Origin of the sequence: Streptomyces sp. BK340 (assembly GCF_007827595.1) — a bacterium.
In the GTDB taxonomy this organism is placed as follows: Bacteria; Actinomycetota; Actinomycetes; order Streptomycetales; family Streptomycetaceae; genus Streptomyces.
Map to the genome: position 1 here is coordinate 217,715 of NZ_VISR01000011.1, position 45,314 is coordinate 263,028.

Annotated in this window: 44 protein-coding genes, 1 tRNA gene and 2 pseudogenes (1 of these 47 cut by a window edge); 23 read left to right on the forward strand and 24 right to left on the reverse strand. The window is 68.8% G+C overall.

Annotation, left to right across the window (positions count from 1 at the left end):
* The 4 genes from FB157_RS21245 to FB157_RS48570 all read right to left on the reverse strand — a co-directional run.
* On the reverse strand, positions 1 to 417 hold the 5' portion of the coding sequence (locus FB157_RS21245) for a DUF4259 domain-containing protein (protein WP_145881995.1). It extends 276 nt beyond the left edge of the window; 417 of the gene's 693 nt are visible here — the first part of the coding sequence; it begins with the start codon at positions 415 to 417; its stop codon lies beyond the left edge, outside the window.
* A 577-nt stretch (positions 418 to 994) separates the two neighbouring features.
* Positions 995 to 1,705: an HNH endonuclease family protein gene (locus FB157_RS21255; RefSeq protein WP_261386405.1), complete on the reverse strand. Its 711-nt coding sequence runs from the start codon at positions 1,703 to 1,705 to the stop codon at positions 995 to 997.
* A gap of 158 nt (positions 1,706 to 1,863) precedes the next feature.
* On the reverse strand, positions 1,864 to 2,022 hold the full coding sequence (locus FB157_RS47400; RefSeq protein ID WP_186581618.1) for a hypothetical protein: 159 nt from the start codon (positions 2,020 to 2,022) through the stop codon (positions 1,864 to 1,866).
* A 514-nt stretch (positions 2,023 to 2,536) separates the two neighbouring features.
* A complete protein-coding gene (locus FB157_RS48570) occupies positions 2,537 to 2,701 on the reverse strand; it encodes a hypothetical protein (protein WP_315903827.1) in 165 nt (54 codons plus the stop codon).
* 113 nt (positions 2,702 to 2,814) lie between these two features.
* On the opposite strand from FB157_RS48570, the gene FB157_RS21265 reads away from it, so the two are divergent.
* The 11 genes from FB157_RS21265 (at position 2,815) to FB157_RS21320 (ending at position 11,085) form a co-directional block, all read left to right on the forward strand.
* Positions 2,815 to 3,093, forward strand: coding sequence for a hypothetical protein (locus FB157_RS21265; RefSeq protein WP_186581619.1), 279 nt, complete (start codon positions 2,815 to 2,817; stop codon positions 3,091 to 3,093).
* Between the two features lie 186 nt (positions 3,094 to 3,279).
* Positions 3,280 to 3,804, forward strand: a complete 525-nt coding sequence (locus FB157_RS21270; RefSeq protein WP_145881999.1) for a hypothetical protein — start codon at positions 3,280 to 3,282, stop codon at positions 3,802 to 3,804.
* Between the two features lie 154 nt (positions 3,805 to 3,958).
* On the forward strand, positions 3,959 to 4,297 hold the full coding sequence (locus FB157_RS21275) for a hypothetical protein (RefSeq protein ID WP_145882002.1): 339 nt from the start codon (positions 3,959 to 3,961) through the stop codon (positions 4,295 to 4,297).
* Positions 4,287 to 4,766: an RNA polymerase sigma factor gene (locus FB157_RS21280; protein WP_145882004.1), complete on the forward strand. Its 480-nt coding sequence runs from the start codon at positions 4,287 to 4,289 to the stop codon at positions 4,764 to 4,766. The genes FB157_RS21275 and FB157_RS21280 overlap by 11 nt, the downstream gene beginning before the upstream one ends.
* A complete protein-coding gene (locus tag FB157_RS21285) occupies positions 4,763 to 5,272 on the forward strand; it encodes a hypothetical protein (protein WP_145882006.1) in 510 nt (169 codons plus the stop codon). The genes FB157_RS21280 and FB157_RS21285 overlap by 4 nt, the downstream gene beginning before the upstream one ends.
* A complete protein-coding gene (locus tag FB157_RS21290) occupies positions 5,269 to 5,787 on the forward strand; it encodes a hypothetical protein (protein WP_145882009.1) in 519 nt (172 codons plus the stop codon). The genes FB157_RS21285 and FB157_RS21290 overlap by 4 nt, the downstream gene beginning before the upstream one ends.
* A 15-nt stretch (positions 5,788 to 5,802) precedes the next feature.
* Positions 5,803 to 7,011 (forward strand): peptide ligase PGM1-related protein, encoded by a 1,209-nt coding sequence (locus FB157_RS48575; RefSeq protein WP_261386417.1) that lies wholly within the window; start codon positions 5,803 to 5,805, stop codon positions 7,009 to 7,011.
* A 17-nt stretch (positions 7,012 to 7,028) separates the two neighbouring features.
* Positions 7,029 to 8,003 (forward strand): aspartyl/asparaginyl beta-hydroxylase domain-containing protein, encoded by a 975-nt coding sequence (locus FB157_RS21305; protein WP_145882015.1) that lies wholly within the window; start codon positions 7,029 to 7,031, stop codon positions 8,001 to 8,003.
* A gap of 18 nt (positions 8,004 to 8,021) precedes the next feature.
* Positions 8,022 to 9,161: a glycine amidinotransferase gene (locus FB157_RS21310; RefSeq protein ID WP_145882017.1), complete on the forward strand. Its 1,140-nt coding sequence runs from the start codon at positions 8,022 to 8,024 to the stop codon at positions 9,159 to 9,161.
* 2 nt (positions 9,162 to 9,163) lie between these two features.
* A complete protein-coding gene (locus FB157_RS21315; protein ID WP_261386418.1) occupies positions 9,164 to 10,399 on the forward strand; it encodes an ATP-grasp domain-containing protein in 1,236 nt (411 codons plus the stop codon).
* Positions 10,396 to 11,085 (forward strand): class I SAM-dependent methyltransferase, encoded by a 690-nt coding sequence (locus FB157_RS21320; protein WP_145882020.1) that lies wholly within the window; start codon positions 10,396 to 10,398, stop codon positions 11,083 to 11,085. Before FB157_RS21315 ends, FB157_RS21320 begins: the two co-directional genes overlap by 4 nt.
* Before the next feature lie 144 nt (positions 11,086 to 11,229).
* On the opposite strand, the gene FB157_RS21325 is transcribed toward FB157_RS21320, so the two are convergent.
* The 3 genes from FB157_RS21325 to FB157_RS21335 are packed head-to-tail and all read right to left on the reverse strand — an operon-like array spanning position 11,230 to position 12,855.
* Positions 11,230 to 11,565 (reverse strand): hypothetical protein, encoded by a 336-nt coding sequence (locus FB157_RS21325; protein WP_145882022.1) that lies wholly within the window; start codon positions 11,563 to 11,565, stop codon positions 11,230 to 11,232.
* Between the two features lie 18 nt (positions 11,566 to 11,583).
* Entirely contained in the window at positions 11,584 to 12,570 is a 987-nt protein-coding gene (locus FB157_RS21330) for a phosphotransferase family protein (RefSeq protein ID WP_145882024.1), read from the reverse strand.
* Positions 12,571 to 12,606: 36 nt separating this feature from the next.
* Positions 12,607 to 12,855 (reverse strand): hypothetical protein, encoded by a 249-nt coding sequence (locus tag FB157_RS21335; protein WP_261386406.1) that lies wholly within the window; start codon positions 12,853 to 12,855, stop codon positions 12,607 to 12,609.
* 283 nt (positions 12,856 to 13,138) lie between these two features.
* On the opposite strand from FB157_RS21335, the gene lexA reads away from it, so the two are divergent.
* Positions 13,139 to 13,810 (forward strand): transcriptional repressor LexA, encoded by a 672-nt coding sequence (gene lexA, locus FB157_RS21340; protein ID WP_145882028.1) that lies wholly within the window; start codon positions 13,139 to 13,141, stop codon positions 13,808 to 13,810.
* Between the two features lie 58 nt (positions 13,811 to 13,868).
* A tRNA-Trp gene (locus tag FB157_RS21345) sits at positions 13,869 to 13,941 on the forward strand.
* A 167-nt stretch (positions 13,942 to 14,108) separates the two neighbouring features.
* Here the strand turns inward: FB157_RS21345 and FB157_RS21350 are convergent.
* Complete coding sequence (locus FB157_RS21350; RefSeq protein ID WP_261386407.1) at positions 14,109 to 14,357, reverse strand: DUF6207 family protein; 249 nt, start codon at positions 14,355 to 14,357, stop codon at positions 14,109 to 14,111.
* Between the two features lie 98 nt (positions 14,358 to 14,455).
* On the opposite strand from FB157_RS21350, the gene FB157_RS21355 reads away from it, so the two are divergent.
* The gene (locus tag FB157_RS21355) at positions 14,456 to 14,815 is read left to right on the forward strand and encodes a hypothetical protein (RefSeq protein WP_145882032.1); all 360 of its coding nucleotides are present in this window, start codon (positions 14,456 to 14,458) and stop codon (positions 14,813 to 14,815) included.
* Between the two features lie 63 nt (positions 14,816 to 14,878).
* Here FB157_RS21355 and FB157_RS21360 read toward each other — a convergent pair whose 3' ends face one another.
* From FB157_RS21360 to FB157_RS21385, 6 genes are all read right to left on the reverse strand, one after another.
* Positions 14,879 to 16,240, reverse strand: a complete 1,362-nt coding sequence (locus tag FB157_RS21360) for a hypothetical protein (RefSeq protein ID WP_145882034.1) — start codon at positions 16,238 to 16,240, stop codon at positions 14,879 to 14,881.
* 71 nt (positions 16,241 to 16,311) lie between these two features.
* Positions 16,312 to 17,550, reverse strand: coding sequence for an IS256 family transposase (locus FB157_RS21365; protein WP_145882036.1), 1,239 nt, complete (start codon positions 17,548 to 17,550; stop codon positions 16,312 to 16,314).
* A 96-nt stretch (positions 17,551 to 17,646) separates the two neighbouring features.
* Positions 17,647 to 18,147 (reverse strand): DNA polymerase thumb domain-containing protein, encoded by a 501-nt coding sequence (locus tag FB157_RS21370; RefSeq protein ID WP_261386408.1) that lies wholly within the window; start codon positions 18,145 to 18,147, stop codon positions 17,647 to 17,649.
* Between the two features lie 176 nt (positions 18,148 to 18,323).
* Entirely contained in the window at positions 18,324 to 18,863 is a 540-nt protein-coding gene (locus tag FB157_RS21375; protein WP_145882040.1) for a SigE family RNA polymerase sigma factor, read from the reverse strand.
* Positions 18,864 to 19,071: 208 nt separating this feature from the next.
* Positions 19,072 to 19,650, reverse strand: coding sequence for an RICIN domain-containing protein (locus tag FB157_RS21380; protein ID WP_145882042.1), 579 nt, complete (start codon positions 19,648 to 19,650; stop codon positions 19,072 to 19,074).
* 274 nt (positions 19,651 to 19,924) lie between these two features.
* Positions 19,925 to 20,392 carry a DUF2690 domain-containing protein gene (locus FB157_RS21385; RefSeq protein WP_186581620.1) on the reverse strand — a complete coding sequence of 156 codons (468 nt, stop codon included), beginning with the start codon at positions 20,390 to 20,392 and terminating at the stop codon, positions 19,925 to 19,927.
* Positions 20,393 to 20,677: 285 nt separating this feature from the next.
* Between FB157_RS21385 and FB157_RS21390 the strand changes: the two genes are divergently transcribed.
* The gene (locus FB157_RS21390) at positions 20,678 to 24,352 is read left to right on the forward strand and encodes a helix-turn-helix domain-containing protein (RefSeq protein WP_145882046.1); all 3,675 of its coding nucleotides are present in this window, start codon (positions 20,678 to 20,680) and stop codon (positions 24,350 to 24,352) included.
* Positions 24,353 to 24,461: 109 nt separating this feature from the next.
* Here the strand turns inward: FB157_RS21390 and FB157_RS21395 are convergent, their stop codons facing one another.
* The 5 genes from FB157_RS21395 to FB157_RS21415 form a co-directional block, all read right to left on the reverse strand.
* Positions 24,462 to 24,989 carry a DUF6262 family protein gene (locus FB157_RS21395; RefSeq protein ID WP_261386410.1) on the reverse strand — a complete coding sequence of 176 codons (528 nt, stop codon included), beginning with the start codon at positions 24,987 to 24,989 and terminating at the stop codon, positions 24,462 to 24,464.
* The gene (locus tag FB157_RS47965; protein ID WP_222440952.1) at positions 24,970 to 27,393 is read right to left on the reverse strand and encodes a site-specific integrase; all 2,424 of its coding nucleotides are present in this window, start codon (positions 27,391 to 27,393) and stop codon (positions 24,970 to 24,972) included. Before FB157_RS47965 ends, FB157_RS21395 begins: the two co-directional genes overlap by 20 nt.
* Positions 27,394 to 27,449: 56 nt before the next feature.
* Complete coding sequence (locus tag FB157_RS21405) at positions 27,450 to 28,559, reverse strand: tyrosine-type recombinase/integrase (protein WP_261386411.1); 1,110 nt, start codon at positions 28,557 to 28,559, stop codon at positions 27,450 to 27,452.
* Positions 28,560 to 28,671: 112 nt separating this feature from the next.
* A complete protein-coding gene (locus tag FB157_RS21410; protein WP_145882051.1) occupies positions 28,672 to 28,914 on the reverse strand; it encodes a hypothetical protein in 243 nt (80 codons plus the stop codon).
* Entirely contained in the window at positions 28,911 to 32,363 is a 3,453-nt protein-coding gene (locus FB157_RS21415; RefSeq protein ID WP_145882053.1) for a DNA polymerase III subunit alpha, read from the reverse strand. Before FB157_RS21415 ends, FB157_RS21410 begins: the two co-directional genes overlap by 4 nt.
* A 268-nt stretch (positions 32,364 to 32,631) precedes the next feature.
* Between FB157_RS21415 and FB157_RS21420 the strand changes: the two genes are divergently transcribed.
* The 5 genes and pseudogenes from FB157_RS21420 to FB157_RS21435 all read left to right on the forward strand — a co-directional run bounded on the left by FB157_RS21420 (position 32,632) and on the right by FB157_RS21435 (position 36,771).
* A complete protein-coding gene (locus FB157_RS21420; RefSeq protein ID WP_145882055.1) occupies positions 32,632 to 33,312 on the forward strand; it encodes an SMI1/KNR4 family protein in 681 nt (226 codons plus the stop codon).
* Between the two features lie 156 nt (positions 33,313 to 33,468).
* Complete coding sequence (locus FB157_RS47410) at positions 33,469 to 33,606, forward strand: hypothetical protein (protein WP_186581621.1); 138 nt, start codon at positions 33,469 to 33,471, stop codon at positions 33,604 to 33,606.
* A pseudogene (locus FB157_RS21425) lies at positions 33,561 to 34,528 on the forward strand (hypothetical protein). The gene FB157_RS47410 and the pseudogene FB157_RS21425 overlap by 46 nt, the downstream one beginning before the upstream one ends.
* Positions 34,529 to 34,698: 170 nt before the next feature.
* Complete coding sequence (locus tag FB157_RS21430) at positions 34,699 to 35,781, forward strand: Ku protein (RefSeq protein WP_145882057.1); 1,083 nt, start codon at positions 34,699 to 34,701, stop codon at positions 35,779 to 35,781.
* A 21-nt stretch (positions 35,782 to 35,802) separates the two neighbouring features.
* Positions 35,803 to 36,771 (forward strand): ATP-dependent DNA ligase, encoded by a 969-nt coding sequence (locus tag FB157_RS21435; RefSeq protein ID WP_145882059.1) that lies wholly within the window; start codon positions 35,803 to 35,805, stop codon positions 36,769 to 36,771.
* Positions 36,772 to 37,070: 299 nt separating this feature from the next.
* Here FB157_RS21435 and FB157_RS21440 read toward each other — a convergent pair whose 3' ends face one another.
* On the reverse strand, positions 37,071 to 38,408 hold the full coding sequence (locus tag FB157_RS21440; RefSeq protein ID WP_261386412.1) for a hypothetical protein: 1,338 nt from the start codon (positions 38,406 to 38,408) through the stop codon (positions 37,071 to 37,073).
* A 339-nt stretch (positions 38,409 to 38,747) separates the two neighbouring features.
* Between FB157_RS21440 and FB157_RS21445 the strand changes: the two genes are divergently transcribed.
* From FB157_RS21445 to FB157_RS21455, 3 genes are all read left to right on the forward strand, one after another.
* Positions 38,748 to 39,029, forward strand: coding sequence for a hypothetical protein (locus tag FB157_RS21445; RefSeq protein WP_145882063.1), 282 nt, complete (start codon positions 38,748 to 38,750; stop codon positions 39,027 to 39,029).
* A gap of 339 nt (positions 39,030 to 39,368) precedes the next feature.
* Positions 39,369 to 40,193, forward strand: a complete 825-nt coding sequence (locus FB157_RS21450) for a hypothetical protein (protein WP_145882065.1) — start codon at positions 39,369 to 39,371, stop codon at positions 40,191 to 40,193.
* Between the two features lie 43 nt (positions 40,194 to 40,236).
* Entirely contained in the window at positions 40,237 to 40,734 is a 498-nt protein-coding gene (locus tag FB157_RS21455) for a DUF6420 family protein (RefSeq protein WP_145882067.1), read from the forward strand.
* A 67-nt stretch (positions 40,735 to 40,801) separates the two neighbouring features.
* On the opposite strand, the gene FB157_RS21460 is transcribed toward FB157_RS21455, so the two are convergent.
* The 4 genes and pseudogenes from FB157_RS21460 to FB157_RS21475 all read right to left on the reverse strand — a co-directional run bounded on the left by FB157_RS21460 (position 40,802) and on the right by FB157_RS21475 (position 45,108).
* The gene (locus FB157_RS21460; protein ID WP_145882069.1) at positions 40,802 to 42,004 is read right to left on the reverse strand and encodes an IS110 family transposase; all 1,203 of its coding nucleotides are present in this window, start codon (positions 42,002 to 42,004) and stop codon (positions 40,802 to 40,804) included.
* An 802-nt stretch (positions 42,005 to 42,806) separates the two neighbouring features.
* Complete coding sequence (locus FB157_RS21465) at positions 42,807 to 43,817, reverse strand: transposase (RefSeq protein WP_315903828.1); 1,011 nt, start codon at positions 43,815 to 43,817, stop codon at positions 42,807 to 42,809.
* 44 nt (positions 43,818 to 43,861) lie between these two features.
* Positions 43,862 to 44,032 (reverse strand): annotated as a pseudogene (locus FB157_RS21470) (IS701 family transposase); the annotation flags it as partial.
* 143 nt (positions 44,033 to 44,175) lie between these two features.
* Positions 44,176 to 45,108 (reverse strand): aminoglycoside phosphotransferase family protein, encoded by a 933-nt coding sequence (locus FB157_RS21475; RefSeq protein WP_145882071.1) that lies wholly within the window; start codon positions 45,106 to 45,108, stop codon positions 44,176 to 44,178.
* Positions 45,109 to 45,314: the final 206 nt, after the last annotated feature.

Here is a 45,314-nt window from a genome sequence, read left to right on the forward strand (position 1 = left end):
GACGCGTTCTCCCGAGTCGGTGACTCGCTTGAATGCCCACTCCAGCACGTCGATGACCTGCTGGTGGGGGAGTCCCTCAAGTTCATCGACGAAGTCTGCGGCGAGGTCGCTGTCGAACGGGCCGGTTCCCCACGTTCCCGTGCATGGCTCCTGATACGGCTGTCTCGGACGAAGGCATGGTTCCAGGAGCCACTGACATCGGTCACGGGGCGAGGAGGCCCCGCTTGCGGAGCAGTGTGAAGACGGCGTGACCGAACATCTGGCGCTTGAGCATCTTGATCTCCTGTTGACGTGTCCTCGACGACGCCGGAGTTCCAGGGCAGGGGCAGGCCGGCGATGACGGCGTCGCGGTCTCGGTCGATGCCGGCTGCGAGAGTGTGGAGGCTGGGGAGGTCCTGGCGGACGGCGTCGAGCCACTGCGGGAGTCGTTCCCCCTGCCGCTCGGTGAGCATCTGGGCGAAGGATCGGACGTGACCGGTCAGGGCATCGAGTTCAGGGCAGTTGGCCAGGACGGTCTTGAGCCGGAGCTGTTCGATCTCGGTCAGCGTCTCGGGTCGGCTGAGGATCCATCTCGTCACCACGCAGAGCGGCCTTCCGGTGCGCTGCCGAGCCTTCGGGGGCACGTCATCCGCAGGACGGAGTCACACAGAACACGGGCCAGCACGGTGCGTTCACGGCCGAGGTGGGGAGCTGGCGTTGTCGTGGCGGGCGTCGTGACCGTCGGATGCCGGGTAGCCGCCAGCGAGCGCGATGCGGAGTCGGCGCGTGAAGCTGCCTTGGTCGGCCGAGGGGGGGGAGGGCCCGGCCAGGGCCTGGGCGAGGCGACCGAGGACGGTGTCGGCGTGCAGCACGCGGTCTCATGGTGATCGTGGCTGTAACGGTTCGGCAGCGCAGCGGGGAGCGGGACTGCCTGCGGGGTGCGACGAGGGTGTGGGATTGTGGTGCATGGCCGGGTCCTTCGCTTTCCCCCGTGGTGAAGGGCCCGGCCTCTCGTTCAGTGGGCGAGGGTGACGGTGATGGGCTGGTCGGGGCAGCGGGCGAGGCCTTCGGCGAGGGCGGTCTGCTCACCCGGGTCGATGGTGAGCTGGTAGCGGGTTTTGTCAGCGACCCAGTTGGTGAGGTACGTGCACCTGTAGCCGGCGTACGGGGGCAGCCAGGTGGAGGGGTCCTGGTCGGCCTTGGAGCGGTTGGAGGCGGCGGAAACCGCGATCAGGGCGCGCTCGTCGTCGAGGTCGTTGGCGTAGAGCTCGCGTTGCTTCGCCGTCCAGGCGGAGGCGCCGGAGTCCCAGGCTTCGGCGAGCGGCACCAAGTGGTCGACGTCGAGCTTGCGGGCGTTGTCGAAGTACTGGTCGTCGTACGGGCTGTACCAGGAGCCGCCGGTCAGGGTGCAACCGGGCCCGACCTCCGGGGCGTTGACCGCCTCGGACAAAAGCACCTCCGCCCGCGTGTTACAGCCGTCCTTGTCCGCGTCGGTCCAGTGCTTGAACTTGTCTCGGCTGTAGCCGGAGCGGCTCTCGTCCTGGACAGTGAGCGCCGCCAGGGCGTCACGGACCGGCAGGGTGATGGTGTCCCCTGGGGCATGCCGCTGAGTGGAGACGGCGTGTGCCGGTGCCGGGGGTGCGGCGTGTGCGGTGGTGGGCGCGAGCAGAGCGGCGAGCGCGGGCAGTGTGGCAGCCGCGGTGCGCAGGACGTGGGGGAGACGCACGGGCCTTCCTCTCGAAGATCACGGACAGGGTCGTGATCTTCGTACCGGCTGCCGGGATGGCCCGTGCGCGACTTTGCGTCCGGCTCACTCGCCCGGGTGGAAAGTCGCACCAACGGATCCCGGCCGGTGCCTGATCAGGGCTTCGGCCGGGTTTGCCGTCACAGCGGGGAGGTGAGGTGGCGCAGCTGGTTGACGAGAGCGGACCGGGGGAGGGGGACGCTGCCGATCTCGGAGAGGTGCTGGCGGGTGATGTGGGGGTGGATCTGGTCGATGTGGGGCGGGTTGAGCAGCGGTGCGGTGTGGCGGTCGCCGCACATGATGAGCGGGTCGAAGTGCGTACGAGCTGGGTGCGCCAGTAGTCGGCGTCGTGGTACTCGCCGCTGTGGGCGTGCTCGAGGAACAGGCAGTACTCGGCGACCTGGTGGCCGATGCCGGCGGCGAACCGCCACCAGAAGCGGGCGCCGCTGCTGTCTTCGGCGAGGTGGAGCAGGCAGGCGAAGACGAGCGCGCCGGCTTTGTCGGCGTACTGGCTGGCGATGAAGTCGGCGAGCTGGCCGTCGGCGTCGGCCCCGAACAGGACGAGGAGGCAGACGGCGTTGAGGTCCCGCCAGGCGCGGTCGGCGTCGGGGGTGCGGTCGTCCTCGGGTGGTGTCCACTCGGTGTGGGTGAGGGCAGCGTCCACGTAGCGCTGGCGGGGCGGGCGGTGCCGGGCGGCTTGCCGGCTGCGCAGTCTGGCTTCGGCGGCGGCGATGTCGTAGGTGGTGTAGCGGTTGCGGGTGAGGGCTTTGGCGAGCAGGTCGTCGACCGTGAGCCGGTCTGGGGCCAGGGCGGTCATGAGCGGTTCTTCCCGTCGGGGTGCTCCGGGCAGCGGAGTTTGAGCAGGGTGGCGAGGCGCCGGCGGCCGGTGCGGAGCTGGGAGCGGACGGTGGCTTCCTCGTTTCCCATCAGCACGGCGGCTTCGGCGGCGGTGAAGCCCATGCCGTAGTGCAGGAGGATCGCGTCGCGCTGCCGTTCGCTGAGCGCGGCGACGGCGGCGTAGAGGGCGAGGGTGTCGTAGGGGTCGTCGGCGTGGTCGCCGAGTGCGGCCTCGAAGGCGGCGGATGGCCCTCATGAAACGGCACACGGACCTGAAGAACCACTTCTACGAACGCGTCCGGACCGAGACCCCCCAGGTCCCCGAATCCGAGAAAAAGCTGCGGGACACCGTTACCCGGCTCAAGCAGACCGTCAAGAGCCAAAATGCCGAAATCGAAGAACTCCGCCAGCGGGTCACCCAGCTGACGCTGGCCGCCGCCGTTCTCAGCCGGACGGAGGACACCTCATCAGGACCGTCACAGCCTCTGGGACCGGTCCTGGGCAACGTCATCCCCCTCCGCCCCAACCCCTGACGAACACCGCGGTTGGGGGCGGGCGTTTGCAGTGATGATCATGCACGATGTCTGAGGGGACCGTTTTCGGAGGTTCGAGCCAATGGTCTGGACGTTGACTGTTACTGATGTTCCGGCAAAGTCTGTCGCTGGCGCAGGGTTGGCTTCGGCGTGCCATCAGATGCAGCGGTGAAGATTGGAGGGCCGATGAGCCTCATCTCGTACGCATGTGGCCTGTTCGGCGGTCTGACGCTCTTGATGCTCGGCTCGACGTGGCTCTCGAGCGGTTTGTGGGCCGTAGGCGCCTTCTCGAACAACTACACGCAATCCGTGGGAGGAAAGAAGTGGTTCCTCTGCAGCGTTTTCTGCCTGGGCGTCACCGGGGTTGCGTCGTTTGCCTTGTGGCAAGCCGCCGGACCGGATCACACGGGCGTCATCGTCGTTACCGTGTCCGTTCCGGCTATCGCGGTTGTGATGGCGGTGGCTTTCTGGCTCGCGCCGGCGGCGGCGGTGGCGTATGGCTCATGGTGGACACCTGCTGAGGACAAGACCACCTATAGGCAAGACCTGCAGTTTGCGCTGGTTTGTGTCCCCATCCGGCAGCGCGGCGGGCACGCCTGGGGGATGATCAAGTCCGGACCTCGGGCCGGTCTGAGGGCACGGCGATTCGCCGCCCGGTGCGCTGGTCCCGTGACAGTCAGAGGACATTCCTCCCGCCGCACGATTCGCTGATCGCCCACCGTGTCAACCGGCGATGGCAAGTGGCCGCCGGCCCGGGTGTCTCCATCGGTAGCGGACGGCCCGATGGCACCCGCTACCCTCCGAACAAATCTCTGTGATGCACGTCATATTTCACGTCGAGGCGGTTCGACTGCTCTAAGTAGCCATGACGGACAACAACGCCTTCGAGGCGGAGCCGACGCCTCATCAGAGCGAAGAGCAGGCCCCGCCCATCGCGAGCGAAGCTTCCCGCCGGACGCCTCCCGCCGGGGAGCCCGGAGAGGGCACGCAGAAGCCGAACGAGATAACCGCACTTGTCCTGCTCATCAACACGATCTTGGGCGGTCTGGGTACGTTGTACGCGACGACGAAGTCCACCCAAATCACGTTAGCCGCAGCCCTGCTGGTGTTCCTGATCACCGTCGTGGTCCTCGTTGTTCGGCGTGTGATCACGCCCGGCGGCAGTCCCAGTCCGCAGGGGGAGGACAGCAGGAGTGGCGAGTGAAGCAGACGGCTATGAAGCCTTCTTCCAGGAGCAATACCCAAAGGTGGTGGCCACCCTGATCTATCATCACGGATTCGCTGAGCAGATCGCCGAGGACGCCGCCCAAGAGGGCATGACCCGCCTACTGTTGGACTGGAAGAAGATCAACACTCCTCAGGCCTGGACACGGACTGTCGCATTCCGGGAGGCCGTGCGCATGGCCAAGGACCGACACGCACAACTCCCCGAGACGCCCCTCGCCGACCCCCAGGCCGCCGCCGATCTCGCCGCGGTTGAACTCGCCCTAATGACCGGAGCTGCCGTCAAAACCTTGCCGCCGCGCCAGCAGGAGGTCATGACACTCACCCTCGCAGACTTGAAGCCGGAAGAGATCGCCGAGATCCTCGGCTGCACCCCCCAACAAGCCCGCGGCAACCTCGCCCACGCCCGCCGCGCCCTGCAGCGCGCACTCGGAACGGAGGAGGCATGAGCACTGGACCTACCCGCAGCCCCGAGGCGGATGGCTCCGACGACGGCTACGCCCGACTCGTCGCTCGCTACTCTGCTCCGGAGACGGTCACCACCGCATTGGAGCAGGTGAAGGCCGAAGCACGTCGCCGGGAGAAGGCCAGGGAACTGGTCACCCGCGCGCGCGGCGGAGTGCTACACAATCACACCGTCCGCGAGATCGCCCGCTACTTCCGTACGGGCGACCGTGGCCGGGTGGACCTGCTGAAGGTCGCCAACGCCACCGGCATCCCGCTCAGCGACGCCCGCCAGGTCCTGCGCGAGTTCGTCGTCGCCGGCCTGCTGCATGAGTATGAGGAGGCGGTCGGGGACCATATCCGGCGATCCTACAAACTTGTCGACGGCGCCCAAGGCGGCATCACCGAGGTGTTCGTGGAGACAGAAGCCGCCGCGCGGCAGACGGAAAGCGCAGACGAGAAGGGGAGCAGTTGGGTTCCTGGCTGGCTCAAGTGGGGACGGGCACGATGAACGTGTTCGACGCTACTGTCGTACTCCTGCCGGGGATCATTTGGCTCTTCCTGATCATGGCGTTACTGCTGATCCTCGGCGGCGGCCTGAGATACGTGATGTCTGCCGGTGATCAGGGTTCCATTTCAGCGGCCAAAAACTCGATCCTCTACGGAGTCATGGGCTCCGGGGCGAGCGCCATCGCGCTACTGGCCGCTTACCTCCTACACAACCCGAGTCTCGGGGAGACCTTCCGCGGCATGGGCGCGGGAGGGGTGCTCAGCGCAGCAGCGTGGTTGATCCTTTCCGGTGCGTACATACCGAAGGCAGTAGCCTCCTACAGTGCATGGTGGATGCCGGTCGCCGAGCGGGCTGCGCACCGGCAGGACATGCTTTTTGCCCTGAGCCGGGTGCGCTGGGGAACGCGGAGCCGGCATGCCTGGGGGCTGCTCACATCCAGTCCCAGAGCCGGACTGCGGGCACGTCGCTACACTGCACGCCTTGAAGTCAAGAACGACCTAACGGAGTCCTATTGAGATCGGCTAACACCGATCTCGACAGACGCTCGCCCTAGACCCACGTCCCACTCGGCGCCGTCCAGCCAGTACGGCGGCCGCCTGCTCGACCCGCAGATGCTCACCCACCCCGACCTCCTTGACCAGGTGCGCTCCGTGCTCGCCGGGCACGGCGGAGCCGAGGAGGTTCAGGAGGTGTGGGCGCTGTGGCCGTCCGCGTCCGTCGCCCGCTTCGCCACAGCCCTCGGCCTGTCCGAGAAGCTGCCCGGTGCCGGTTTCTTCGCCCAGGGCGGCGGCGAGCTCGTCAACAACAAGACGGTGTTCAGGATGCTCGCGGCCGCGGCCGGGACGCCCGTCGCCGCGGGCACCGTCGTCCGCGACCCGGGCGAGGCCGCTGCCGCGACCCAGCAGCTGCTGGACGGCGCCGGGGCGGTCGTGGTCAAGCAGGCCCACAACGGGGCCGGGGTGGGCAACGAGCTGCTCGTGGCCGACCCCTTGCTGGCCACCGGCCATGCCGGCGCCCGCCACCTGCACCAGCTGGGGCGCACGGACCTGATCACGGGCGTCACCGCGTACTGGTCCGAGCGCTGGACGTGGGCGTCAGCCGACGGCCGCTTCCCCGTCGTCATCGAGGAGTTCATCCCCGACGCGCGGACGGTGTACTGCGAGCAGCACCTCACCGACACCGGCATCCAGCCGACAGAGATGGGCGAGTTGCGCTACACGAGCCGGCGCCTGAGCCACGAGAGCGTCCCCCTGCGGGACCTCACCCCGACCGTGGAGAAGCAGCTGCTGGAGGGCTCGGCCCGCCTCGCCGCGACCTACCAGAACGTCGGCTACCGCGGCCGCCTCAGCACCGACGCGATCGTCACCCCCGACGGGCAGGTGCTGTTCACCGAGGTCAACGCCCAGGTCACCGGGTCCTGGCACATCTACGAGGTCTTCGCCCACCACATCGTGCACGCGAACGCCGCCCCCGAGCGCACCGTCACCGAATCCCACGTTCCCGCCCACTGGACGGTCCCGGACGGCGCCACCTTCCACCGCACGCTGACCGAGCTCGGCCTCGCCTACGACCCCGCCACCCGCACCGGAGTGATCGTGTCGATGCCCATCGTCGACCCGCCCTCCGGCAGCGGCGCCCAGTTCACCTTCTCCACCGTCTACGACACCCCGGCCGGCCACGACGCGATCTGGAACGCCCTGGACGCCCGCTTCACCGCGCCCTGCCGCGCGGCGGCCTGACGAAAGGCACATCCCCGATGAGCACCACGACACCCGCGCGGCCCGCACCGGCGGCCCGCCTGACTCCCGTCTTCGACGCCGCCCGCCTCGCCCGCGAACTCGATGCGGTCACCGAACACGAGTGGGAGCGCCAGCGCACCCACTACGCCGCCGACCGCATCGGCCCGGACACGCCGACCGACTGGCGCGTCCTGCCGCTGCGCAGCCCCGGCGGCGACCCCACCCGCACCGACCCCGGCGGCCCCGGCCCCGACGACTACGCCGCCACCTGCTGGCTTCAGCAACTGCCCTACCTGCAAGAGATCCTCGACAGCATCCCGGCCCCGCTGAACGCCGTACGGCTGCTCGCCCTCGGCCCTGCCGCCGCCTCGCAGCCGCACTGCGACCCCAAGTACGCCCTGGAGCGGGGCATGGTGCGCCTGCACATCCCGATCGTCACCCACCCCGGCGCGGTCCTTGTCCTCGACGGCACCGAACACCGCTGGCAGCCCGGCGCCTTCTGGTACGGCGACTTCTCCCGCGAGCACCTGGTGCGCAACACCGGGCCCGTACGGCGCGTCCACGCGATCATCGACGCGCTGCTCACCCGCGAGCTCGCCGTGTTCTTCCCCGAACCGTGGCAGGAGGCTCTCGCCGACGCCGACGTGCTGTTCAACCGGCAGCCCGCCCCCACGCAGCCGGCCGCCACGCTGCCGACCTCCCTGGCCCTGCCGTCCGGATTCATGGACTTCGGCCACGACACCCCGCTGGAGGGCCACACCACGGCCGTCGAGCTCGCCGAGCGCGGCGACGGGCTCGACCTTCAGGCCGGGGAGCACCGCTACGCCCTCGTGCCCGTCGCCGACGGCGAGTACCGCTACGCCGGCTGGAGCGAGCAGCGCACCCTCCAGCTCCGCGGCGACCGCGTCGTGCTGCATGCCCGGCACGGCCGCGCCCTGACCAGCCAGCACGTTCCCTTCCCGGCCGCCGACGGCAGCCGGGCCGGCGCCTGACGAAACGAGGACGAACCCATGCTGAACAGCTACGACGACTTCACCCCACTGAGCGAGATCATCGTGGGGTCCGCGGAGAACTACGTGGGGCACGACCGTGACCTCACGTTCGAGTTGTTCTTCCACGAGGCCCTCGGCGGCTACCGCTCCGACTGGGCCTACCCGCGCCTGGCCGCCCGCGGCAGCGCCAAGGCCGAGACGTGGAAGATCAGCATGCGGTACACCGAGGAACTCCACGAAGACGTCGAGAACCTCGCCGTTACGCTCACTTCGCTCGGTATCACCGTGTACCGGCCGCTGCCGCTGCCCGAAAACGCCTTACCGATCGCCGGGCTGGGCTGGCAGGCCGCCCCGACCCCCGCCCTGAACGTGCGGGACAACACTCTCATCCTCGGCGACGAGATCATCGAAACGGCGCCCGCGATCCGCAGCCGCTACCTGGAGACCCGGCTGCTGACCCCGGTCTTCCGCCGCTACGCCGATGCCGGCGCCCGCTGGTCGACGATGCCCCGGCCCACTCTCACCGACGCCAGCTTCGACCTCTCCTACGCTCGCGACGCCGCCACCACGCTCGGCGGGCCGACCGAGCCGATCACCGACCCGCAGCCCAGCCCGTACGACGTCGGCATCGAGATGATGCTGGACGGCGCTCAGGTCCTTCGCCTGGGCCAGGACCTCATCGTCAACATCGCGCAGGACAACCACCGGCTCGGCGCCGACTGGCTCCAGCGGCAGGTGGCCGGCCGCTTCCGCCTTCACCGCGTGCACCGCATGGCCGACAACCACATCGACTCCATGCTCCTGGCCCTCAAGCCCGGCGTGTTCCTGGCTCGGCACGCCGGGCTGCGCGACATGCTCCCGGACGCCTTCCAGAGCTGGAAGTTCATCGTGCCGCCCGAGCCCGACCCTGGGAGCTTCCCCACCTACGACGACACCGACCTGGTCCTCACCAGCCCCTACATCGACATCAACGTGCTGTCTCTGGACGAGCAACGCGTGCTGGTCAACGTCGACTGCACCGGCCTGATCAAGACCCTGGAGGGCGAGGGCTTCACCGTGATCCCGGTTCGCCACCGGCACCGCCGCCTGTTCGGCGGCGGATTCCACTGCTTCACCCTCGACATGCGCCGCGCAGGCGGACCGGTGGACTACCGGTGAGCATGCCGGTCCTGCTGCTGGAGGCGGCCGGCCCCGAATCCGAGCAACTGACCCGGGCCGCGGCCGCCTCCGGCCACCACGTGCACGCCGTCACCGACTCCACCACCCTCGCCACCTACTCCCGCGAGCTGCGCCAACTCCTGGCGGGCCACCTGGTCACCGATTTCGCCCGGCCCGATCAAGCCCTCAAGGACATCACCGGCTACGGGCGCCGGATCGGTGCGAAGGCCCTGCTCACCGCCAACGAGTACCTCACCGACCTGGCCGCCCGGGCGTGCGCGGCTCTCGACCTGCCCGGCAACGATCCCGAACGCGCCGCCGCCGCACGCAACAAGGCCCTCATGGCGGCCAGGTTCGACGCCGGCCACGTCGCCACGCCCCGCACCACGATCGTCACGGATCTGCGCGAGCTGCGAGCCGCAGCCGCTGCGGTCGGCTTCCCGTGCGTCATCAAACCGGCCGACGGCGCCGGATCGGCCGGCGTCACCGTGGTCACCACTCCCCACGCCTTGCAGTCGGCCTGGCACGCCGCCCGCCAGGCGAAGGCGATGTACGGGATGCCGCGCGATGAGCGTGTCCTGGTCCAAGAACACGTCCGCGGCCGCGAGTTCAGCGTCGAATCCGTCACCCAGCACCAGGTCACCACCCATCTGTGCATCACCCGCAAGCACACCACGGGCGGCATCCACCGCGTCGAGCTGGGCCACGCGCTGCCCGCCCGTCTGCCCGCGGCCGCCGAGCGGGCCCTGCTCGAACAGGCCGAACGGGCGATCGCCGCGGTCGGCGTCCGCAACGGCGCCACCCACACCGAACTCGTCCTCGGCCCCGACGGCCGGTGCACCGTCCTGGAGATCGGCGCCCGACTCGGCGCTGGACACATCGGCGTCCTGATCCAACACGCTCTCGGCATCGACCCGTGGCGCTCCCTGTGGGACATCGCCCTCGGCCACCCGGCCACCCTCACCCCAGCGCGAAACGGGTACGCCGCCGTCCGGTTCCTGACCACGCCCCGCGCAGGCCGACTGGTCGCCGTCACGGGCCTGCCGGAGATGACCACCACCATCCCCGCCGTACGCGTGCGGGCGGCTGAGGGTACGGACGTGGGTCCGGCGACGTCCAACCGCGGCCGCCTCGGCCATGTCATCGTCACCGGCCGCGATCCGCGCACGGTCGACGACCAAGCCGACCAGATCCTGCGCCAGATCACCGTCACCGTCGACCCGGGGAGCGGGACGTGAGCACACCACCCGACAGCTGTGCGGCCGACACGGCCGGCCACCAGACCACCAGCGCTTCGGAGTTCGACCGCCTCTTCGGCAGCGAAGGACAGACCGGTGACAGCGCCTTCGGCGCGATCGCGCGCCTGGTCGACCCGGACCTCCCGCCGGATCTGGACCTGTTCTCTTTCCTCTGCGCCGATCTGCTTCACCACATCGCCCAGCAGCTCGACCTGCACCCGGGACAGCTCCTGACCGACCTGGGCTGCGGCCGCGGAGGTCCCGGCCTGTGGCTCGCCAGCCACACGCACGCGGCCTTGATCGGCATCGACTTCTCCCCGGTCGCCATCGCCCAGGCCCGCCGCCGGGCCACGCCGCTCCCCGTCGACGCGGCCTTCGCCGTGGCCGACCTCGCCGGCCTCCCGCTTGCCGATCAATGCGTGGACAGGGCTGTGTCGTTGGACGCCCTGCAGTACGCGCCCGACCGCTCGCCGCCGCCCGCCAGGCCCTGCGCATCCTCAAGCCCGGCGGCCGCCTGGTGCTCACCGGCTGGCGCCCGCACACTCCCGGCGACGAGCGCCTTCCAGCACGGCACCGGCACACCGACTGGAGGCGTGTGCTGCGCGCGGCGGGCTTCACCGGCCTGCACTGCGCCGGGGCACCGGCGTGGGACGCCGCCTACCAGGGGATCTACCGCACCGCGCTGACGTTGCACGCCGAGCCTGGTACGGCGCTCGCCGGACTGCAGGGCGAGGCTCGACGGCGGTTGCCCACCGCGCACCTGCTGCATCGCGTTGCCATCACCGCGGTACGGAGCTGACCGGGGAAAGTCGTCTGTGCTCGGCCGCCGGTTACCAGGGCGCGAGGTCAGGGTCGTAGTCGATCGCCGCGGCGACGTCGTTCAGTGCATCCGCCCGGGCAGCGTCCTGGGCGCGGGTCTCGTTCTCCCCCTCGATCAGCTCCGCCTCCCGCTCGGCGCGGGCTACCTCGAGGGCGTTGTCGAGTTCCTCCGCGGTTGCGCCCAGCCGAGTGGCGCTGCCGTACCAGGAGGCGAGGCTGCTTTGCAGGTCGGCGGGGCCTGACCAGCCGGGTTCGACCGTGCCATCAGCCGTCATGCGTTCGTGGGCGAGAGCGGCAGCGCCGTAGCTGCGCAGCGCCTCCTCCTTCGTCACGGGCCGATACGGCATGTGGTTCGTCTCCTCGCGTCAGGTCAGCTGGGTCAGAACTGCAGCCATGGAGGTGTAGGTGTCGCGGACGCCGTCGTTCTTGTGGAGACGGTGCCGCTCCAGGCGGATGGCGCCCAGGTGGCGGGCTTCGTAGACGAGGGAGCGCCAGGTGGCCGCGGCGGACGTGTCGCGGGTGCCGTAGGTGTCCCAGAAAGCGGTGCGCTCGTCCTGCTTGGCGCTGGCCATGCGGATGGTCCAGTCAGCGGCCGGATCGCCGAAGAGAGTGCGGTCCAGGTCGAGGACCCCGGTGATCACCGGTTCGGGTGCCTTGGAGTCCAGCATGGTGTTGACGGTCCACAGGTCGCCGGTGAGCAGGCGCGGTTCGGTGATCTCGTCGAGGGCACGGTGGTGTTCTGCTGCGAGGTCGGCGACCTTGCGTACGTCGGCTGCGTCCAGGCCGAGATGCCCCAGGTCGTCGGCAATGGCGTGAAGGGAGGCGATCACGGCCGCGCTCCAGGTGGGATGTCCAGGCCCCGCGACCGGACCGAAGTGCGGGCCGCGGACGGCGTGAACGCGTGCCGTGATCTCGCCGAGCTGGGCGAAAAAGCCAGGCCAGGTGTCGCGGGGGTAGGCGCCGAGACGCTCGGGGGCGGGCACACCGGTGAGGTGGCTCTGCACGATCCAGTCGCGGCCGGTGATCTCCTGTGACCAGTCGGCGAACAGGACGCGCGGGACGAGGCCAGCGATGGGGGAGAAGTAGGGGACGGTGGCCGCCTCGTTGCGCATCAGCTCCCGCTCGGAGCTGAACTGCTGCCCCGGAGCGGGGGCGATGCGCAGGATGACCGGTGTCTCCATGCTGTCGACGGTGATCCGGTAGGTCGTGTTGTACATGCCGCCGCCGAGCTCCACAGCGGAGACGACGCGCGCGGCGTCCCCGAAGGCGCGTCGGCCGATCGCCTGGATGTCCTCGGCGGTGACGGGCTGCTGAAAGGCGTGCGGGTCGCGGGGGATGGATCGGAAGTCCATGGAGCTCCTTCAGGCCCGAGAGGGGAAAGTGGCTGTTCAGAAGTATGCGACGGAGTTGCGGGACCGGTGGGGGGTGGTGGTGGGCTTCCCGACCCGCGCATCTCCGCGCAGTAGTTCACCTTCCAGGGCGTACCGGTCGCCGTGCTTGCTGATCCCGGTGATCGTGGCAACGGCCAGCACCAGACCATCGGTGCTGACGATCTGCACTTCGTCCTGGGCCAGGGCTCGGTCCGCGTTGAACTTCCAGATGCCGCGGCCGGCCAGCCACGCCTCGTCCTCAGTCATACCTGGGCGCCACCCGATCGTGGACCGGCCGAGGCGGTCGCCCGGCTCTGCGGGCCGCTCCGGGCCCAGCTGGATTTGAAGCACACCCACTCCTCAACTTTCTAACTTGTTGGAAAGTTACAGGCAGGCGTCATAACTTGTCAACAAGTTAGAAAGTTAAGGGCAGATCGTCAGGCCGGACCAGCAGCCTCGACCCGACGGCTCGGAAATTCGACAAGGTGTTCCATTTGGGGAGGATGGCGGGTTAGGGTCGTTCCGAACGATCTTGTACGGAGGTGCCGGGATGGAGAACGCCGCGCCCGCCCGCCGGGGCCGTCCCCCGGGCTCCCAGACTGCTGAGGGGCACCTGACGAGCCGCCAGTCGGCCATCGTCCGCTACATCACCGAGACGGTCGACCGGCAGGGCTACCCCCCGTCGATGCGTGAGATCGGCCAAGCCGTGCACCTGGCCAGTACCTCCTCTGTCGCCCACCAACTGATGGCGCTCGAACGCAAGGGCATCCTGTACCGCGACCCGCACACACCTCGCGCCTACCGCGTCAGGCCCTCGTGGGCGCCCGACCTCGGAGGCAGGAGCGAGGCACCGGTCGACGTACCGCTCGTCGGACGGATCGCCGCCGGCGCACCGCTGCTCGCCGAGGAAATGGTCGAGGACGTCTACTCGCTGCCCCGCCAGGTCGTAGGCGACGGCGACCTGTTCGCCCTGACCGTGGCCGGTGACTCCATGATCGACGCGGCGATCTGCGACGGCGACATCGTGACCGTGCGACGGCAGGATAGCGCTGACCACGGCGACATCGTCGCCGCGCTCCTGGAGGACGAGGCGACCGTCAAGGTGCTGCGCAGGCAGGAGGGGCAGGTGTGGCTGATGCCTCGCAATCCCGCCTACGACCCGATCCCGGGCGACCAGGTGCAGATCCTCGGCAAGGTTGTCGGCGTCCTGCGGGTGCTCTGAGAAGACGGAAATCCCTTGGAGATCCACCTGTTCGGCGTGCCAAGCTGTCACCCACCAAAGGGGTGTAGCTCAGAGGTCAGAGCGCCGGTCTCCAAAACCGGATGCCGCAGGTTCGACTCCTGCCGCCCCTGCTTACGCGGGCGCCGTCCTCGTTCTGCGGGCCCGCAAGTAGTACACCAACTCCACCGAGAGCCCTCCTGCGACGACTTAGCCCAGAGCGGGCGCGCGTCAGAGACGGGTGTGGCACCGTTGACGTGAGGCCTGGTTCGTCACTCCCCCCGTGGTGACGGACCAGGCATCATTCTCTGCCGGTCTCCAGTACCCGCTCCGGCGGGGAGGTCTGCTTGAGGACCTGCCGTAGGTCGGTGTACATCCGCAGCCGCACCCCGGGCTGGCCAGGATCCCGGGTGGTGCGCTCGGCGGTCGCCGTCCCCCAGGTTCGGGCGATCGAGGCTTGGAAAGCGAGGACGGTGTCATCGTCGAAGCCCGCCACGTCGATGACGAGCAGGCCGGGTTCGCACAGGTGTGCTTCTCGGATCGGGTCCACGTCTGTCAGTACGTGTTCGTGCCCGGCTGGGGTTCTGTTCAGGCTGGGGATCCACCCGACTGGGCGAGTTGTCAGTGGCGACGTCTACCGTCCCTTGCATGACCAGTTCACCGAACTCCCCCAAGAGCGCATGGGTGTTGGAGGCCACCATCCGGACAGCGCCAGCCGCCCACTCTCAATGGCAGGAGCAACTCGACAGGCTCCGCCAGATCGCCTCGTACGATCCGGAGACCCAGACGTGGCATGCCCGCCTTGGCGCGCTCGACCTGGCGGGCGTGGAGATGCTGCAGGCCCTCTTCGACGCCGCGCGCGTCCACGGCACCGAGGTGCGCCTTACACCCGTGGCGGTCCCGGCGTACTGGGACGGTCCCTTCTTCACGCGGAGCCCGGACGTGGCCGCTCTGCTGGAGGCGCAGACCGACCGCGGCCGGCCGCTCGGTCAGTTGCCTTTGGCCTGAGGAGCGCGGCGGGTATCGGACTGGGCGCTTGCCCATGCAGGACCCTCCGCTGCTCCGAGAGCGTCAGCTGCTCACTCTGAAGCGGCGGAACATGTGCGGGAGGAACTGCCGCAGAAGGGACTGGGCGCCATCGAGACGCTTGAGCTCGTCGTGGCCGAAGCGGAAAACGTCGTACCCCCTGAGCTTGAGATCTCGGTCAGCGGCGACCATGTCCGCGTACTTGCCCGTATCCGGCGTGCGGCCGCGGTCGCGGGTGTAGTGCTGTGATCCGTCGACCTCCAGGACGACGCGCTGTCCGTGAGGCAGCAGCAGGAGAAAATCCATGCGGGAGCGCAGCAACGCCTCGGGGCCTCGCTCCTTGACGGTCCTGTGGTCCCAGTGCAGCCACACTTCGGGCAGGAGGGCCGGGTCCCCAGGGGACGGCCCGAGGATCTGGTGGTAGGCGATGAAGAGGTTTTGCTGGCCTTCCGAGTTGTCTGGCAGGCTCTTGAGGAGTCGTTGGTACAGGGCCCCTCTGGCCTCGGTCTCACTGCTGATCTCGCGGGCGTCCTGCCACCAGGTATGCAGATCACGCCAGCGCAGGCCCTCGATGGGGACCTCACGGTCGTAGACGAGGGTGTCGTCCGGGTTGCCTCCGACGATCTCGATGTCGTTGTCCACCGAGGACCGGAAGCGGATGTCGGGCTTGGTGAACGAGGCAAAGATGATGTTCTTCGGCCGCCGGGTGCCATGCAGCGGCGTGGGCACCACGGTGAACACGGGATAGCCGCCATCGTTGCCGGTCGCTCTCAACTCGACCCCGGCAGTCCGGAGATGACCGTTGATGGTGCCGACCGTCTTCTCCTGGAGGTGCTCGTCAAGGAGGACGTCCGCTGATACCAGGCCTTCCAGGAAGCGGGCGAGCCGGGCGTCCCCGGCCTCGAACACCCCGAGGTTGTCGAAAAGGTCTTCCGTAGACCAGTCCCCGGGGTTGCGGAAGACGTGTCGCTCGATGCGATCTCTCAGCGTCACCGGACGCGTCCCGTTCACCAGCAGGCCCTCCAGCTCCTCGAAGGAGAGGCCCGAATCGTCGGCTATCCAGAATTGGTCAAGCAGCCGCAGGAACCGGTCGTGGTGCTGGACCAGCTCCGACAGGTCGAGGGCGCGCGCCAGTTCGCGGCGAGCCTTTTTAGGGATCTCGGGCGGTGCGTCCTCTGCCCACAGCAGGTCCTCGAGCTGGTAGCGACGCGACGGACTCACATGGACGGGGCTCTGCTCCAGGATGCGTCGCGTGACCTGTGGCAGCTCAGCGTCGGGTACCTGACCGAGACTCAGCTCGATCCGCTCGTGTTTACTCCCGGCATCATCAGGGACCGGTGGCATTCCCAGCTGTTCGAAGGCCGGATTCAGTTCCCGGTGCGTCAGACTGCCAAGACCCGCGACCACCTCGCCGACCAGTGTGGGTCATGTCCGCGGGAGTGGTGTATCGACGGCCACTCGGTGATCTCGTTTTGAGGCTATGCGCTGAGTTCGGTGGGCAGGGCTGTCTCGTCGGTTTCTGACTCGATCGGGTGCAGGCGGGTCTTGGCGAGGAGTTCGCGGCCCATGTAGCGGCGGGCCTCGGTCCATTCGTCGTTCTGCTCGGCCAGCACCGCGCCGACCAGGCGGATCAGGGCGGTGCGGTCGGGGAAGATGCCGACCACGTCGGTGCGGCGGCGGATCTCCTTGTTCAACCGTTCCTGCGGATTGTTCGACCAGATTTGCCGCCAGATCTCCCGCGGGAACGCGGTGAAGGCCAGCAGGTCGTGCTGGGCAGTGTCCAAGTGGGCTGCGGCCTTGGGGAACTTGGCCTCCAGCGCGTCGAGGACGTGCCGCATCTGGGCCAGGACAGCGTCGGTGTCGGGCTGTTCGAAAACGGTCCGCAGCAAGGTGGCCACCCACGGCTGAGCCGACTTCGGGACCTGGCTCAGCAAATTTCGTGCGTAATGCGTGCGGCATCGCTGCCAGGATGCGCCGGGCAGGACCGCGCCGATCGCGTTCACCAAGCCGGTGTGGGCGTCGGAGACGACCAACTGGACACCGGACAGGCCCCGGGCGGTCAGTGAGCGCAGGAAGGCGAGCCAGCCCGCACCGTCCTCGGCCGTGGCGACGTCGATGCCGAGGATCTCGCGGTGTCCGTCGGCGTTGACGCCGACCGCGACCAGGGAGTGGACGTTGATGATGCGGCCGCCCTCGCGGACCTTCTGCGTGAGCGCGTCCACCCAGACGAACGTGTAGGGCCCGGCGTCCAGCGGCCGGTTGCGGAACGCGGTGACCTGCTCGTCGAGGTGCTTGGTCATCGCGCTGACCTGGGACTTCGACAGCTGGGTGACGCCGAGGGACTCGGCGAGTTTCTCGACCCGGCGCGTGGACACGCCGAGCAGGTAGGCGGTGGCGACCACCGAGACGAGGGCTTGTTCGGCCCGCCGGCGCCGTTCGAGGAGCCAGTGCGGGAAGTAGCTGCCCTGGCGGAGCTTGGGGACGGCGAGTTCGACTGTGCCGGCGCGGGTGTCCCACTCGCGTGGGCGGTAGCCGTTGCGGTGGTTGACGCGTTCGTCGCTGACCTGCCCGTATTCGGCGTTGCAGAGGGCATCGGCCTCCGCAGACATGAGCGCGTCGGCGAACGTCTTGACCATCGCGCGCAGCAGGTCGGGACTCGCCGCGGCGAGGTTCTCCTCGGCGAGGGCATGCAGGGGCAGACTGTTTGGTGCGGTCATCGTGCTGATCTCCTTCGAGCCTAGACATCTCGAAGATCAGCCGGTGGCCGTTCTCATATCCGGACCCTCACTCCGACGCCGGGACAAACACCCGGATCAGGTGGGAACCGGTACACCACTTCCAAGGACGCAACCCCAGTGCGAAGCGCTGAACGATCCCTGCTGTCGGCCATTCGCCGATGGTCGCAGAAACCGAGAGGAACCGGCAGCGGCATCCGTGCGCAGGCTCTGAGACACGTCAGGAGCGTCTGGAGAACTCACGATGGTGGTGTCGCGGCCGTGGGCGTGCTCGTGGAGGGCGCGGCCGGCGCGGGCGCCGAGGAGGCGCTGCAGTGTGGACTGCGGGACGTCGGCGACGTCGCCGGCGGTGTGCAGGCCGTACTCGGCGAGCGTCGCCGCCGTCTTCGCGCCCACGCCGGGCAGTTCCCGTACCGGCCGGGGTCTGAGGAACGCGGTGATGGCCTCGGGTGAGTCGTCGATGACGGTGCGCCGGCCTGGTGGGGTGAGGGCGCAGGCCATGGCGGCGAGCATCCGGTTGCCCGCGCACCCCGCAGAACTGGGCAGGCCGAAGTGGGCGAGCGCACGCAGCTGGACCACTTCCGTCAGGGCCCGGGCGTCGCGCTTCCTTCTCTGGGGGACGTGATGTGGCGCATTGCAAGACATCGGAGATCTGTGCAGCTCAGCACCAGTATCACTCACCGTAGCTGGTGCAACACGTGTGGCGCTATCGCCGATCGAGTGAAGTTGTCCAATGAGGAGCAAGGCTGAGTGGCTTAACTGTTCTGACCGAATGCCAACCCGTACGCCGTTGCCTGCCTCTGTCGGAGCTCCTCGCGGAGCCGGGCTAGCGCCCGATGCAGCGTGCTCTTGACCGTGCCAGCCGCCATGTCGAGGGCAGCGGCCGTCTCTTCCGTGGACATCTGCTCCCAGTGCCGTAGCACGACGACGCTGCGCTGCTGGGGCGTCAGCGTAGTGATGATGTCCATCAGCAGAGCGCGGTCGGCATGCTCTTCGGTGGAATCCCCGATGCTCACGTCCGGCAGGTGTTCTGTGGGAAGCTCTTCCAGCTTCCGGGCTCGCCACCACTCGGTTCGTGTGTTGATCATTACGCGTCGCAGGTAGGCGTCCGCGAGTTGCTTGTCGTCGATGCGCTCCCATACGCGGTAGGTGCGTAACAACGCGGTCTGCAGCAGATCCTGAGCGTCGAGCGGGTTGGCAACCAGACGTCGTGCGGTGCGGAGCAGGGCGTCGTGCCGCGCGCGTACGTACTCCTCAAATTCCGGCACCTCACGAACGTGCTTACTCGGATTCACGTGGCACGCTCCCTTCGTATATGGGCGTGGGTGGGGCCTTTCGGGTGGGCCGGTCGGCGACCGGCCCACCCGGCGGCGTTTGTTGCTCACTGCCTGCACGACGCCCAGACGGCGGACGCCGGGCCGCCTCGCTCTAGCAGCCGTTTATGGCCTGAGGCGCTGGCCGGTCCCCTCGCGCCGGCCAGTTCCCGGGCCAAGAGAACTCTGGTCAGCGGAAGGTGAACTTCTGGTCCCGGGCGCCGTTGCACCGCCACAAGATCAGAGGGGTGTTGTTGGCCGTCTTTCCGCCCTTCACAGCAAGACACTTGTCGTGGTGATCGCCGGAATAGGGAAAGATCGTGCAGTGGCGCTGCCGTGAGCCGCAGTTGACGTGGAAGCTCTGGTTCGTGCGGCCGTTGCAGTTCCACAGGATGAGCTGTGTGCCGTTGCGGTAGTTGCCGGGGATGTCCACGCACAGGCCCATGTTCTGCGCCGGGTGGATCCGGAACGCGTTGTAGATGTCGAGCGCTTCGACGTACCACTTCTGGTTCTGCGCCCCGACGCAGCGGTACTGGTCGACCTTCGCTCCCTTGCGCACGCCACCGTGGGCGGTGATGCACGGGCCGCTGAAGTGCTCCGGAAGCCACCGGTAGGTGCCCGGAAAACGCAGCGCGTTTTCAGCCGGCCTGGCTCCCTGCGCTGCTGCCGCCGCGGCGGGCGGGTTTGCCTGAGCTGGGACGGCCGCAGCCAGGCCGCCGGCCATGGTGATCGCTGTCGCGGCGATTGCGAGCCGCTTGTGTACCTGCATGATCTTGTCTTTCCTTCTCTTCTGATCCGGACTGATTGGCAGGACGTGCTGGGTCGGGGCAACGGGGCTGGTCGTCTGCCTCGGGGTACCTGGCGTCCTGGATGCGGCGCGCAAAACCCGAAGCGCAACGGCGCCGATGAAGGCCCCGCGCAAGGATCAGGCTTGCCCTCGCCGAACCTCTGCCCTGCCCCGGCAGTCGCGGTGGCGCAGTTCGTCGACAACTGTGGCGCTGCCGGAGGATCCGGCGTCGGTCGGCCTGTGCGGAGCTCACCAGTCAGTACGAAGCGGTGCGGGCGAACATTTCGTGGGGATCGTTGCCGACGTAGGACCAGGCGGTGGCGAAGCCGGTGGTGTTCTTGTCGTTGAGCATCGGCGAGAGCATCTCGAGGGTGCCGGTCCGGTGCTTGCAGCCGTAGTGCTTCATGTCGCTGTTGCGCCAGATGTTGCACCCCTCGCCATTCCATTTGTCCGTCGGGACGTTGGCGTCGACCATGGCCCACACGGTGCGGCAGCCGCGGCTGTACCAGAGCGAAGCGGTGACCGACACGTGCAGGTGGTAGCGCGAGCTGTAGTACTTGTCGGTCTTCTTGTGGACGAGGCGTCCGGTGTCCGCGCAACCGCTGTAGATAGGATCCTTGCCGTCCCACTTGCGGCCGGCCGCGTCGGCGGGTCCGGTGAAGACCAAGGTCGTGCCCGCCGCCAACGCCAGAGCGGCCACCCCGATGGACTTGAGTGTGCGCACTTCGTCTCCCTTTCTCGATGCTGTGCGAGAGTCACCGGACGAGCCTCGGATGAGAGCGCGGTCGGTGCTCGTTGCTGTCACGTCATCGAGTTCAGCGGGCCGGGGATTGAATGGGCACCCGGTTTTGCCACTCTGGTCAATGGCTGCATTGCAGGTCACGGGCCCGGCGCACGGCGCTGACCAAAGAAGGCGCCTGTCGTTTGCTCTTCTTCCTGGGCGTGCGTAGCGTCCGGGTGATCGCGCCGCGTCCACGGGGGAGGCGGTGGGTAGAGGGGTGAGCTATCGATGGCAGGACGTCCTGAGAGCCCACTCGATCCGAGTGCGGGGCCGGTTGCGCGGCTCGCTGCCGAGTTACGCAAACTGCGGGCGGAGGCCGGGAGTCCGACCTACCGGGTGATGGCGCAGCGCACAGGGCAGGGTGCGAGCACGCTGTCGCAGGCGGCCGGGGGTGAGCGGCTGCCGACCCTGCCCGTAGTCCTCGCATACGTGCGTGCCTGCGGCGGCGATGAGGAGGAGTGGGAGGAGCGGTGGCGTGTGGCGGCCGCGGAGACGGCGGCCGAGCCGCGCGCTGAGGACGAGGATGCTGAACCGCCGTACCGGGGCCTGGCCCGCTTCGAACCCGCCGACGCCGCTTTGTTCTTCGGCCGAGACGAACTCACCGACCGGCTGCTCAAGCTGACACGCTCCCGCCGGTTTACCGCCGTTTTCGGCTCGTCGGGCAGCGGCAAGTCTTCCCTGCTTCGGGCCGGCCTCATCCCCCGCCTGCGCGACTCCGATACGACAGAGTCCGCACCGGCAGCCCTTCGTGTCCTCACCCCCGGCGAGCACCCCCTGCGCACCCATGAACAGCGGCTGACCCCGAAGGATGGCGACGGGGACACGTGGCTGATCGTGGATCAGTTCGAAGAGCTCTACACCCTGTGCCACGACCCGGACGAGCGCGACCAGGTCATAAACCACCTCCTGGCCGCTACCGATCCCGGGAGCAGACTGCGCGTCGTCATCTCCGTGCGCGCGGACTTCCTCGGCCGGTGCGCTGAACACCCTGCCTTGACCGCTGCCCTGCAGGACGGCACCGTGCTCGTCGGCCCTATGAGCCGGGAGGACCTGCGCAAGGCCATCGTCAGACCCGCACAGGCCGCCGGTCTGATCGTGGAACGCGGACTGACGACGCGCATTCTCAGCCAGGTCGAAGGGGAACCCGGGGCCCTACCGCTGATGTCGCATGCACTGCTGGAGACCTGGCGTCGTCGCAAAGGCCGCGCCCTCACCCGCGAGGCCTACGAGGCCGCCGGAGGCCTGCACGGCGCCATCACCCGCACCGCCGAGGACGTCCACGCGAGCCTCACCCCGACGCAGGCCGATCTCGCCCGCCGTATTCTGCTGCGGCTGATCACCCCTGGTGCCGGAACCCCGGACACCCGTCGGCCCGCCCAGCGCGAGGAGTTCGACTTCGATGATTCCACCGACACCGCGATCGTCCTGAACCGTCTGGCCCGGGCGCGCCTCGTCACACTCGACGAGAACACGGTCGACATCGCCCATGAAGCCCTCATCACCGGGTGGCCCCGACTGCGGCATTGGATCGACGAAGCCCGTGAGCGCCTGCGCCTGCACCGTCAACTCACCGAAGCCGCAAGAGCCTGGTACAGCCTCAGCCGCGACCCCGGCGCGCTCTACCGCGGCACACGCCTCGCGGTGGCGGCGGAAGCCTTCACCGACCCTGGCCACCTGACCCCCCTGGAAAGGGCCTTTCTGGCGGCGAGCCTGGACGCACGCCACCAGGAACAGCGAGCGGCCACCCGTACCACCCGGCGGCTGCGAGCCCTCAGCGCCGCCCTGGCCGTCCTGGTACTGCTCGCCTCCGTAGCCGCTGGCACGGCCTTCGACCAACGCTCCACGGCCCGGAGTCAACGGGACATCGCCGTCTCCCGGCAACTCACCGCTGAAGCCGCCGAGTTACGCGGCGCAGAGACGTCGTACAGGAACCAGAACGTGTCCGTCGCGGCCCAGTTGGACGTCGCGGCCTATCGCATGCATCCGTCGCCGCAGGCCTATACGGATCTGGTGAACGCGACGGCGACTCCGTTGTTCTCCACGGTCAGCGAGCCGAGCTCGAACCAGGGGCAGTCGGCCGCGCTGAGCCCGGACGGGAAGGTCCTCGCCACCATGGCGAGCGACTACACGATCCAGCTGTGGGATGCCACCGACCTCACCGATCCCAGACGCATCGGCCGCCCCGTCCGAGGCGGCAACCTGATGGCGTTCAGCCCGTTCGGGCACGTGCTCGCCACCGTCGACGAAAGTTCGAAGACGAGTTCCACGGACGTGCTTCGCCTGTGGGACACCACGCGTCCGTCCGCCCCGACGGCTCTCAACGTCCCCGTCCCCGTCGGCGACGTCAGCACGCTGGCCTTCAGCGCCGATGGGCAGACACTGGCCATCACCACTGATGTCGGCGACCACGCGGAAACGCAGGTCCAACTGTGGGACACCAGTCGGCCGACGCACCCCAAAAGCCTCGGCAGCCCGTGGCTCGGCGATAAGGCGGTTTTCAGTCCAACCGGACACCTGCTGGCCACCGTGTATCCCGAGGGTGGGTGGTACAGAGTCCAGCTGTGGGATGCCACTCGTCCAACCCACGTCACGCGCCTCGGCAAGTCTCTGGTCGGTCAGGACGTGGTATTCAGCCCACGTGGGAACCTGCTGGCCGTCTCGACCCGCGTCGGCGAGGAATTCGTCAGCGGCATCCAGCTGTGGGACATCACGCGACCGAGTCAAGCAAAGCGTCTCGGCGATCCTCTCCGAATCCCCGACGACGAGATCTCAGCGATGGCTTTCAGCCCTGATGGCCATGTCCTCGCCACCGCGCAGGAAAACACGGTGCGGCTGTGGAACGTCACCATCGTGGCTGGCCCGGTCGCCCTGGGCCAACCCTTCGGCCAGACAAGGGCCGTGGGATTGAACTTCGGTCCGGACGGACACACCCTGATCGCCGTCGGGGACACAGTCCATGTCTGGGCTCTTCCCCCCACCTTCCTCACAGGCGACGGAACCTTCATCGACGCGGTGTCGTTGAGTCCCGACGGATCCACCTTGGCCATTGCAGAAGAATTCGACCCCAGCAATATCGACAGCGGGGTCTCATTATGGAACCTCGACGACCGCGAGCGCCCACGACGCATTGTCGGCCAACTACGCGGCACGATGGCGGCGTTCAGGCCTCGCGGTCAGGTCCTCGCCACGGCCGGTGGTGGCAGGGTGTGGTTGTGGGACACCAGCGATCCGACACACCCCAGGCACCTCAGCCCTCCCCTGAGTGTGGCGGGAGACTGGATTCCGTCGATGGCCTTCAGCCCTGACGGACATACCCTCGCCGCCGTCGGCGAACAGGGCAAGATCTACCTCTGGGACACCAAAGACCCCCGTCACCCCAAGCCAGTCGGTAGGCCTCTCACCAGCACCATCGGCGACTCCATCGACGTGGCTTTCAGCTCCGACGGACGCATCCTCGCCGGCGCGGATGGCGACAAGGGTTCGTTCTGGGACATCGGCGATCCCACGCATCCCAAGAGGCTCGCGGTCCGCCGGACCGGCCTCGGCCTGCTTCTCGGGGACGAAGCGAACTCCTTCGCCGCCGTGGCGTTCGGCCCCGACGGCCACACCCTCGCCACCGCCGGCGACGACGAAGACGTCCGTCTGTGGGACCTGACCGCCAGCGGCCGGCCGACGCTCCTCGGGAGCCCGCTCACGGAGCATTCCGAGCCCGTGTCCGCCGTCGCTTTCAGCGCCGACGGGCGTTTCCTCGCCACAGGTAGCCAGGACGGCACGACCCGGCTCTGGGAGCTGAACCCTGACCGGGCCATCAGACGCATCTGCGCTGTCACGAAACACACCCTCACGAAGAAGGAGTGGCGGCAGTACGTCGGGGACATCGCCTACCGGCCGCCATGCCCGTGAAGCAGCGACGGAGTCGACGCGTTCGACGCCGTCACGGAGGACCTGTGCCAGTCGGCGTAGTGGTTCGCGGTCTGCCTGGAGCCACGTTTGACGGACCCCCCTCGTGTGGTCACAAACGAGCGGGGCGGTGGTTCAGCGACCTGGTCATCTCACGATTGGCCGCACGGGCCGCCTCGAGCTCCTCGGTGCGTTCGTCGAGTTCGCCCTGCATAGTCGATAGCTGCTGTTCCAGCGTGATGATCCGTCGCTGGAGCTGGTCAACATCATCCGACGCTCCAAGCCCGGAATCCGCCCAAGCTTTCGCCCCGATCGACTGAGACAGCCGCTTTTCCAGTTGGCGCACACGGGCGGCCAAGCGCTTGTTGCGTTCCAGGGTGTTGGCCAGGTCGGTCTGCAGCGAGGCACGGCTGACTGCTGCCATCATCCCGTCCCCCGCTGGGGCGGTGACAACGGCGTGGACGCGTTCGAGCAGGTCACGGTGGCGGTAGAAGTAGGTTCGGTCGACCCGGGCGGCGCGAGCGAGACCGGAGACGGTGATGTCTCCACCCGTCCGCACTGCCGTGTCGAGGGCCTTGAGGACCCTTTCGCGGCGGCGGGCGGAGTTCGCACGTCTGCCTTCAGTCAATCGGCTGGTCACACGGGGGCCTTTCGGGACGCGGGTTGAGCACGGGTGCAGCGACGCGGGGCATGCCGAGGGTGACGACCTGGCGGCTGCGGCGGACCACTGCGACGGCTTGCTGGATCTGCGTTCGGTCCTCGTCCGTGAGGTCGTCAAGGTCGGTGCGGACGCGCCGGATAAGGCGCCGTACACGAGTGATTTCTTCGTCGGACGGCATCGCCTCGTTGCTGGCCCAGGTGTCGGCGCTGAACGCGGCGAGCCGTTCCCGACTGCGCAGCAGATCGGCGAGGTAGGCCTCCAGATCGGGAAGGTAGGACACGTCGGTGCGGAAGTGCCCGCAGCCCACACAGCGGAAGCGGACAGGGCAGTCGTGACCGCCGGCCGCAACGTTCGACGGCTCGGTGCACACCCCGTACGGCACCGCGACCTCCCCGACCGCGCGGCGGGCGTGCTCGGAGTCCAGCAGGGTTTTTGCCCTCCGCCAGATCCGGTTACCGTGCCGGTCGAACTGCATCGCAGTGCCCCTGTCGATGGCCTCCCGGCGGCGCTGGTCGCCGACCCGGTAATAGCGTTGCGTGGTGGTCAACTGCCGGTGGTCCATGAGCTGGCGCAGCACGTCGACTGGTACGCCGGCGTCCGCGTGGCGCTGGGCGTAGGTGTGCCGGTAGGCGTAGGGGAAGATCTTCTCCTTGTCGAAGCAGAGCTGTTTGGCCACGGGTTTCCCCTCCTCGTGAACGGTCATCGTCAACGCAACGTCAGGCAGCGCCATGACCCAGTCACGATGCTGGGCGAGCACATCGGAGATCACCTTGGTCCCCTCGGGGTTGGACACGACGGACGGCAACAACACAAGCCGGCCGGGCGCCGTGGCGGGGAAGCGGGCGCGGACCCGTTCCTGCTGCGCGGTGATCAGAGCTGCGGTGGCTTCCGGGATGGGCAGGCGACGGCGCAGGCGCAATTCCTTGTGGTTGTCGTAGAGCAGGACGGGCTTGCCATCGGCGTCCCGGGTCAGGCAGTCGTAGGGCAGGTGGCAGATCTCGAAGGGGCGCCGGCCGGTGTCGATGAGCAGCTCGACGGCGACGCGTACCTCGCGGCTTGACTTCTCTTCCAGGAGGTCGAGGTGGGCGCAGAGCTGACGCATCACCTCGTCGGGCAGGTCCTTGCCGGCTTCGGAGTCCTCGGGCTCGTCGGGGATGTCCTGGGTGAGCAGCATGAAGTCGGCGGGCAGGCCGTGCAGGGGCTGCCCGGGCCGGGTCAGGCCCATGCTCCGCATCAGGCTGAGCCACTTCCTCACCGCGCGGGCGACAAAGATCCACGTGTAGGTGCTGATCTCCCCCTGTTCGGCGAGGAAGGCCAGACGGTTGCTGAAGTTGACGATGTCCTGGCGTTCCAGGAGCGTGGGGTGGGCGCCGTGGTCGTCGCGTTGCAGGTGCAGGCTGTCGGAGAGTTTGACGAAGGCATTGATGTGGGTCTGCATCTGTCCGCGAGCCTGAACGCCGCGGCGCCGGGGCAACTCGTCGCACACGGCGGCTTTGACGGCTTCGCGTAGCCAGGGCTGGCGTACCCCAGTGAAGTTGAGTTTTCCGGACCGGCCGAATGCCGCCGCATCCCACACATCCTTGTGCCGCTCGCTCTCGGGCGTCATGCCGAGCCGGCGTGACGCAGTAGTGAGCGCCTTGAGAAGCGCCTGACGGCGTCGGCACAACGATGCCGGGTCGAGCTCGTCCAGGGTCGATACCTGCCGGGCACGGGCAAGTTCGCACACCGGACGCAGATGCCACGGCGGCGTCTTGGTACCGCCCCGGATGCGTTCCTGCAGGCCATAGATCACCTCGGCGACCACCAGCGGCGCCAGACCGCGCAGATTGACGTCGACGAACTTGCTCACCGCTCGCATCGCGCGCCGGAAGGCCTCGTCCCCCGGGAATGTCCCTTCCCTGATCATGCGGGTGCGGCGCTGTGTGTGCTGCAGGCAGTAGGCAGAGACCTTCCCTGACCGCTGCCGGTCACAAGCCGCAACCTCGCACGCCCCAAACGACGGCAGAGCGCGCACCGCCGGGTGACGCAAGAATTCTGCAAGGTCGAGATCCATCTTGACCCGCTGGTACTGGTGGGCGCTGCACAGCTGCCGCGTCCGCGTCACCCAAGGCCGTGCGCAGCCGACAACGGCACAGTCCTCCACCCCGCTGCGTCGACGGACGGGCCGGGGCGCGGCGACGAACACCTCGAAGGCCCCATCTGTGCTTTTCCACCGTTTCTCGCAGTTGCGGCACAGCCCGCTCGTGGAGTATGCGACGCAACCGCACTCCACCACCCGGCACAGTGGCATCCCGAGGAGCGGATGCTCGATGGGGAAGGTCAGGACGCTGCGATCGGGCGACCAGCCCAGCAGGTCCAAGAACTCGGGATCGACGGCAGCCATGAGCTCTTCCGCCCGGCCCGCGAACACGCGCGCAGATGCAGATACTGCATGGATGCTCACGACTCGACCTCCGCGCTCATCATGCGCGGAGAGGGCACCCGCTCGGTCGCCTCGCGCAGCCGTCCCGCCGCGGGGTGCAGATAGGGCCGAGGCGAGCCAGGATGGCTCTGCCCCAGCAACGCCTGCACCTCATCCAGAACCCCGCCGGCGTCGGCGACATTACTGGCAAAGGCATGACGCAGCATGCGCGCAACGACCCTGCGCCCCAGGCCAGCCCGGCGTACGAGCGCGGCAATCAGCTCGCCGATCGCATCCGTCGTCACCGGCAACCCCAGCGGCGCGCGGAAGAGATTCACCAGCAGGAAGTCGCTGCCCCCGGCGCCGACCATGCGGTGACGCTCAGCGGCGTACTGGTCCATCGCCTGGACGACCAGGAAGTCGACCGGCAGCACCCACTTCTTCCGCGACTTCGACCAAGCACCGTTCTCATTCGCCCGCCGGATGATGTGCAGATGCGGACCTTCCACGTCGCACCCCAGGGCCCGGGAGTCCATCAGGAGGTGACAGTCGCTGCGGCGTAGCCCCGCCACCTGCCCGGGACGCAGCCCGACACGCGCCAGCAACAGCACGATGAGCCGGTCCCGTGCGTTATGGCACGCCCGAAACAGCGCCACCGCTTCTTCATCACTAGCGCGGTCCACGTCCGATTCCGGCTCCTGCAGCCGGTGGCGCGCCTTCAAGCGCGAAACCATCTCAGGCGCCTCACCAAGCGCCTCGGTGGGCAAGTCCCGGCTGCTGACCGCCTCGTAGAGCTGGCTGAGCACCCAGGGCTCCACCTCGCCCGTGGTGACAGCATGCGACAGCAATCCCCGCACGCCAGTGAGAACACCGTTGATGCGGCGTTCTCCACGGACCGGCGCGCTGCCCGGCCCTGCCGACACCGGTTCGTGCGGATCCCTTGGGGCGTACTTGAGCCAGACCATGAAAAGGCCCACCTCGCTCGCGGCTTCGCGCCAGTCCCGGCCGGTCCGCTCACACCAGTGCAGATACAGAACGACGGCACCCGCATACGACTTCGTCGTCAGCTCAGCACGATGCTGGCCGAACCGCACGTGCCTCAGCCACTGATCAGCAGCGGGAAACACCTTCAACTCCGCATCCAGCACCGTCCAGTACCGGGCCCCCGACGGCAAACACACCGGAAAACTCCGCACAGCTCACGTCCTCAACTCCGTAGCCATCTGCAACGGCACACCACAGAGCCACACCCCCGGAGATTCACCGTCCAGCGCCTAACGAGGCGCCTTCCAGCAACGTCACACCACACCCACGGAGCCCCAAGAGAAGCTTCCAGTACGGGAGCGCGCCGGTGAGGTCGACGACGGCCATGTTCGGCTCGATCATCTGCACGCGGGGCGTGATGCCTTCGAGCAGGCGGCGCAGCCGCTCGGGGAGTTCGGCGTCCGGTTCGGCCGGGAGGTCGAAGCGCAGGTGGAGGATGTGACGGCCCATGGTGATCACCCAGCGCTTCCTTGGCTGCGGTGGCCGAGCCGGCGCAGGTCCGCCGAGCGGGTGCCGGCGGGCAACAGGTCGGCGTACGGGTGCAGGCGGGCCCCGGCGGTGCCGTCGGCGAGTGTGCGCTGCGGGGTGGCCGACGGAGCCGGGGTGGGGGCCGGGCTGGTGCGGCCGAGGAGGTCGAGGGCGGCCTGGGGGCCGTGGTCGCGGCGGGCGGCGGCCACCTCGTCCAGGTCCCAGGCCATCTCGCCGACGACGGTGCGGCGCGGGCCGCGGGCCTCCACCGTGCCGCGTACGAGCAGAAGCCCGGAGTGGAACACGGTGTGCGCGACGTGTTCGTGGGAGTCCTCGAAGAAGGCGATGTCGACCAGGCCGGAGCCGTCCTCCAGCGTGCAGAAGATGATCCGCTTGCCGGATGGGATGGGCGGCGTCTGCGTGGAGGCCCGCACTCCGGCGACGAGGACTTTCTGCCCGGGCATCATGCCGCGCAGGTGTGCGGCGTCGGTCGCGCCGAGCTCGCGCAGCAGCCGGTGGTGGTGCTCCATCAGATGCTGGCTCACGTCGATGGAGAGGGTGTCGAGTTCGGCGCCGAGCTTGTCGCGGCTGGTCATTTCCGGCAGCCCGCTCGGTCCGGCGGTCACTAGCTCTCCGCCCAGCGGCAGCTGCCCGTCGGTGATGGTGCGGTTGCGGGACTGCCGGTGCAGTTCGGTGGCCTGCAGGAGCAGATCCCGGCGGGTCAGGCCGGGGGAGAGGGCGTCGAGGGCGCCGATACGGATCAGGCGCTGGGCGAGCGGCAGGGACGGGCGGGCGCGCAGCCACAGATCCTGCAGGCCGGTGTAGGGCTGGCCAGCCGTCAGGCGGGCGGTCTCCGCCTCGGTGATGCCCTTGACCGTGGAGAATGCCAGGCGCACCCCCCAGCCCTGTCCGGTCTGCTCCACGCTGTGCTGCCCGCGGGAGTGGTTGACGTCGACGGGCAGCACAGGGATGCCGTGGCGGCGGGCGTCGGCGACGATGACCCGGCGCGGCCACATGCCCGGATCGTGCTCCAGCAGCCCGGCGTACAGATACGCCGGGAAGTGCGCCTTCAAATATGCGGACTGCAGGGCGGGGACGGCGAAGGCCACCGCGTGGGCGCGGCAGAAGCCGTACGCGCCGAAGGAGGAGACGGTCTCCCACACCTCATCCAGCACCTCCTTGGCGTAGCCGCGCTCCCCGGCCGTGCGACGGAACCAGGCCTCGACCTTCAGCAGCCGGTCGGGGTCGGCCAGGGCGCGGCGGGCGACGTCGCCGGCGGCGCGGTCGCAGCCGGTCATCGTCGTGAGGATGGCGATGATCTGCTCGTGCCAGATGACTACGCCGTAGGTGTCGTTGAGCACTGGCTCCAGGTCGGGGTGCGGGTACGTGGGGGCTGCGCCGTGCCGGGCGGCGATATACAAAGCGGGCATGCCCCCTGATACGGGTCCTGGCCTAAATAGGCTGATGTCCGCGACGACGTCCTGCATGTGCCGGGGTTGCAGACGTCCCACCAGATCCTGCTGACCAGGGCTTTCGAGCTGGAAGAGGCCGATGGTGTCCGAGGCCCGGATCATCTCGAAGGCCTGCCGGTCGTTCAGGCTGACGTGGTCGGGGTTGTCGAGATCAAGCAGGCGTCCGGTCGTGCGGCGGATTTCAGCGACCGCGTACGCCATCGCGGACTGCATGCGGACGCCCAGGACGTCGAGCTTCAGGAGGCCGAGATCTTCGACGTCCTCCTTGTCAGCCTGCACCATCGGGTAGCCGGCCGGGGTCGGCTGCACCGGAAGTCGGTCCAGCAGTGCCGCGTTCGACAGGATCACTCCGCACGGGTGCATGGCGTAGCCCCGGGGCAGCGCGTCCAGGCCCTCGGCCAGCTCCCAGAGCGGCCCGAACCCGTCGGCCCGGGCGGCGAGTTGCCGCAACTCCGGGAGTTCGGCCAGGGCGCCGCGGATGTCCCGGGCGCGGAGGTGCGGAAAGCTCTTGGCGATCTCGCCGACGACCTGCGGCGGAATCCCGAGGGCGAGCCCGGTGTCCCGCAGGGCGTGCCGGGCCCGGTAGGTCTCGGGCATGCCGGTGACCGCGGTCCGCTCCTTCCCGAACCGCTTGATGATCGCGTCGTACACCTCCAGGCGGCGCTCGGACTCCACGTCGAGGTCGATGTCCGGCAACGAGGTACGCCGCTCGCTGAGGAACCGTTCGAACAGGAGTCGGTGTTCGAGCGGGTTGGCGGTGGCGACGAAGAGGCTGTGGTTGACCATGGAGCCGGCGCCGGAGCCGCGCGCCGCAACCCGGATCCCCAGCGCCCGGGTATCCGCGACGACCTGGGCCACGGCCAGGAAGTACCCCTCAAAACCCAGCCGACCGATGACCTCCAGCTCGTAGCGGAGCTGTCGTACGGCACGCTCGTCGGTGTCCAGGCCACGGGCGACCATCCCGGTCTCACACCGCTGCCGCAGCAGCCGCATGGCCGAACCGCGCTCGGGGCCGGCGCCGACGACGGCGGGTTCGGGGAAGTGGGGACGCCCGAGCCCGAGATCGACCGCGGTGAGGGTGCAGGACTGGCCGGTGGCCTCGGTCTCGGCCAGCAGACGCGCGGCCCGGGCGGGGTCATTGCCGACGGCCCGCGCGATGCGGTCGGCCGCCGCCGCCATGGCTTCCGGGTCCTTCAGCCACCGTTCGTCCCCGTCCAGGCGCCGGCGGTCGACGGGCCGCAGCAGCCGGGCCGCATCGAGCACGTCGGCCAGCCGGTGCTGGTCGGGGTCGGCGTAGCGGACCGCGTTCGTCAGCACCGTACGGACGCCGAGCTGGTCGGCCAGGCCCACAGTGCGCGCGGCCAGCCGCAGCGAGCCCGCACCGGTGCCCTGCCGCCCCAGGTACACGGCTTCCAGCCGCAGCCGCTCGCCGGCCAGCTCCCGCCACGGCGCGAGCAGCTGCTCGGCGACGTCGGGGCGGCCGGCGGACAGGGCCCGCACCGGTTCGCAGGCCGGGCCGAGCAGCACCACCAGGTCCTGGTCGGCGTACGTACGCAGGGTGGGCCAGGACACGACCGGCGCCGCGCCGCCTGCCTCGGCGTGCGCGGCGGACACCAGGCGGCACAGCCGTGCCCACCCGGCCGCGTTCTGCGCAAGCAGGGTGATCCGCAGCGGCCGCTCCAGCACGTGCGCGCCGCCGCGCACGGGCGTACGCGGCCGACCCGCGGCCGGGTCGGGCGGGGCGAGCGGGGCGACGGCGACGTCGACACCGAAGACGGGGCGGATACCGGCGGCCGCGGCGGCCTTGGCGAAGCGGACCGTGCCCGCAACGGTGTCCCGGTCGGTCAGCGCGAGCGCCGTCATCCCACGCTCGGCAGCGCGCTGCACGAGGGCACCGGGGAGGGATGCGCCGTAACGGGCCGAATAGCCGGAGGCGACGTGCAGATGAGTAAATCCACCGCTGCGCACCTCCTGCCTCTCGTTTGTCCCTCCCCTGACCGGTGTCCCTCCAGGACTCCACCATAACCGAAAACCGAAAACTTGTTCGAAGTCGTGGGTGGTGCTCTCACGTGCCGCCACGGTGACGTCATGTGACTGAGCGCCCTACTTGGCCCCTGCGCGCTTCAGTTGGCCGGTGTGCGTGATGTACCGAGAGACCACGGGTGCCAGGCTGTTCTCGCGGTGGCAGTGGGCCCGGCAACCTCGATGTCAGCACCGGCACGTACGGTCTGGGCTCATGACTGATCAGCAGTGGGTGGGAGTACGTCAGCGGGTCGAGGCGGCGGCTGCAGGGCCTGCGGGCAGCAAGGTGTTCGGGGCGTTGGGGCACAAGTGGGTCGTGGAGGACCCCCTCACCCAGGGCGAGCTTGCCGAACTCGAGGCTCAGATAGGTGTGCAGCTGCCGGAGGAGTACCGAGCCTTCCTGCTTCACGTTGGTGCAGGTGGCGCTGGCCCCGCGTACGGCCTGTTCCCCATTCGACGCGCGCAGGGCCGCTGGCGTTGGGAAGGCGACGGCGCGGAGATGGTCGACCTGTCGAGGCTTGCCGAACCGTTTCCCAACCAGGGTCCGGACCCGAAGCTGCTCGAGGAACTCCTTGCCCAGTGCGCTGAGGAAGAGGACTTCGATGACATCGAAGACTTCGACGACGCCATGGAGGCGTGGGACGAGCGGTGGGGGGCGGCCATGTTCGCCCCGGAGCGCACCGCCGGCGCGATCGTGATCTCCCACCTGGGCTGTGCCCAGAGGGAGTGGCTGATCATCAGCGGCAGCCACCGCGGCACGATCTGGTCCGACTGCCGGGTGGACGACGTCGACCTCGCCCCGCTCCTCGGCGAGGACGGTTCGCCCGTGAGGTTCGCCCGCTGGTACACCGACTGGCTGGAGAAAGCAGAGCACACAGCCCTGTCGGCACCGTAGGCCCGAGGCCCTGTGCTGCTGAGCGCCGTGGTTGGCCAAATCGGCCAAGTAGGGCGCTCAGTCACACGTCAGATCCGTTCTCGTGCCGCGGGCCTGCGAGGCGGGACTCGACTCGGCCGGGATGCGGGGCGGTGAGGTGCGCGTGAGGCTGATGCCATGTCGGAGCGCCGCGTGATCGTCTACCTGCCGTCTGGGACGGGGAACGCGGGCCTGACCGGCTGGGACGAGCTGGATGTCGCTGAGTCGGGATGCATCGAGTGGCACGAGGGCGGGCCGGAGGTGTGGGAACGCTGAACGCGCGCAAAGACCGCCGTGGCGGCCAAGGGCACGACGTGGAAGCCGTCCTCGACGAGCTCTACACCACGTCGCCGTCCGACTTCGTCGCCCGACGGGAGACGCTGGCCGCCGCCGCGAAAGCAGCTGGCCGGGTGGACGACGCCCGCCGCATCCATGCCGCCCGCCGCCCCACCCTCGCGGCCTGGGCCGCCAACCTCCTGCTGCGCTCCCAGCCGGAAGAGAGCCGACAGTTCCTGGAACTGGGTTAAGCGCTGCGCGAGGCCTACCACGCCCTGGACGCCGGCGGACTCAAAGATCTCTCCGCGCAGCGCCGCCGTGTCGTCTCCGCCCTGTCCCGGCAGGCCGCCCAGCTCGCCCGCGACGCCGGGCACCGGCTCTCGGATCCGGTCCAGCAGGACCTCGAAGCGACCCTGCGCGCCGTGCTCGCCGATCCGGACGCAGCCGACCAGTGGGTGGGCGGCCGCCTGGTCAACGCCCTCACCCCGCCATCGGAATTCCGCCCCGGCACCGCACCAGCGGCCGAGAGGCCGGGCACCCGCAGCCGCCCCGCGCCCCCACCGCCGGCACGGGCTGCCAAGGACGAACTCGCCGAGCGGCGCCGCGCCCGCCAGGACAGCTGACCCGGGCCAAGGAGGCAGCCGAGGCGGCCGAGCAGCGCCTGCGCGAAGAACGCGCACGGCAAGCGGACGTCGACGCCGAGCTGCAGCGGGCACGCGAACGCACCGAGCAGGCCCGCCGGCGGATGTCCGCCATCGAAGAGCAACTGCAGCAGGCGCGCGAGGAGGTCCAGCAAGCCGAGAACGAACAGCAGGAAGCCGAGGAACACCGCCGGTCCACCGCCGACGCCCTCGCCCAGGCCGAGCGGGAGGCACACGAGACCGCGCAGCACGTACGCCGCATGACCGCCGACACCACATAGCCCGCACCGGATCAGCGGAGCGCAACGCTGGCTGCTCCTCCCCGCCTCCACCTGCGGCTCGTCACCCCGGGCGCCCGGCGCGCGCCCCTGGTTCAGGAGTGACACCGTGGTCAGCAGGCGCACCCTGCCGGGCGCGCCACCAGCAGCATCAGGCACGGGAGTGAACGGTCATGGCACGCTCGATCTGGACCGGTGTGATCACCTTCGGACTGGCCAGCCTGCCCGTGGGCCTGTACACGGCGACCGAAGACCACACGGTCCACTTCCACCAGCTGCAGCGCAACACCGCCGACCGGATCCGCAACCGGCGCGTCAACGAACGCACCGGCAGGGAAGTACCGTCCGAGAACATCGTCAAGGGCTACGAGCTCGCCGAGGGCGAGTACATCGTCGTCGAGCCCGACGAGCTGGACCAGATCGCGCCAGGCCGCTCCCAGACCATCGACATCACCGACTTCGTCGACTTGGACGACATCGAGCCGGTCTACTTCGACCGCACCTACTACGTCGCGCCCCGCGGCAAGGAGTACACCAAGGTCTACGAGCTGCTGCGCGCGGCACTCGAGGAGTCGGACAAGGCCGGGATCGCGACGTTCGTCATGCGCGGCAAGCAATACCTCACCGCACTGCGCGCCGAGGAGCGGCTGCTGGTGCTGCAGACACTGCACTGGGCGGACGAGGTGCGCGATCCGGGCAAGGAACTGCCCGAACTCCCCTCGCGCCGCGCAGGCAAGGGCAAGGAACTGACGCTGGCCATCCAGCTCGTCGACGCCCTGAGCGCACCCTGGGAACCCGGCCGGTATCACGACAACTACGAGGAGAAGGTCCGTGAGCTGGTCCAGGCGAAGGCCGAGGGCCAGGAGATCGCGGTGGCGGAGGAGGCGCCGCAGGCCACCAACGTCATCGACCTGATGTCCGTCCTGCAGGGCAGCCTCGACCAGGCCCGCGGACAGAAGACGGCCGCCGAGCCGCGGCCGGCCAAGAAGGCCCCCGCCCGCAAGACCGCACGAAAGCCGGCCGCGAAGGCGGCGAAGAGACCCGCCGCCCACAAAGCGCCACCGCAGACGGCACGAACGGCTTCGAAAGCCCGCCAGCGCCGCGCAGGCAAGGGCGACCTGCGGCAGCTGAGCAAGACGGAGCTGTACCAGCGGGCCACCGAGCAGGGCATCGAAGGCCGCTCCAAGATGAGCCGCGAGCAGCTCGTCGACGCACTCACCCGCGCCAAGGGGCGCCGCAAGACGAGCGCCGCCTGACGTCCTCCCGAATGCCGCGCCATGACCTGGACACTTCCCGAGCCAATGCTCTCTGCGGCCGTGAACAGCCCCGATCTGCCGCAGGGGTGGGCAGCCGAGCCGAAGTGGGATGGCTTCCGCGCGCAGCTCTCCACGGAAGCAGGGCAAGTGGTGCTGCGCTCACGGCGCGGCACCGATCTCGCAGGGATGTTTCCCGAGATCGTGGCAGCAACGGCGCAGCTGCCGGACGCGACGGCCCTGGATGGCGAATTGGTGGTGTGGGAGTCCGGGCGGCTGGCGTTCGAGCGTCTCCAAGGCCGACTGCGGCGTGGAGCAGGGGCGGTAGAGGCCTCTACGACATGGCCGTCCCACTTCGTTGCTTTCGACGTGCTGCGGCTGGCCGGCACTGACACGACGGCGTGGCCGTACCGTCGGCGCCGGACCGCGCTGGAGGACCTGTTCGCCGAACGCCAGCTGTCGGCGCCATGGGCGCTGTGCCCGTCGACCACGGACCCCGACACTGCGACCGAGTGGCTGTCATGGACGGCTGTCGGCATGGAGGGCGTCTGCTTCAAGCGACTCGAGGACCCCTACCGACCGTCGGTACGCGGATGGCGCAAGTACAAGGTGCGCGAAACGCAGGAGGCGATCGTCGGCGCGATCACCGGGTCCCTTGCCGCTTCCCGCAGCCTGCTGCTGGGCAGGCTCGACGCCCGCGGGCTCCTGCAGTACACCGGCCGCACCACCACACTGGCCCGCGCTGCCAGCACACGCTTGTCCGGGCTGCTCGTCCCGGCCGCGGCCGGACATCCGTGGACAGGGTGGACGTTCTCCGCTGGGTGGGGCACCAGAGAGACCCTCACCGTCACCCTCGTACAGCCCGAGGTGGTCGTGGAAGTCGCCGCCGACGTCGCCCGGGACAGCGCCGACCGCTTCCGTCACCCGGCCCGGCTGCACCGCATCCGCACCGACCTGACGCCAGCCGACACGCCCTTGTTCCAAACCCGCTAGCCAGCAGTGGCTGTCGGCCGTTCCTCCATACCGCGCCCATCGCCGCCGGGCTGCTCCCGGCAGACGTACGGGGCGGACCTTCGTCAAGGCTCACCCAGGTGCCGCGCGGGAAGCGCGGTGCCAGCTGCTGGGTCCTAGCGTCGTAGTGCCTTGCGTTGACAGGACGGCAGGGCCCGGGCGGCCCCGGCACCCCGCGCCCTGGGCAGGGGCCGCCCCTCCATCTACGACCGTTCGAAGCACCTGAGTGCGCTGCACGAGGGGCGTCGACCAATACACCCGCCCGTCAGCTTTCCGAGATCTCAGAATCTGTGTGGCCAGAAGAACGAGTCAGGGACACGAACGGCGGGCGGCCGCCGGGGGGTCACGACGCCGATGGCATCCTCGGCCGCCCGCAAGGCCTGTTCGTGACTGCCGCTGCCGAGGTGATGAGCAGCGCAGTTTCTGCAGTCGCCGGTCCGGACGTGTGCATGGGGACTGCCGCTGAGACCGCGTACGTGGGCGAAGGCGTGTTCGGGGAAGTCGGCCCGCACCGTGTGCCAGGTGCCGCGTTGCTCTTCTTCGGTGAGCACCGCGGCCACTTCCGGGCGCATCGGCGGGTACACCTGGCCGTCGTGCTCACGGAGCATGAAGACGCGGTCGACGTAGTCGACGGTATCCCCCTTCGGTTGCTCTGCATCGAGCCAGGCCAGAGCCTCACTGCGGCTTCCGGGCCCCCACAGGTACTCGGCGGGGAACTGCGTTGTCTCGAACCGGGCGTCGAACGCCGACCAGTACGCGTCCTCGTACCGGCTTCCGGGGCCAGAAGCGCTGCGGATCAGGATGAAGTGGTATCCGTCGGCGTCGGTATCGTCGCGCAGGGCATCGGCCTGGGCCATGTGGACGCTTCCCTCGTCGTCCCAGGCCATGACGACGATGTCGCGTTCCACCGGGGCGGGGTACAGGCGCCCGCCAGGGGTCGGGTGTCCCCACAGCTGATTGATGAGCTCTGCCAGGTCGTGCAGGGTCCGTGCCGTCTCCACGGGCATCGTGCGGTGGTAACCGGTCGGGTGGGCCACAGCATCGCGCAGCTTCGACATCGCATGCTCGATGCCACGCGTGCGCTGACCACGCAGCAGACCGGCCGCTCGCGCCCAGGTCCGCAGCCCGGCCAGCATGCCGTTGAAGTCGATCAGCGTGCTGCCGACCCTCAACCGCCACTGCGGCGACGGCTGCTGCCGCGGTCTCCGCCTACTCCTCCTGCCCACCTTCTTCACCGCGGCGAACACATCGTCGTAGGTGCGCACGTCCTCGACTACTGGAGACTCCACACCGTTGGCGTCCTCGAACGTGACCGCACCGGCGCACCACTGGACGAACCGCTCGCGCAGTGCCTGCTCCATCACCAGCAAGGCGCGGTCGTCGACCACGGTGAAGACGTCATAGTCGAGCAGGCCATAGGCGAAAAGACGCTGAAGCCGATCGAACTCCCGGCGCGTTCCCTCCGCCACGTCCGAAGCAAGCTCGCAGTCCGCGACCAGCCGCTGCAGGAACTCGGCGGACCGCTCGGCAGGCATTGCACCGCCCAGCCCGAACGGGGTGAAGACGAGCGCTGTCCTGTCCGGTGACTGCAACTCCTCCAGCGAGCGGATCTCTGCCACGGGTACGACCTCCTGTGTGGGCAACCCACCAGACTGCATGAGGAGTTCACCCTGTGCCATTGCTTTTGCTGATGCCGGATGAGGGTGGCGATTCGCAGTCCGCCTACCCCCGCGGTGTCCGCCTGTGCGCTCGCTGCGCGGCCTGGACGACGGCTTTATGCCAGCCGTCCGGCGGGGCGATCTGAAAGGTGATCCAACTCATCGAGGAGGCGAACGGCCAGGAGCGCCTCCTTCGCACAGGGACGGCCCAAGGCGAGACCGCGCCCGAGAACGCATGAGAGGGTGACGTGCTGGTCAACGGCACCGTGCCCCATAGCAAGCGACATAGGATCCATGAACGTGGCACACACATTCGATGATCTTGTGGAGATGCAGGGAGCGGCCGACGAGGCGCACGGCCGGGTACGGGAACTGAAGGACACCTACGGTCGGCCCACGGTGACCCCGTGGCCGCCAGAGCAGACCGAGACGTACGAAGAGGCCTGGCAGCACTGGATGAAGCTAGCCGGTGAAGTCCAGGCCGCCGTCACCGCGCACGCCAAAGGCGAGGACAAACCCCGGTTCGAAGTTGAGGCCGCAGTACGGACCACGGCCCGGCATCCGGAAGCGGCGACGGCCTAGAAGGTCATCGCGCCGGCCCTTTGGTCTGCATCACCGCAACGATCGCGCACCCGGCGGGAGCCGCGCGCAGTGCACTGCGGGCAGTCCAGCACGCGGCCGACTTCGGACTCCGGCCTGTGTACGGGATCACCGACACCGGGCTGGCCCCACTCCACTCCATCCTGGCGCGGTCCGGAGGTATTGGGCCGGGGCGGTGCGCGCCGGACGGTACCGCGGCCCGCAGGGCTGGAGCCGGGCCCGTTGGGTCTGCGGGCTGAAGCCCGAGGCCGGGGGAAATCGGCGGTGATGCGGCGGCCCGCCCGGCAGAATCGGGTGATCGACACGCCCTTTGGGGGAGCTATGCAGGAACTCCGCTTCGACGACGACATCCGGTTCACCGCGGCGGTCAGCAACGACCAGACGTGGCTGCACCGCGCGCTGGGAGCCCACGAGCTGAGCGTTCAGCTCGCCGTCGGGGTGTCGCCCTTCATCGAGGCCGGGAAGATCCTCGCCCTGGAGGCGGACCTGTTCGGCTTCGATACGACGGGGCAGCGCTCCCGGCTCGCCCGGACCACGGCGAACCTGGCGTACACCCCGAAGGTGACCGTCCACCGCGTGAACCTGTCGTTCCCGCTGACGTCGTTGCAGGTCCACGCGGTCGAGGAGGGCCGCACCGGCGACGTCCGGTTCGAGATCGACCTCAACGCGACCCTGCCGCAGGCGCCCGGCTACCCGGGGAGCGCCCAGGACACGACGCACATCACCATCGCCAAGAGCCGGTGGGAACAGCAGCTCGCGCAACTGGGGCCGTCCGCCGCGTTCGAGATGGCCGTGCCGTACCCGCTCGGCGATCCGGAGCGGGACGAGGTCGGCCGGACCCTGCGGGATGCGCAGCGACTGCTGACCGTGGGCGAGGTCCGAGCATCGATCCTAGAGGTCAGGCGGGCGCTGGAGTGGGTCCGGGAGAACGTCACCTGGGACAACCCCGGATCGAGGAAGCAAGCCAGCCAGTGCAACCAGACCGAGCGGTGGTGGCGGATCCAGGACGCCCTGTACGGCCAGACCTGCGGTGCCCTGCACAACGACGCGGTCACCAAGACCTTCAAGTACGACCGGGCCGAGGCGGAGACGCTCCTGGCGATGACCGCCGCACTCCTGCGGAACGTGCCCGGCACCAGCGCGTGACGGGGCGGCCCGGCGACCGCCCCGCGACCGAAACGAGGACCGCATGACAATCGAGCACAACGGCATTGCAGGCCCCTACTTCGAGTACGACGGACTGCCCGCCCAGCACGTGGTGGACAAGGATCTGCCGCTGATCCATCCGTACGCCCCGGTGACGCCCGGCCGCTACCTCACGCCCGGCGGCGGCCGGCTGACCATCCGCCCGACCGAGATGCGCGCCCACATCCGGATCACGCTGGACCACCTGGGCTGTCCCGCCCAGCTCACCGACGAGAAGAACAACGCCTTCAAACGGCTCGCCCTGGCCGCCGAGGGCTACTGCGTGCAGGCCCGGTGCCGACACCGCGCCGCGCACGCGGACGGGGTGCTGCGCATCTTCGAGGTGCGCACCGGGAGCATCCCGCTCGCCGCGTTCGTGCGCGCCGCGCTCGCGGTCGAGCTGGGGGACTTCACTCCCACGGACCGGCTCTTGCAGGAGACCGAAGCGCTGGCCGGGCCTGTCCGCCAGGAGGGCGAGGGGGACCAGGCCAGCGGCGGCTAGACGTCACGTGTCCGCTCTTGCGTGTTCGGCTTGTCCCTGCCGCCGAGGGGTGCCTCTATGTTTTTCGTCAAGCGAGGCGTGGGGTTCGGGGTTCGTAGAAGGTGCCGTCGCGGAGCATTGCGAACAGCACGTTGATCCGTTGGCGGGCCAGGCGGAGAAGTGCCTGGGTGTGGGTCTTCCCGCGGGCCCGGCACCGGTCGTAGTAGGTGCGGGAGGCGGGATCGTGCAGGGCGGCGAACGCGGACAGGAACATGGCGCGTTTCAGCTGCCGGTTGCCGCCTCTGGGCGCGTGTTCGCCGTGGATCGAGGTCCCCGACGACTTGGTCGTCGGGGCAAGGCCGGCGTAGGAGGCGAGGTGGGCGGCGGTGGGGAAGCTGGTTCCGTCGCCGACGGTGACCAGCAAGGTGGCGGCGGTCCTGACCGCGACCCCCGGAATCGAGGTCAGGACCGCGGAAAGAGGGTGAGCCTCCAGCAGCTGTCCGATCTGCGTTTCCAGGGCTCGTCGCTGTTCGTGGACCGCAGCGAGCGAACGAGCCAGGGACGGGATGACGACGTCGAGGGTGCCGGTGCCCGGGACCACGACGGTCTGCTCGTCGAGCGCGTCGAAGATCTCGTCGATCAGCCGGGCAGCCATGCGTGGAGCCTTGGGCCGGATCACCTCAACGAGCCTGCGGCGACCGGCCTTTCGCAAGCTGGCCGGGGATCCGTAGCGTTCCAGCAGCCAGGTCACTGCGCTGTGGTCCAGGCGCGGGCCAAGGACACGCTCAAGGCTGGGGTGGAACTGGGTGAGCAGGCCGCGTATCCGGTTGGAGGTGCGGGTCGCCTCGGCCGCCAGGTCCTGATCGAAGCCCACCAGCACGGTCAGCTCGGCGGTGATCTCGTCGGTGAGTTCCAGCGAGCGCAGGGTGTGCGGCATGGTCCGTGCGGCGTCTGCGATCACCGCGGCGTCCTTCGCGTCGGTCTTCGCCTCGCCCGGGTAGAGATCGGCGATCCGCCGCATGGACAAGCCGGGCAGATAGGCGACCTTGCAGCCGGCGGCCCGGGCGACGGTCAGGGGCAGTGCTCCGATGGAGGCGGGCTGGTCCACGATCACCAGCACGGTGCCGAACTTTGCGGTCAGCTTGTCAAAGACGGCCCGCAACTTCGGCTCGCTGTTGGGCAGCTGCTTGTCGAAGACCTTCTTGCCGGCCGGGGTGAGGCCGTGCCCGTGGTGGGCGCTCTTGCCAACGTCCAGGCCGAGGAAAACGCCCACGTCGTCGATGTCGTCCAACCCATCCTCCCGAACGGGGTTCGTGCGGTGCTGGCCAGGGCGTTGGCGTCGTATGCGCGCATCCACGTTATGCAGACCTGCCGCCCGCAAGCGGCCGGGCATTGCGCCAGGCCAGGCGGTAGTCGGACCTCTCATCAGCGTCTCCAACGGCGCCTCTCGGGCCCGGTGACACCACCCCCCAGGTCATCCGTTCGACAGGGGGGAACAGTCATACCGGGCCCAGAGGCCAGCGGCCCTCTTGCAGGACCGCGGAAAACATAACGGGGGGAGGGTTCACCCGGCGGCAGGGAGATTCATTCGGCGACCACTTGATCGACTCGCCGTTCGGCCCGTGACCGGACATTTCTCCGAAGGTGCCCCGCGCCGAGCCTCTCTTCGCAGTTTCCTCGGCCGACGCTTCCTGCGCGGCGAGTCACGGGATCGCCGCGGCGCTGGAGGGGTTGCGCTATGCCGAAGAACCACGCCCGCAAGAAGGAACTTGCCGAGCTCAAGGAGACGTTCGGCGTCCGGCACCACGACGCCATCGCCATCGTCGACGATCCGCGTCGAGACGAACTCCGCCAGGTCCTCGCCCAGTACTCGGACATCACGACGCACGCGGCGGCCGTCGAGGTCCTCGAACTGCCGGACGATACGCCGGACGCCCCCTGCGACTGCGAACTGTGCACCGCCGAATTGGACGAGCCCAGGGAGTACAGCTTTGGAGGCTCCCCCCGTCTGAAGGGCGGGGGATTCCCGCCCGGCCTGGCGGCCGGACGCCACCGTGCGGGGGCACCTTCAGGCGTACGTGGGGATTCCAGGCTCAGGCAGCCACCGAGTCCAGCGAACCCGGTGGTCTTATGCCCTCAGCACCTGCCGTGCACCAACCCGCCCGGACCAGCATCACGCGCGCCGAGTTCTTATCCCTCGGGGATACGGCTCCGCACGCGGTGCAGGCATACGTTCTCTCCGACAGAGGTAGTGCGTGCTTGGTTCTCGCTCCGCACTGCGCACAGTCCATCGTCGTGTGCGCTGGATGCACGAGGCGCACCTCGCGCCCGTGCTTGCGGCCCATCTCGATCAGGGCCTTCTTGGTCGCACCGATGGCGGCGTCGGCGGCCTTGCGCGCCATGGTCGACTTCGCGAGGAACTTCGGACGGAAGTCCTCCACCGCGATCCGGTCGTGGTCGCGGACAACCTTCTTCGCCCACTTGCGGGCAGTGTCCTCACGCTGCCGGGCGACCTTCTTGTGCAGCTTCGCTGTCTTCCGTTTTGCCTCGCGGTAGCCCTTCGAGGCTGCGCGGCCCTTCGCCGGTCGGCGACGGGCCATTATCCGCTGATAGTGGGCGAGTTTCTGGGCGGCTGTCCTGCCGTGCTGCGGGTGGGGAAGGTCGTGGTCGCTGTTCGTGGTGGTCGCGGTCTCACGCACACCCCAGTCGATCCCGATCACGCGGCCGGTCTCCGGAAGGTGTGCGGTGGTCGTGGCGACGACAAAGCTCGCGTACCAGTGGCCGATACTGTCGCGGTACACGCGCACAGTCGAAGGAGGCGTGGGCAGCTCGCGGGACCAGACGACGGTCAGCACGATGCCGCCCGCCAGGTGCAGGCGCCCGTCTTTGAGACGGAACCCGCGCTGGGTGTAGTTCAAGCTGGGGTCGGTTTCGCGCTTCTTCTTCCAGCGGGGCATTCCGGCCCGCTGCCGCTGAGGGAGCCGAGCCTTGATGTCCTTCACCGCCTTCGCCCGCGATTTGGCGAAGTCGCGTATGACCTGTTGCTGCGGCACGCTCGCGCCCTGTGCGAGCCACGGCGTCACCCGGCGGGCCTCGGTCAGCATCTTGTCGAGCTGCGCTGGACCGCACGTCGTCTTCTCGCCGGTCACCAGACGGCCCGGGACAGCAGATGCTGCATGCCGTGCGGGCTGGCCTCCCCGGCCCACTCCGCGATCGTCCAGCAGTTTTTGCGCGGCAGGTCCGACAGCAGGCCGAGCACCAGCCGCCCGGCTCGCCAGCGGGGTTCGTACCGGGCGAACCGGCCCGCGATACGGCCCATCGCCGTATCGAACGCCTCCCGCCACCGGGCAGGGTCTATGCCGTGACCTGCGGCCATCGCCTCATCGTCAGTACACACAGCTCACGATGATCAACGGTGGCCGCACTCGTCCACTCACCGGACCCGGCCAGCTCCATCACGCACTACGAGCCTTCGGTGAGCAACTCCGCCAGGCGGTCAGCGAATTCGGTGAGCCAGTCCAGTCGTGGTCCGCTGCGGGCGATACGAAATCCGTGGCGGCGGCCCCAGAACGCAGCCTGGACGGCATGGAACTGGGCCCACCGCTGGACGCGTTCACGGTCGAGTTCCGCGGCCTCGGCGAAGACGTCCAAGACGCGGTGGACAGCCTTGCGCAGGTCATCCGCTTCGAGGAGCGTCAGCGCGCGGGACTTCAGTAGTGTGCCGCCGTCGTAGGCAGGATCTCCCACGTACCCCTTGGGGTCGACAGCTAGCCACGGCTCTCGGCCGGCACGCAGGATGTTCCGGGCATGGAGGTCGCCGTGGATGAGGGTGTCCGGCTGGGCCCGACCCAGGTCCCGAACGGTCGCCACGGCGGCATCCAGCACCTGACGCGGCAGGGCATGCGTCAGCTCCTTGGCGTCCTCGCGCAGCTGTTCCTCCCAGGGGTCGGCCTGCTCACGCAGCCGGGGCAGGCAGGGCGGAGCGGGGATGGCCAGGCGGCGATTGAGCCGCCCGGCGACCGTCACCACCTCGTCGCCGTCCTCGACCTCCGCCAGGGTCGACGGCTGAACCCGCTCCAGCAGCATCGCGAACCGCTCGTCGTCGCGCTCATGCAGCAGGACGGCGCCGCACCCGCCCCACGCAACGAACGCATCCGGCTCATGGACGTTGCCAGGATGCGGAAACGACACCTTCAGCACGGCGCTCTCCCCAGCCCGCCGCTGTACCGGAACGATGACGCCGACACCCCCGTGCATGACCTCGCCATCCGGCACGCACCCCCAGCGCCCCAGCAACTCCTCCACGATCCCGGGCAGCTCGGCGAGCCATGCCGCCCCGGCCTCCCCCTCGCGATCGACAGTGCTCTGCGCGAACTCCTCTGGCATCGCGATCATCCCGGCACCCTACGCGCCAGCCCGCCGCAGCCACCAAGCCCAAGCCGACCGCTGCCGCCGCCCGGCAGACCGCGCACTACGAAGATCGCGATCTACAGCTGGAGTACTAGGTACTGACCTTCAAAGCGTGGTGTCGTAGGGGCTGACGTCTCGTGATCGCTGCGGTATGCCGACCGCATGAGGTATGCACAAGGGGGCGGGCTGAC

Bases quoted from the DNA above. Each gene is read 5' to 3' on its own strand.
- FB157_RS21435 (WP_145882059.1), top strand. From the start codon at position 35,803: ATGACCTGGACACTTCCCGAGCCAATGCTCTCTGCGGCCGTGAACAGC.
- FB157_RS21420 (WP_145882055.1), top strand. From the start codon at position 32,632: ATGACTGATCAGCAGTGGGTGGGAGTACGTCAGCGGGTCGAGGCGGCG.
- FB157_RS21270 (WP_145881999.1), top strand. From the start codon at position 3,280: ATGAGCCTCATCTCGTACGCATGTGGCCTGTTCGGCGGTCTGACGCTC.
- FB157_RS21465 (WP_315903828.1), bottom strand. From the start codon at position 43,817: ATGCTGACCGAGGCCCGCCGGGTGACGCCGTGGCTCGCACAGGGCGCG.
- FB157_RS21455 (WP_145882067.1), top strand. From the start codon at position 40,237: ATGACAATCGAGCACAACGGCATTGCAGGCCCCTACTTCGAGTACGAC.
- FB157_RS47410 (WP_186581621.1), top strand. From the start codon at position 33,469: ATGTCGGAGCGCCGCGTGATCGTCTACCTGCCGTCTGGGACGGGGAAC.
- FB157_RS21310 (WP_145882017.1), top strand. From the start codon at position 8,022: ATGCTGAACAGCTACGACGACTTCACCCCACTGAGCGAGATCATCGTG.
- FB157_RS21305 (WP_145882015.1), top strand. From the start codon at position 7,029: ATGAGCACCACGACACCCGCGCGGCCCGCACCGGCGGCCCGCCTGACT.
- FB157_RS21325 (WP_145882022.1), bottom strand. From the start codon at position 11,565: ATGCCGTATCGGCCCGTGACGAAGGAGGAGGCGCTGCGCAGCTACGGC.
- FB157_RS21285 (WP_145882006.1), top strand. From the start codon at position 4,763: ATGAGCACTGGACCTACCCGCAGCCCCGAGGCGGATGGCTCCGACGAC.
- FB157_RS21275 (WP_145882002.1), top strand. From the start codon at position 3,959: ATGACGGACAACAACGCCTTCGAGGCGGAGCCGACGCCTCATCAGAGC.
- FB157_RS21290 (WP_145882009.1), top strand. From the start codon at position 5,269: ATGAACGTGTTCGACGCTACTGTCGTACTCCTGCCGGGGATCATTTGG.
- FB157_RS21365 (WP_145882036.1), bottom strand. From the start codon at position 17,550: ATGACCGCACCAAACAGTCTGCCCCTGCATGCCCTCGCCGAGGAGAAC.
- FB157_RS47400 (WP_186581618.1), bottom strand. From the start codon at position 2,022: ATGTGCGGCGACCGCCACACCGCACCGCTGCTCAACCCGCCCCACATC.
- FB157_RS21330 (WP_145882024.1), bottom strand. From the start codon at position 12,570: ATGGACTTCCGATCCATCCCCCGCGACCCGCACGCCTTTCAGCAGCCC.
- FB157_RS21265 (WP_186581619.1), top strand. From the start codon at position 2,815: ATGAAACGGCACACGGACCTGAAGAACCACTTCTACGAACGCGTCCGG.
- FB157_RS47965 (WP_222440952.1), bottom strand. From the start codon at position 27,393: ATGGCTGCCGTCGATCCCGAGTTCTTGGACCTGCTGGGCTGGTCGCCC.
- FB157_RS21355 (WP_145882032.1), top strand. From the start codon at position 14,456: ATGACCAGTTCACCGAACTCCCCCAAGAGCGCATGGGTGTTGGAGGCC.
- FB157_RS21430 (WP_145882057.1), top strand. From the start codon at position 34,699: ATGGCACGCTCGATCTGGACCGGTGTGATCACCTTCGGACTGGCCAGC.
- lexA (WP_145882028.1), top strand. From the start codon at position 13,139: ATGGAGAACGCCGCGCCCGCCCGCCGGGGCCGTCCCCCGGGCTCCCAG.
- FB157_RS21315 (WP_261386418.1), top strand. From the start codon at position 9,164: ATGCCGGTCCTGCTGCTGGAGGCGGCCGGCCCCGAATCCGAGCAACTG.
- FB157_RS21475 (WP_145882071.1), bottom strand. From the start codon at position 45,108: ATGATCGCGATGCCAGAGGAGTTCGCGCAGAGCACTGTCGATCGCGAG.
- FB157_RS21380 (WP_145882042.1), bottom strand. From the start codon at position 19,650: ATGCAGGTACACAAGCGGCTCGCAATCGCCGCGACAGCGATCACCATG.
- FB157_RS21335 (WP_261386406.1), bottom strand. From the start codon at position 12,855: ATGACTGAGGACGAGGCGTGGCTGGCCGGCCGCGGCATCTGGAAGTTC.
- FB157_RS21450 (WP_145882065.1), top strand. From the start codon at position 39,369: ATGCAGGAACTCCGCTTCGACGACGACATCCGGTTCACCGCGGCGGTC.
- FB157_RS21390 (WP_145882046.1), top strand. From the start codon at position 20,678: ATGGCAGGACGTCCTGAGAGCCCACTCGATCCGAGTGCGGGGCCGGTT.